Origin of the sequence: Variovorax atrisoli 110B, assembly GCF_000382045.1 — a bacterium.
Classification (GTDB): domain Bacteria; phylum Pseudomonadota; class Gammaproteobacteria; order Burkholderiales; family Burkholderiaceae_C; genus Variovorax; species Variovorax atrisoli.
In genome coordinates this window covers 1-51,470 of the sequence record NZ_KB907473.1, presented here as the reverse complement: position 1 = coordinate 51,470, position 51,470 = coordinate 1, and the positions used below count along the sequence as shown (strand labels likewise).

Annotated in this window: 48 protein-coding genes, 1 rRNA gene and 1 riboswitch; of the genes, 28 read left to right on the top strand and 21 right to left on the bottom strand. The window is 67.7% G+C overall.

Annotated features, from left to right (window positions below; translation table 11 throughout):
* Positions 1 to 234: 234 nt before the first annotated feature.
* The 4 genes from G369_RS0133860 to G369_RS0133845 all read right to left on the bottom strand — a co-directional run bounded on the left by G369_RS0133860 (position 235) and on the right by G369_RS0133845 (position 4,388).
* Positions 235 to 1,005 carry an SDR family oxidoreductase gene (locus tag G369_RS0133860; RefSeq protein ID WP_019658515.1) on the bottom strand — a complete coding sequence of 257 codons (771 nt, stop codon included), beginning with the start codon at positions 1,003 to 1,005 and terminating at the stop codon, positions 235 to 237.
* 72 nt (positions 1,006 to 1,077) lie between these two features.
* Complete coding sequence (locus G369_RS0133855) at positions 1,078 to 1,998, bottom strand: pseudouridine synthase (RefSeq protein WP_019658514.1); 921 nt, start codon at positions 1,996 to 1,998, stop codon at positions 1,078 to 1,080.
* A complete protein-coding gene (locus tag G369_RS0133850) occupies positions 1,995 to 3,308 on the bottom strand; it encodes a leucine-rich repeat-containing protein kinase family protein (protein ID WP_019658513.1) in 1,314 nt (437 codons plus the stop codon). Before G369_RS0133850 ends, G369_RS0133855 begins: the two co-directional genes overlap by 4 nt.
* A gap of 9 nt (positions 3,309 to 3,317) precedes the next feature.
* Positions 3,318 to 4,388, bottom strand: a complete 1,071-nt coding sequence (locus tag G369_RS0133845; RefSeq protein WP_019658512.1) for an MBL fold metallo-hydrolase — start codon at positions 4,386 to 4,388, stop codon at positions 3,318 to 3,320.
* 119 nt (positions 4,389 to 4,507) lie between these two features.
* Between G369_RS0133845 and G369_RS0133840 the strand changes: the two genes are divergently transcribed.
* The 11 genes from G369_RS0133840 (at position 4,508) to thiC (ending at position 16,664) form a co-directional block, all read left to right on the top strand.
* The gene (locus G369_RS0133840; protein ID WP_019658511.1) at positions 4,508 to 4,942 is read left to right on the top strand and encodes a MerR family transcriptional regulator; all 435 of its coding nucleotides are present in this window, start codon (positions 4,508 to 4,510) and stop codon (positions 4,940 to 4,942) included.
* Between the two features lie 26 nt (positions 4,943 to 4,968).
* The gene (gene can, locus G369_RS0133835) at positions 4,969 to 5,709 is read left to right on the top strand and encodes a carbonate dehydratase (RefSeq protein ID WP_019658510.1); all 741 of its coding nucleotides are present in this window, start codon (positions 4,969 to 4,971) and stop codon (positions 5,707 to 5,709) included.
* Positions 5,710 to 5,751: 42 nt separating this feature from the next.
* A complete protein-coding gene (gene aceK, locus G369_RS0133830; RefSeq protein ID WP_019658509.1) occupies positions 5,752 to 7,572 on the top strand; it encodes a bifunctional isocitrate dehydrogenase kinase/phosphatase in 1,821 nt (606 codons plus the stop codon).
* Positions 7,573 to 7,730: 158 nt separating this feature from the next.
* Positions 7,731 to 8,915 (top strand): acetyl-CoA C-acyltransferase, encoded by a 1,185-nt coding sequence (locus G369_RS0133825; RefSeq protein ID WP_019658508.1) that lies wholly within the window; start codon positions 7,731 to 7,733, stop codon positions 8,913 to 8,915.
* 158 nt (positions 8,916 to 9,073) lie between these two features.
* Positions 9,074 to 9,697: a hypothetical protein gene (locus G369_RS38900; RefSeq protein WP_157773859.1), complete on the top strand. Its 624-nt coding sequence runs from the start codon at positions 9,074 to 9,076 to the stop codon at positions 9,695 to 9,697.
* Positions 9,698 to 10,579 (top strand): hypothetical protein, encoded by an 882-nt coding sequence (locus G369_RS0133820; RefSeq protein WP_019658507.1) that lies wholly within the window; start codon positions 9,698 to 9,700, stop codon positions 10,577 to 10,579. It abuts the gene before it with no gap.
* A gap of 68 nt (positions 10,580 to 10,647) precedes the next feature.
* Complete coding sequence (locus G369_RS0133815; RefSeq protein WP_019658506.1) at positions 10,648 to 11,898, top strand: M20 family metallopeptidase; 1,251 nt, start codon at positions 10,648 to 10,650, stop codon at positions 11,896 to 11,898.
* A gap of 118 nt (positions 11,899 to 12,016) precedes the next feature.
* Positions 12,017 to 13,147: an acyl-CoA dehydrogenase family protein gene (locus tag G369_RS0133810; protein ID WP_019658505.1), complete on the top strand. Its 1,131-nt coding sequence runs from the start codon at positions 12,017 to 12,019 to the stop codon at positions 13,145 to 13,147.
* Between the two features lies 1 nt (position 13,148).
* Entirely contained in the window at positions 13,149 to 13,988 is an 840-nt protein-coding gene (locus tag G369_RS0133805; RefSeq protein WP_019658504.1) for a metallophosphoesterase, read from the top strand.
* A 136-nt stretch (positions 13,989 to 14,124) separates the two neighbouring features.
* Positions 14,125 to 14,544: a YchJ family protein gene (locus G369_RS0133800; RefSeq protein ID WP_026346857.1), complete on the top strand. Its 420-nt coding sequence runs from the start codon at positions 14,125 to 14,127 to the stop codon at positions 14,542 to 14,544.
* A 41-nt stretch (positions 14,545 to 14,585) separates the two neighbouring features.
* A riboswitch (TPP riboswitch) is annotated at positions 14,586 to 14,691 on the top strand.
* 89 nt (positions 14,692 to 14,780) lie between these two features.
* Entirely contained in the window at positions 14,781 to 16,664 is a 1,884-nt protein-coding gene (thiC, locus tag G369_RS0133795; protein WP_019658502.1) for a phosphomethylpyrimidine synthase ThiC, read from the top strand.
* 37 nt (positions 16,665 to 16,701) lie between these two features.
* Here the strand turns inward: thiC and G369_RS0133790 are convergent, their stop codons facing one another.
* From G369_RS0133790 to glyQ, 5 genes are read right to left on the bottom strand one after another with little or no spacing between them, the layout of a single operon-like run.
* A complete protein-coding gene (locus G369_RS0133790) occupies positions 16,702 to 17,676 on the bottom strand; it encodes a M48 family metallopeptidase (protein WP_240650227.1) in 975 nt (324 codons plus the stop codon).
* A gap of 44 nt (positions 17,677 to 17,720) precedes the next feature.
* Complete coding sequence (locus tag G369_RS0133785; protein WP_019658500.1) at positions 17,721 to 18,494, bottom strand: lysophospholipid acyltransferase family protein; 774 nt, start codon at positions 18,492 to 18,494, stop codon at positions 17,721 to 17,723.
* Entirely contained in the window at positions 18,494 to 19,087 is a 594-nt protein-coding gene (gmhB, locus tag G369_RS0133780; protein ID WP_019658499.1) for a D-glycero-beta-D-manno-heptose 1,7-bisphosphate 7-phosphatase, read from the bottom strand. Before gmhB ends, G369_RS0133785 begins: the two co-directional genes overlap by 1 nt.
* A gap of 25 nt (positions 19,088 to 19,112) precedes the next feature.
* Entirely contained in the window at positions 19,113 to 21,266 is a 2,154-nt protein-coding gene (glyS, locus tag G369_RS0133775; RefSeq protein ID WP_020723441.1) for a glycine--tRNA ligase subunit beta, read from the bottom strand.
* A 15-nt stretch (positions 21,267 to 21,281) separates the two neighbouring features.
* Positions 21,282 to 22,190: a glycine--tRNA ligase subunit alpha gene (gene glyQ / locus G369_RS0133770; RefSeq protein ID WP_026346856.1), complete on the bottom strand. Its 909-nt coding sequence runs from the start codon at positions 22,188 to 22,190 to the stop codon at positions 21,282 to 21,284.
* Between the two features lie 230 nt (positions 22,191 to 22,420).
* Between glyQ and G369_RS0133765 the strand changes: the two genes are divergently transcribed.
* The 3 genes from G369_RS0133765 to G369_RS0133755 are packed head-to-tail and all read left to right on the top strand — an operon-like array spanning position 22,421 to position 25,081.
* A complete protein-coding gene (locus tag G369_RS0133765; RefSeq protein ID WP_019658496.1) occupies positions 22,421 to 23,407 on the top strand; it encodes a diacylglycerol/lipid kinase family protein in 987 nt (328 codons plus the stop codon).
* Positions 23,404 to 24,225, top strand: coding sequence for a metallophosphoesterase family protein (locus tag G369_RS0133760; protein ID WP_019658495.1), 822 nt, complete (start codon positions 23,404 to 23,406; stop codon positions 24,223 to 24,225). Before G369_RS0133765 ends, G369_RS0133760 begins: the two co-directional genes overlap by 4 nt.
* A 10-nt stretch (positions 24,226 to 24,235) precedes the next feature.
* Positions 24,236 to 25,081 (top strand): phosphatase PAP2 family protein, encoded by an 846-nt coding sequence (locus G369_RS0133755; RefSeq protein WP_020723440.1) that lies wholly within the window; start codon positions 24,236 to 24,238, stop codon positions 25,079 to 25,081.
* A gap of 28 nt (positions 25,082 to 25,109) precedes the next feature.
* On the opposite strand, the gene G369_RS0133750 is transcribed toward G369_RS0133755, so the two are convergent.
* On the bottom strand, positions 25,110 to 26,180 hold the full coding sequence (locus tag G369_RS0133750) for an asparaginase (RefSeq protein WP_019658493.1): 1,071 nt from the start codon (positions 26,178 to 26,180) through the stop codon (positions 25,110 to 25,112).
* Positions 26,181 to 26,513: 333 nt separating this feature from the next.
* On the opposite strand from G369_RS0133750, the gene G369_RS0133745 reads away from it, so the two are divergent.
* Together G369_RS0133745 and G369_RS0133740 are read left to right on the top strand one after the other, a co-directional pair.
* Positions 26,514 to 27,191 (top strand): TetR family transcriptional regulator C-terminal domain-containing protein, encoded by a 678-nt coding sequence (locus G369_RS0133745; RefSeq protein WP_019658492.1) that lies wholly within the window; start codon positions 26,514 to 26,516, stop codon positions 27,189 to 27,191.
* Between the two features lie 193 nt (positions 27,192 to 27,384).
* Positions 27,385 to 28,521, top strand: coding sequence for a hypothetical protein (locus G369_RS0133740; RefSeq protein ID WP_126186184.1), 1,137 nt, complete (start codon positions 27,385 to 27,387; stop codon positions 28,519 to 28,521).
* 22 nt (positions 28,522 to 28,543) lie between these two features.
* Here G369_RS0133740 and G369_RS36785 read toward each other — a convergent pair whose 3' ends face one another.
* The 6 genes from G369_RS36785 to G369_RS0133710 form a co-directional block, all read right to left on the bottom strand.
* Positions 28,544 to 28,858: a hypothetical protein gene (locus G369_RS36785; protein WP_145761364.1), complete on the bottom strand. Its 315-nt coding sequence runs from the start codon at positions 28,856 to 28,858 to the stop codon at positions 28,544 to 28,546.
* A gap of 148 nt (positions 28,859 to 29,006) precedes the next feature.
* Positions 29,007 to 29,483 carry a hypothetical protein gene (locus G369_RS0133730; RefSeq protein WP_019658489.1) on the bottom strand — a complete coding sequence of 159 codons (477 nt, stop codon included), beginning with the start codon at positions 29,481 to 29,483 and terminating at the stop codon, positions 29,007 to 29,009.
* Between the two features lie 186 nt (positions 29,484 to 29,669).
* Positions 29,670 to 30,701: a Csu type fimbrial protein gene (locus tag G369_RS0133725; RefSeq protein ID WP_019658488.1), complete on the bottom strand. Its 1,032-nt coding sequence runs from the start codon at positions 30,699 to 30,701 to the stop codon at positions 29,670 to 29,672.
* On the bottom strand, positions 30,698 to 33,109 hold the full coding sequence (locus G369_RS0133720) for a fimbria/pilus outer membrane usher protein (RefSeq protein WP_019658487.1): 2,412 nt from the start codon (positions 33,107 to 33,109) through the stop codon (positions 30,698 to 30,700). The genes G369_RS0133725 and G369_RS0133720 overlap by 4 nt, the downstream gene beginning before the upstream one ends.
* On the bottom strand, positions 33,060 to 33,791 hold the full coding sequence (locus tag G369_RS0133715) for a fimbrial biogenesis chaperone (protein WP_019658486.1): 732 nt from the start codon (positions 33,789 to 33,791) through the stop codon (positions 33,060 to 33,062). Before G369_RS0133715 ends, G369_RS0133720 begins: the two co-directional genes overlap by 50 nt.
* Before the next feature lie 14 nt (positions 33,792 to 33,805).
* Positions 33,806 to 34,309, bottom strand: a complete 504-nt coding sequence (locus G369_RS0133710) for a Csu type fimbrial protein (RefSeq protein ID WP_019658485.1) — start codon at positions 34,307 to 34,309, stop codon at positions 33,806 to 33,808.
* A gap of 314 nt (positions 34,310 to 34,623) precedes the next feature.
* On the opposite strand from G369_RS0133710, the gene G369_RS0133705 reads away from it, so the two are divergent.
* The 7 genes from G369_RS0133705 to G369_RS0133675 all read left to right on the top strand — a co-directional run bounded on the left by G369_RS0133705 (position 34,624) and on the right by G369_RS0133675 (position 41,541).
* Positions 34,624 to 35,211, top strand: a complete 588-nt coding sequence (locus G369_RS0133705) for an NAD(P)H-dependent oxidoreductase (protein ID WP_019658484.1) — start codon at positions 34,624 to 34,626, stop codon at positions 35,209 to 35,211.
* Positions 35,208 to 36,482, top strand: a complete 1,275-nt coding sequence (locus G369_RS0133700; RefSeq protein WP_019658483.1) for an amidohydrolase family protein — start codon at positions 35,208 to 35,210, stop codon at positions 36,480 to 36,482. Before G369_RS0133705 ends, G369_RS0133700 begins: the two co-directional genes overlap by 4 nt.
* Positions 36,483 to 36,506: 24 nt before the next feature.
* On the top strand, positions 36,507 to 37,370 hold the full coding sequence (locus G369_RS0133695; RefSeq protein ID WP_019658482.1) for a creatininase family protein: 864 nt from the start codon (positions 36,507 to 36,509) through the stop codon (positions 37,368 to 37,370).
* Positions 37,371 to 37,458: 88 nt separating this feature from the next.
* Entirely contained in the window at positions 37,459 to 38,442 is a 984-nt protein-coding gene (locus G369_RS0133690) for an ABC transporter substrate-binding protein (protein ID WP_019658481.1), read from the top strand.
* 64 nt (positions 38,443 to 38,506) lie between these two features.
* The gene (locus G369_RS0133685) at positions 38,507 to 39,343 is read left to right on the top strand and encodes an ABC transporter ATP-binding protein (protein WP_019658480.1); all 837 of its coding nucleotides are present in this window, start codon (positions 38,507 to 38,509) and stop codon (positions 39,341 to 39,343) included.
* On the top strand, positions 39,340 to 40,149 hold the full coding sequence (locus tag G369_RS0133680) for an ABC transporter permease (protein ID WP_019658479.1): 810 nt from the start codon (positions 39,340 to 39,342) through the stop codon (positions 40,147 to 40,149). The genes G369_RS0133685 and G369_RS0133680 overlap by 4 nt, the downstream gene beginning before the upstream one ends.
* 9 nt (positions 40,150 to 40,158) lie before the next feature.
* Positions 40,159 to 41,541 carry an FAD-binding oxidoreductase gene (locus G369_RS0133675; RefSeq protein ID WP_019658478.1) on the top strand — a complete coding sequence of 461 codons (1,383 nt, stop codon included), beginning with the start codon at positions 40,159 to 40,161 and terminating at the stop codon, positions 41,539 to 41,541.
* Positions 41,542 to 41,547: 6 nt separating this feature from the next.
* Here the strand turns inward: G369_RS0133675 and lnt are convergent, their stop codons facing one another.
* From lnt to G369_RS0133655, 4 genes are all read right to left on the bottom strand, one after another.
* Entirely contained in the window at positions 41,548 to 43,113 is a 1,566-nt protein-coding gene (gene lnt / locus G369_RS0133670; RefSeq protein WP_019658477.1) for an apolipoprotein N-acyltransferase, read from the bottom strand.
* Entirely contained in the window at positions 43,113 to 43,991 is an 879-nt protein-coding gene (locus tag G369_RS0133665) for a CorC family transporter (RefSeq protein ID WP_019658476.1), read from the bottom strand. Before G369_RS0133665 ends, lnt begins: the two co-directional genes overlap by 1 nt.
* A gap of 109 nt (positions 43,992 to 44,100) precedes the next feature.
* On the bottom strand, positions 44,101 to 44,829 hold the full coding sequence (locus tag G369_RS0133660) for a GNAT family N-acetyltransferase (protein ID WP_019658475.1): 729 nt from the start codon (positions 44,827 to 44,829) through the stop codon (positions 44,101 to 44,103).
* A 119-nt stretch (positions 44,830 to 44,948) separates the two neighbouring features.
* On the bottom strand, positions 44,949 to 45,422 hold the full coding sequence (locus G369_RS0133655) for an Lrp/AsnC family transcriptional regulator (RefSeq protein WP_019658474.1): 474 nt from the start codon (positions 45,420 to 45,422) through the stop codon (positions 44,949 to 44,951).
* 149 nt (positions 45,423 to 45,571) lie between these two features.
* Between G369_RS0133655 and hppD the strand changes: the two genes are divergently transcribed.
* The 5 genes from hppD (at position 45,572) to G369_RS0133630 (ending at position 51,236) form a co-directional block, all read left to right on the top strand.
* The gene (hppD, locus tag G369_RS0133650; RefSeq protein WP_019658473.1) at positions 45,572 to 46,699 is read left to right on the top strand and encodes a 4-hydroxyphenylpyruvate dioxygenase; all 1,128 of its coding nucleotides are present in this window, start codon (positions 45,572 to 45,574) and stop codon (positions 46,697 to 46,699) included.
* 36 nt (positions 46,700 to 46,735) lie between these two features.
* On the top strand, positions 46,736 to 47,542 hold the full coding sequence (locus tag G369_RS0133645) for a transporter substrate-binding domain-containing protein (protein ID WP_019658472.1): 807 nt from the start codon (positions 46,736 to 46,738) through the stop codon (positions 47,540 to 47,542).
* A 29-nt stretch (positions 47,543 to 47,571) separates the two neighbouring features.
* The gene (gene phhA / locus G369_RS0133640; RefSeq protein ID WP_019658471.1) at positions 47,572 to 48,462 is read left to right on the top strand and encodes a phenylalanine 4-monooxygenase; all 891 of its coding nucleotides are present in this window, start codon (positions 47,572 to 47,574) and stop codon (positions 48,460 to 48,462) included.
* Positions 48,463 to 48,596: 134 nt separating this feature from the next.
* A complete protein-coding gene (locus G369_RS0133635; RefSeq protein WP_019658470.1) occupies positions 48,597 to 50,294 on the top strand; it encodes an AMP-binding protein in 1,698 nt (565 codons plus the stop codon).
* A gap of 9 nt (positions 50,295 to 50,303) precedes the next feature.
* Positions 50,304 to 51,236, top strand: coding sequence for an MBL fold metallo-hydrolase (locus G369_RS0133630; protein WP_019658469.1), 933 nt, complete (start codon positions 50,304 to 50,306; stop codon positions 51,234 to 51,236).
* An 82-nt stretch (positions 51,237 to 51,318) separates the two neighbouring features.
* On the opposite strand, the gene rrf is transcribed toward G369_RS0133630, so the two are convergent.
* Positions 51,319 to 51,431, bottom strand: a 5S ribosomal RNA gene (gene rrf, locus G369_RS0133625).
* Between the last annotated feature and the right edge of the window lie 39 nt (positions 51,432 to 51,470).

Below are 51,470 nucleotides of genomic sequence, written 5' to 3'. Positions count from 1 at the left end.
GAGGAGCGCAGCGTTTCGCGGATCAGGGCTCGCCCTTGTCTGAGCGAAGCGAGTTTGGGCGAGACCCCGCGAAACGCGAGCACCGCAGGTTGCCCCGTAGCGCAGCGAAGGGGTCGCAGACAGCGGGGTCGCCTTTCTTTTGCCTACGTTTCTTTGGCGAGACAAAGAAAAGTAGGTCGCCTGCCGGGGCGAGTCCCGGCCCCGGGAAACAAGCAGCCAGCAACAACAACCAACTCACCGAGCGTGAGTAACCCCCCCATCCACCACCAACGTAGACCCCATCACATAGTCCCCAGCCCTGGAAGCCAGGTAGATCGCAGCCCCCGCCATGTCCTCCGGCACCCCGATCCGCCCCGCAGGAATCCGCCCCTTGATCTCATCCCCGTGGTCACGAGCCACCTTGTTCATGTCCGAAGCAAACGCCCCAGGCGCAATCGCGCTGACCACGATGCGGTCCTGCGCCAGCCGCAGCGCCATCCGGCGAGTCAGCTGGATCAAGCCCGCCTTGCTGGCCGCATAGGAGTACGTCTCCTGCGGATTGATCGAGATCCCGTCGATCGAGGCGATGTTGATCACCTTCGCCAGGTGGTCCGTCGCGGCCTTCTTGAGCATCGGGGTGAGGGCCTTGGTCAGGAAGAACGGCGTCTTCAGGTTCAGGTCGACCACCTTGTCCCAGCCGCTTTCGGGGAACTCCTCGTATGGCGCGCCCCAGGCAGCGCCGGCGTTGTTCACCAGGATGTCCAGCGAGCCTTCGTGCTTCGCATAGGCATCGACCAGCGCCTGCGCACCCTCGAGCGTCGACACGTCGGCCGGCAGCGACACGCAGTGCCCGAATGCCGAAAGCTCCTTCGCCGTCTGGTCGCAGGCCGCGGCCTTGCGCGCCGAGATGTAGACGCGCGCGCCCTGCGCGAGGAAGCCCTCGGCGATCATGCGGCCGATGCCGCGCGAGCCGCCGGTGATGAGCGCGGTGCGGCCCTTCAGCGAGAAGAGTTGGGTGGTGTCCATGGTGCGGATGTCTCCTGAATGAGTGATCGGGTTCAGGAAACCGAGCTTATTGCGCGCGGCGCCGCGCGCGCGTCACTTCGGTGTCAGCAGCAGGCTGCGGCGGCTGGCGAAGCTGCGCTGCGCCCCCGTCACGGGGTCGGCGAACGAAAGCGAACGCGCGAGCAGCTGCATGGGCCGGGCGAAGTCGTCGGCGCCCTCGGGCAGCAGCACGGGGTAGATCGGGTCGTTCACGATCGGCATCCCCAGCGCCAGGCAGTGCACGCGCAGCTGGTGCCTGCGGCCGGTGATGGGCGACAGCCGCAGCAGCGCAAGGCCGTCCTGCACGTTCAGCACTTCGATGCGGGTCTCGGAGTTGGGCTCTCCGGGTTCCTCGCGCACGCGCATGAAGTGGTCGTCGTCCACGAGGCGGCTGCGGTAGACCTCCGGCACCGACGACACGCCCTCCTGCCACGGCACCACGGCCTCGTAGTGCTTGGCGATGCGGCGCTCGGGAAACAGCGACTGGTAGGCGCCGCGCGTGGCGGGCTTCACCGAGAACAGCACCAGCCCCGAGGTACTGCGGTCGATGCGGTGCAGCGGCACGAGGTCGTCGAGCCCCAGCTTGCGCTTGAGGCGCACCAGCAGGCTTTCCTTGAGGTACTTGCCCTTGGGCGTCACGGGCACGAAGGGCGGCTTGTCGACGACCAGCAGCTGGTCGTCCTGGAAGACGACCTCCTCCTCGAAGGGAATGCTCGTCTCGCCGTCGAGCGTGCGGTAGTAGTACACGCGCAGCGGCGACTGGTAGCGGCGCGTGGCGGTCACGGGCACGCAGTGCTCGTCGACGACCTCTCCCGCTTCGATGCGCTCCATCCAGGCTTGGGGCGTGATGACGGGAAAGCGCTCGATCAGGAACTCGGCGATGGTCGGCCATGTACCGTGCGGCAGGCCGATGCAGCTCGGGCCCACGCCCTCGCGCGTGGGCAGCGGCATCCGTGGCGGCCGGCGGCGGGTCATGGGCGAGGCGCGTGCCTCTGCAGCACGGAGAGGATTTCGGCGAAGGTGGGGCGTGCCGCCGCGTCGGCGTCGAGGCAGCGCTCCTTCAGAGCGACCGTCTCCTGCGGCGGCGTGTCGGTGCAGCGCTGCAGAAGCTCTTCCAGCAGGCAGCCGAAGGCGCGCACCTCCAGGGACTGGAATGCCCGCGCCTGCTTCGCATCGAGCGCACCGGTGAGCCACGCGGCGCCGAAGTCGCCGAGCCGGCCGCCCCCTTGGGCATGCCACAGGATGTTGTGCGCGTAGAGATCGCCATGGACGATCCCCCGCGCATGCAGATGCTGCGCGGCCGAGGCGATGTCGCAGGCGATGCGCAGCGCCACGGCGGTGCTCCACTTCGCTTCCTCGGCATAGACGTCGCGCGTGCACGACGCGAGGCTGGGCGGCCCCGCGAGGGTCGCGAAGGCCGGATCGACCAGCGCCATCACGAGACCTTCGGTGCCTTCGGGATGCCCGTCGATGCGGCTGCGCGCGGCGATCAGCGTGGGATGCGCGCCGGCCGCGATGCTGGCGGCCATCTCGCTGTGCGGCCAGCCGTCGCTGGTGACCGCGCCCTTGAAGAGCTTGACGGCCACCGGTTGGGAATCGGCACCCAGGGTCGCGCGATGGATCACGCCCGACGCGCCTTCGCCGAGCTTCTCGCCGAGTACGATCTCGCGCCAATCGACGTGCGGCACCGATCGGGCGGCGATGGCGGCGTCTTCGGCCTGCGTGTCGAAGGGGTTGCCAGCGCAGGCGAGCCACGAAAGGCGCGGCAGCGCCGGCAGCCACCCGGGCAGCGCCTCGAAGCGGTTGGCCGAGATGCGCAGCAGCTCGAGCCGCTCTAGCTTCGCCATCGAGTCGGGCAGCGTGCGCAGCCGGTTGCCCGCGAGCATCAGCTTCTGCATCCGGGCGCAGTCGCCCAGCGAATCGGGCAGCGCCTCGATCTCGTTGTCGGTGAGGATCAGCCACCGCAGCGACGCAGGCAGCGCGCCAGCCGGCACGCTGCGGATGCGGTTGGCCTTGAAGCCCACGATGTCGAGGCTCCGACAGCGGCCGATGGATTCGGGCAGCGCGGTGAAACGGTTGTCGGAGCAGAACAGAACGCGCAGCCTGTGAAGGCGGTGCAGGTCGTCGGGCAGGGTGTCGAGCGCATTACCCGAGAGGTTCAGCACCTCGAGCGAATCGGCGAGATCGAACACCTCCCGCGGAAACTCGGTGAGCCCGCAGGAGAGATCGATTCGTGTCGCGCCTGCCAGCCGGCCCGCGCGCAGCTGAGCCAGCATGTCGTCCATCCGGCGAGTCTAAGCCGCCGCGGCCTTGGGACCGAAGCGGTAGACGCCGTCCTTGCCCAGCTCGCGCCGCACCTGGCCCGCGAACCACAGCAGGTGCAGGTGCGCGACGGTCTCGCCCATCGCGAAGGTCATCTGGTGCAGGTCGAGTTCGCGCTTGAACAGGATCGGCAGGCCCTCCGCGGCCGTGAGCCCGCGCGCCGTGCAGGCTTCGAGCAGCTCGGCCAGCCGGTCGCGGTGGTGCTCCTGCAGCTGCTCGACGCGGCGATGGATGCCCCGGAACGGCTTGCCGTGCGCGGGCAGGCCCAGCGTGTCGGCCGGCAGCGCCTTGAACTTCTCGATGCTGTCGAGAAAGAGGCGCAGCGAGTTCGCCTCGGGCTCGCCCGCGTGTACGCTCACGTTGGTCGAGATGCGCGGCAGCATCATGTCGCCGCCCAGCAGCAGCTTGAGCTCGTCGCAGTACAGGGAGATGTGCTCGGGCGCATGGCCGTAGCCGCTGATGCAGCGCCAGGCGTGGCCGCCGATGTCGACGACGTCGCCGTCGAGCATGCGCACGAAGCTGTCGGGCACCGAGGGCACCATGTTCGCGTAGTAGTTGGTGCGCGCGCGGATCTTGGCGACCGCCTCGGGGTCGGTCAGGCCGTGCGAGGCGAAGAAGCGCGCCGCCTGCTCGCCCCCGGCGAGGGTGTCGCCGGCGGTGCTGAGCACGCGGGCCACGTGGTAGTCGGTGGAGCTGATCCACAGCGGCACGTTCCAGCGCTTGCACAGCCAGTCGGCCAAGCCGATGTGGTCGGGGTGCATGTGGGTGACGATGACGCGCAGGATCGGCATGCCCTGCAGCTGTGTCTCGAACACCTGCTCCCACTGCGCGCGCGCCTCGTCGCGGGCGATGCAGCAGTCCACCACCGTCCAGCCCTCGACGCCGTCGATGCTGTCGCGCAGCAGCCAGAGGTTGATGTGGTCGAGCGCGAAGGGCAGCCGCATGCGGATCCAGCGCACGCCGGGAGCCACCTCCAGGGCCTGGCCGGGTTCGGGCAGCGTGTCGCCGAGGGGGTAGTGGAGTTCGCGTTCGAGGAGGTTCATGTAAGATTGACGTTTACGTAAACGTCATGAGTCAAGGGCACCATTGTAGGGATCGCGGCGCAAACCTGCTGTCGCGCCCGTAACGCCCCCAACAAGGCCCTCCTTCCGCCACTGTCTTCATGCCCGCGCAGACCTTCACCATCAGCCAGCTCGCGAAGGAATTCGACCTCACCACGCGGGCGATCCGCTTCTACGAGGACATGGGCCTGCTCTCGCCCGAGCGCGCCGGCCTGCAGCGCATCTACAGCGCGCGCGACCGGGCGCGGCTCACGCTCACCCTGCGCGCCAAGCGCCTCGGCCTGAGCCTGACGGAGGCCAAGGACATCCTCGACATGTACGACAGCCCCCGCGACACCGTGCCGCAGCTGGAGCGCTTCCTCGGCGTGCTGGGCGCCCACCGCGCCCAGCTGGAAGCGCAGCTCGCCGAGCTGCAGGCCAACCTCGCGGAAGTGAAGGAGCACGAGAAGAAAGGGCGGGCAACGCTCGCCAAGGCGCAGAAAAGCAAGGCACAGAAGGCCGGCAAGGCCAACGGACAGGCCGAAGCCAAGGCCTGAAGCACGTCTCACCGACAATATCGACCATGCCAGACAAATCCCAGACCCTCGACGATCTCTTCGCTCACAACCGTGCCTGGTCCGCCCAGATGGAACGCGACCGGCCCGGCTTCTTCACCAGCCTGGTGAAGCAGCAGACGCCGCGCTACATGTGGATCGGCTGCTCCGACAGCCGCGTACCCGCCAACCAGATCACCGGCCTGGAACCGGGCGAGGTGTTCGTGCACCGCAACGTCGCCAACATCGTGGTCCACTCCGACCTCAACGCGCTCTCGGCGATCCAGTTCGCGGTGGAGCACCTGAAGGTCGAGCACATCATGGTGGTGGGCCACTACGGCTGCGCTGGCGTGAAGGCCGCGCTCAGCGGCGCGCGGATCGGCCTGGCCGACAACTGGATCCGCCACATCCAGGACGTGCGCGACCGCCATCACGTGATGCTGGACAGCCTGCCCGACGAGGAAGCGCGCGTCGATGCGCTGTGCGAGCTCAACGTGGCCGAGCAGGTGGTGAACGTGGCGGTGAGCACCGTGATGGTCGATGCCTGGGCGCGCGGCCAGAAGGTCACGATCCACGGCTGGACCTTCGGCGTGCACGACGGCCTGCTGCAGGACCTGGGCCTGAGCGTGGACGGCACCCAGCCGATGGATGCCGCCTACAAGGCCACCGTGCAGCGCATCCGCCACAAGTGGAGCAAGCCCGGCGAGTTGGTGAGATCGGTGGGGGCGCGGAGCGCGCAGCCCAAGGCCGAGAGCTCCGGCCAGTCCTGACGCCGAGCGGCCCGCCGCCTTCCAGCCTCTGCTTCGCCCGTCATGTTCCCGCAGCGCCTCGATTCGCCGCTGGCCTACGACATCGCGAAGGCGATGATGGACGGCTTCAACCGGCACTACCGGTTGTTCAGGGCCGAGTCGGCGCGTGCCAAGCACCGCTTCGAGACCGCCGACTGGCACGGCCAGCAGCGCGCGCAGCGCGAGCGCATCGAGTTCTACGACCTGCGCGTGAGCGAGGCCGTGGCCCGGCTCGAGAAGGAGTTCAAGGCGGGCGAGCAGCCGATGGACGTGTGGCACCAGACCAAGCTGCACTACATCGGCCTGCTGGTGGACCATCACCAGCCCGAGCTGGCCGAGACCTTCTTCAACTCGGTGACCACGAAGATGCTGCACCGGGCCTACTTCCAGAACGACTTCATCTTCGTTCGACCGGCCATCAGCACCGAGTACATCGAGCCGCGCGGCGCACCGACCTACCGCCCCTACTACCCCCGGCCCGAGACGCTGGCCGACACCATCGAGCAGATGCTCGACGACTTCGCGCTGATCGGCAGCTTCGCCGACAAGCGGCGCGACGCGGAACGCGTGGCGAGCGCCATCCTGGGCCGCTTCCACCAGGTCAAGCTGCGCGCCAACTTCCAGCTGCAGGTGCTGTCGGGGCTGTTCTTCCGCAACAAGGGCGCGTACGTGGTCGGCAAGATCATGAACGGCTTCACCGAGCTGCCGTTCTCGCTGCCCATACTGCACGACAGCCGCGGCCGGTTCTACATCGACGCGGCCCTCTTCGGTGAAGACGACCTGCAGATGCTCTTCAGCTTCGCGCGGGCCTACTTCATGGTCGACATGGAAGTGCCCTCTGCCTGGGTGCAGTTCCTGCGTTCGCTGATGCCGCGCAAGCCGCGCGCCGAGATCTACAACGCGCTGGGCCTCGCGAAGCAGGGCAAGACGCTCTTCTACCGCGACTTCCTCTCGCACCTGAACTACTCGAGCGACCGCTTCCGCATCGCGCCCGGCATCAAGGGCATGGTGATGCTGGTGTTCGACCTGCCTTCGTTCCCGTTCGTGTTCAAGGTCATCAAGGACTTCTACCCGCCGCAGAAGGACACCACGCGCGAGCAGATCAAGGGCAAGTACATGCTCGTGAAGCATCACGACCGCGTGGGCCGCATGGCCGACACGCTGGAGTACAGCGACGTGGGCTTTCCGCTGGACCGCTTCGAGCCCGAGCTGATCGAGGAAATCCGCAGGTTCGCACCCAGCCAGCTGGAGATCGGCGACCGCGACGGCAACGGCGAGATGGAGCTCGTGGTGAAGCACGTCTACATCGAACGGCGCATGATCCCGCTGAACATCTACCTGCAGGAGGCCTTCGACGCGCTGGCCAACCCCGAGAGCCCGGCGCATGCGAAGCGCGCGAAGGAGCAGCTCGCGCATGCGGTGGTCGAATACGGCAATGCGATCAAGGACATGGTGGCCGCCAACATCTTCCCCGGCGACATGCTCTGGAAGAACTTCGGCCTCACGCGCGGCGGCAAGGTCGTGTTCTACGACTACGACGAGATCGAATATGTCACCGACTGCCAGTTCCGCAAGGTGCCCGCGCCGCGCAACGAGGAGGACGAGATGAGCGGCGAGGTTTGGTATTCGGTGGGCCCGAAGGACGTCTTTCCCGAGACCTTCGAGCCCTTCCTGCTGGGCAACAAGGACGTGCGCGAGGCCTTCATGGCACACCACGCCGACCTGCTCGACGCCGCCTTCTGGCAGCACCACAAGGAACGCATCCAGGCCGGGCAGATGCTGGACGTGTTCCCGTACGAAGAGTCGCAGCGCTTCAGACATGAGGGGCACGCGACACACTTCTAGAAACCGACAGCCGGACGCAGACGACGTGAAGATCGCGCAAGGAGCGCAAAAGGAAACGGCAGATCCTTGAGTGGTCTTCTTCCGCGACCTTCGCGAAACCTCGGCGCCCTCTGCATCCGGACACCCGATTTTTTCAACATATCCAAAGGAGACCCGCAATGTCCGAATCCATCGTCATCGTCGGCGCCGCCCGCACCCCCATGGGCGGCTTCCAGGGCGACTTCGCCTCCCTCTCCGCGCACGACCTCGGCGGCGTGGCCATCAAGGCCGCCGTCGAGCGCGCGGGCATCGCGCCCGACACCGTGGGCGAGGTGCTGTTCGGCAACTGCCTGATGGCCGGCCAGGGCCAGGCCCCGGCGCGCCAGGCGGCCTACAAGGGCGGCCTGCCCGACAGCGCGGGCGCGGTCACGCTCAGCAAGATGTGCGGCTCGGCCATGAAGGCCGCGATGCTCGCGCACGACCTGCTGCTGGCGGGCACGCACGAGGTGATGGTGGCCGGCGGCATGGAAAGCATGACCAACGCGCCCTACCTCATGCTCAAGGGCCGCGGCGGCTACCGCATGGGCCACGACCGCATCTTCGACCACATGATGCTCGACGGCCTCGAAGACGCCTACCAGCCGGGCCGCAGCATGGGCACCTTCGGCGAGGACTGCGCCGCCAAGTACAAGTTCACGCGCGAGCAGCAGGACGCCTTCGCCATCGCCAGCGTCGAGCGCGCCAAGAAGGCCACCGACACCGGCCTCTTCAAGGACGAGATCGCGCCGGTCACCGTCAAGGGCCGCAGCGGCGAAACCGTGATCTCGGTCGACGAGGGCCCGGGCAAGGTCAAGCTCGACAAGATCCCCACGCTCAAGCCCGCGTTCAAGAAGGACGGCGGCACCATCACCGCCGCATCCAGCTCGTCGATCAACGATGGCGCGGCCGCGCTGGTGATGATGACCGAGTCGCACGCGAAGAAGATCGGCGCGAAGCCCATCGCGCGCATCGTCGGCCATGCCACGCACGCGCAGCAGCCCGAGTGGTTCTCCACCGCGCCCGTCGGCGCCGTGCAGAAGCTCTTCGCCAAGACCGGCTGGAAGGCGCGCGACGTCGACCTCTGGGAAGTGAACGAGGCCTTCGCCGTGGTGCCGATGGCGCTGATGCACGAACTCGACGTGTCGCACGACATCGTCAACATCCACGGCGGCGCCTGCGCACTGGGCCACCCGATCGGCGCCAGCGGCGCGCGCATCATGGTCACGCTGATCCACGCACTGAAGGCGCGCGGCAAGACGCGCGGCGTGGCGACGCTGTGCATCGGCGGGGGCGAAGGCACGGCCGTGGCACTCGAATTGGTCTAGTCAATATCCGTAAAAATTGGAAATTAATCGTCAATTTTTGCTTATTTCCAAGATAGCGTTCGCCTTTACTTTTATTTAAAAATTCTCTGATACCATCCGCGCGCCCATGAGTGCCGCACCTCAATAGGATTCGCGCGAGATGGAATTCAGGGAAGAAAATGAATCAACAAGAAGAGGCTGCATGCACGGTGAATACAGGCTATTGCGCGGCTGCGGAAGAATTCTTCCAGCGGCTGCTCGAAGCTCTGAAATATTCAGCAATTGCGTTGCTGGTGGTGCTTGCAGTGGTTTTTGTCTCGCTGCAAAAGATACCAGCTGAAATAGTCGCAGCAGACAGCGATGATCTGCTCTTGAAGCTCGCGTCGCTGGGACGCAAGGGAAAATCGGTTCTTTGCGATCCCGCAAATATCGAGAAATTTCTTTCCGTTCAGATCGACAAGACGGAAGCCCTGGGCAATGTTGCAGTCAACACCCCGATTGGCAAACCTGCTCCGAACCCAAGCCTTTCCGGAAATTACTCGAAGTTCCAGTCGGGAACCACCACTGTCTGCCGGCTTCAACTGCAGTGGGCGGGGCACCGGTTCTGCGACACCGACTCCGCACGCGCCCAGCGGCTGATCGGCCGCCGAGTGCAGCTCCGGCTAGCAATTCCGGGTGAAGGCGGGATTTACGATCATGGGTACGAACTGACGCACGACCCGAGAGAAAGGGCTTTGATCGGATGGCGAGAGCCAAGCCGATCATGTCCTGCGGATGTCGAGGTGATCGTGGCGGTCCATTGAATGGCACGCGCCGAGAATCGCCGGTTGCCGTGGCCGGCCCTGCTCTTTGGAGCGATCTTCTTCGCTGCAACGGCCATGTTGGTGTACGAATCGGCGCGCGAATACTTCCCTCGCAGCGACCTGCGGTCCTTCGACGAACGGAAGGCCAAACTGTTGAGCGCAGGAAAGAGGGCATCCTATGAGTTGGAACTGTTCAGCGAACTCTCCCAGTGGAACCGGCCGAGCCGACGCTATCCGGCAGAGGGAGGTCCCCGGCTGCGAGAACGGCGATGGCGACAACTCGCTGGCGAAGGCTTCGAGCTCGCGCACATCGCCTTGCAATTGCTCCAGCCGAACGGGGGATATGTCTATCCGCTGGACAGGCCGATGAAGCGGCTGCAGGAACTCGCAGAACAAGGAGACGCCGGTGCGATGTGCCTGATGGCGTCGCTGGTCGCTCAGGTCAAGAAGGCGCGCGTGTCCAATGAGCATGCCGAAACCGCCAGGAAGTGGCTGAAGGTAGGCGCCGAGCGCGGCCATCCTGAATGCCAGCTGCAGTTGGGACGTCGCCTGCTTCTCGGCATTGACGGGATGTTCAGGGATCCTGGCCGTGGCCTTCCGCTGGAATTCGCAGCCCGAAGAAGCGGGTACGCCCACGACGTCGACGGGTTGGTGGCATATTTCCAGCAAAGATGGTCTACCGAAGCCATTGATCTCTCAAGGCTTTACTGCTGGCTGTCGATCGAAGCACAGTCTCGCCTGTCCGATGGATCTCAGAAAATGCTGAGGCTGCTGCGCGTAGAGGCACAGCGTCTCGAATCCGATCGGCTGAAGGCGCTTGCAAGCCGGCTCGAGAGCACGCGCTTTTCGCTGCAGGCATGCGTTGAGCTGGGCGCAAGCTGAACTGCTTCAGCGATGGGGCGATGCCTAGAATGAGTGCTTCGCTTTCAATCTGTCTGGAGACCTTGTTCATGTATTCGGCCATTCCCCGCAACACTGTCGCCGCGCTGGTTGCCTTCGCATTCCTGGCACCGGCGGCTGCCCTGGCCCAGAAGCGCGACAACGTGCTGTTCCAGGCCGCCACCGACGAGCAGCCGGCCGTGATCAAGACGCTAGAGAAGCTGGTCAACATCGAGACCGGCACCGGTGACGCCGAGGGCATCGCCGCTGCGGGCAACTTCCTCGAGGCCGAGCTCAAGAACCTCGGCTTCACGGTCACGCGAAGCAAGTCGGCCGGCCTGGTGGTGGGCGACAACATCGTGGGCAAGATCAAGGGCCGCGGCGGCAAGAACCTGCTGCTGATGTCGCACATGGACACCGTCTACCTCAAGGGCATCCTCGCGAAGGCCCCGTTCCGCGTCGAAGGCGACAAGGCCTACGGCCCCGGCATCGCCGACGACAAGGGCGGCAACGCGGTCATCCTGCACACGCTCAAGCTGCTGAAGGAATACGGCGTGCGCGACTACGGCACCATCACCGTGCTGTTCAACACCGACGAGGAAAAGGGTTCCTTCGGCTCGCGCGACCTGATCCAGGAAGAAGCCAAGCTGGCCGACTACGTGCTCTCCTTCGAGCCCACCAGCGCAGGCGACGAAAAACTTTCGCTGGGCACCTCGGGCATCGCCTACGTGCAGGTCAACATCACCGGCAAGGCCTCGCATGCCGGCGCCGCGCCCGAGCTGGGCGTGAACGCGCTGGTCGAGGCTTCCGACCTCGTGCTGCGCACGATGAACATCGACGACAAGGCGAAGAACCTGCGCTTCAACTGGACCATCGCCAAGGCCGGCAACGTCTCGAACATCATCCCCGCCAGCGCCACGCTGAACGCCGACGTGCGCTACGCGCGCAACGAGGACTTCGACGCCGCCATGAAGACGCTGGAAGAGCGCGCGCAGCAGAAGAAGCTGCCCGAGGCCGACGTGAAGGTGATCGTCACGCGCGGCCGCCCGGCCTTCAATGCCGGCGAAGGCGGCAAGAAGCTGGTCGACAAGGCGGTGGCCTACTACAAGGAAGCCGGCGGCACGCTGGGCGTGGAAGAGCGCACCGGCGGCGGCACCGACGCGGCCTACGCCGCGCTCTCAGGCAAGCCAGTGATCGAGAGCCTGGGCCTGCCCGGCTTCGGCTACCACAGCGACAAGGCCGAGTACGTGGACATCAGCGCGATTCCGCGCCGCCTGTACATGGCTGCGCGCCTGATCATGGATCTGGGCGCCGGCAAGTGAATGCTGCCCCCCGGCTTTTCACTCGCGTTGCTCGTGTAACTCCACCCCCCGAGGGGGAGGCGCGGTCCGCCTTGGGGCGGCCCGGCGGCGACCGCCTCGTCACATAGAAGGAACTGCCATGTTGTTGACAGCAGACCAGGAAGCCATCCGCGACGCGGTGCGCGACTTCTCGCAAGCCGAACTCTGGCCCAACGCCGCGAAGTGGGACCGCGAGCACAGCTTTCCCAAGGAGGCCCACCAGGGCCTCGCGGCGCTGGGTGCCTACGGCATCTGCGTGCCCGAGGAGCATGGCGGCGCCGGCCTCGACTACCTCACGCTCGCGCTGGTGCTGGAGGAGATCGCGGCCGGCGACGGCGGCACCAGCACCGCCATCAGCGTGACCAACTGCCCCGTCAACGCCATCCTCATGCGCTACGGCAACGCGCAGCAGAAGAAGCAGTGGCTGGAGCCGCTGGCGCAGGGGCAGATGCTCGGCGCCTTCTGCCTGACCGAGCCGCAGGCCGGCAGCGATGCATCGAGCCTGCGCACCACCGCGCGCAAGGACGGCGACGGCTACGTGATCGACGGCGTGAAGCAGTTCATCACCAGCGGCAAGAACGGCCAAGTGGCGATCGTCATCGCGGTGACCGACAAGGGCGCCGGCAAGCGCGGCATGAGCGCGTTCATCGTGCCCACCGACACGCCCGGCTACAACGTCGCACGGCTGGAGGACAAGCTCGGCCAGCACAGCAGCGACACCGCGCAGATCAACTTCGACGGCTGCCGCATTCCGCGCGAGAACCTCATCGGCGCGGAGGGCGAGGGCTACAAGATCGCGCTCGGCGCGCTGGAAGGCGGGCGCATCGGCATCGCCGCGCAGAGCGTGGGCATGGCGCGCAGCGCCTTCGATGCCGCGCTGGCCTACGCCAAGGAGCGCCAGGCCTTCGGCGGCTCCATCTTCGATCAGCAGGCCGTGGGCTTCCGCCTCGCCGAATGCGCGACGCAGATCGAGGCCGCGCGCCAGCTGATCTGGCACGCCGCGAGCCTGCGCGACGCCGGCCTGCCCTGCCTGAAGGAGGCCGCCATGGCCAAGCTCTTCGCGAGCGAGATGGCCGAGCGCGTGTGCAGCGCGGCCATCCAGACGCTGGGCGGCTACGGCTACGTGAACGACTTTCCGCTGGAGCGCATCTACCGCGACGTGCGGGTCTGCCAGATCTACGAAGGCACGTCGGACATCCAGAAGCTGCTGATCCAGCGCGCGCTGGCGTGACGTGAGCGAAGGTCGCGGGCGGCGCCCGGCTTGGCTGTACGCCGCGGCCATCGTGCTCGCGACGCTGGCCGTCTGGGGCTTCGTCATCGAACCGCGCTGGGTGGCTGCGCGCGTCGAGCCGCTGAGCTCCGAGCAATGGCAGACTCCCGCCGGCCTGAAGGTCGCGGTGGCAAGCGACTGGCATCTCACGTCGCGCTCCGCATGGCGCGTCACCGGCGTGGAGCGCGCCGCACGCATCGTCGACGAGATCAACGCCGCGCAGCCCGACGTGGTGCTGCTGCCGGGCGACTTCCTCGCGGGCACGGGCGAGGACGACGAGCCCCTGCCCGTCGAGGGCATGGCAGCCGTGCTCGGCAGACTCAAGGCGCCGCAGGGCGTGTACGCGGTGCTGGGCAACCACGACTGGTGGCACGGCGGACAGCGCATCGCCAAGGCGCTGGCAGCCCAGGGCATCCGCGTGCTGGAGAACGCATCGGCGCGCCTGCCCGGCCACGACATCTGGGTGGTCGGCATCGGCGACCATTCGACCGGCCATTCGGAGCCGATGCGCGCGCTGGCCGGCGTGCCGGCCGATGCAGCGACGCTGGTCATGATGCACGACCCCTTCAGCTTCGCGACCATGCCGCGCACGCACGGGCTGGTGGTGGCCGCGCACACGCACGGCGGACAGGTGAGCGTGCCGGGCTACGGGGCGCTGATCGTGCCGGGCGCGGCCCCTCGCGAGTGGGCCTACGGATGGATCACGCACAAGGACAGGCGCATGTACGTCACGAGCGGGCTGGGCGTCAGCATCCTGCCGGTGCGCTTCAACATGCGGCCCGAGTGGGTGATGTTCCGGTAGGGGTGCCGCCATCCGCTGCGAGGCGCTGCGGCATGGCGGCGTCTTCGAGGCCATCGCCGCGAGCGGGCCTCCATGGCCCATCCGCGGGCTTGCCCTCTCGGCACAAGGGCCGCAAGGTGTTCCAATGCAGGTCTTCATGAGTGCACCCGATCCCCAATCCAGGCCCTGCCCTTGCGGCCGGACCGACCGCCGCGACAAGCCCATCGCCTTTTCCCTTTGCTGCGGCCGCTATCTCGACGACTTCGACCGCACGCCCGCGCCCGATGCCGAATCGCTGATGCGCTCGCGCTATTCGGCCTTCGTGCTGGAGAGAGGCGAATACCTGCTCGCCACCTGGCACGCATCGAAACGCCCCGCTTCCATCGAGTTCGAGCCGGGCGTCAAGTGGCTGGGACTGGACGTCCGCGCGCGCTCGGTGCTCGACGCGGACCACGCCGAGGTCGAGTTCGTCGCGCGCCAGCGCGGCCCCTCGGGCACCGCCACGCGCCTGCACGAGCGCAGCCGCTTCGTGCGCGAGGACGGGCGCTGGTACTACGTCGACGGCGACCTGCGGTAACAACCCGCGGGTTGACGCGCCCGGCCGAGGCTCGCACAATCGGCCCCGCTCCGGGGTGCACGCATGTGGCGTGCTGAGATGGCAAAGCTGCCGACCCGCGAACTTGATCCGGGTCATACCGGCGTAAGAAGAGCTGCACTCCCTGACTTCGGTCCGTCCACCTTCCGTGACGGGCTTCTGCCGAAGGCCACCGAGCGATTGCGGAGCACCCTTTCTGTCCACAAGGAGTGCCTCCGATGAATGCCCCCGACAAGTTCACCTCGCTGCTCACGCTCACGCGCGAGCCCTTTCCCGCGTCGCACAAGTGCGTGATCCCGGGCAGCCGGCCCGACCTGTTCGTGCCCGTGCGCGACGTGCAGCTGACCAACGGCGAGACCGTCTCGCTCTACGACACCTCCGGCCCCTACACCGACCCGAAGGTCGAGATCGACGTGCGCCGCGGCCTGCCCGACGTGCGCGGACCGTGGATCGCCGAACGAGGCGACACCGAGAGCTACGAAGGCCGCGTGCACCACGCGCTGGACGATGGCGCGAAGAACGAGGACCGCGACGCCCAGCGCCTGGCCGAACTGCGCGCCGGCGCCTCGGCGCTGCAGCGCACGCCGCGCCGCGCGAAGTCGGGCTCCAACGTCACGCAGATGCACTACGCGCGCCGCGGCATCGTCACGCCCGAGATGGAATACGTGGCCCTGCGCGAGAACGGCAAGCGCGAGTGGATGGCCGAATACCTCGCCAACGAGGAACGCGCGAAGCGCGTGGCGGGCAACCCGATGGGCGCGAGCATCCCGCGCATCATCACCCCCGAGTTCGTGCGCGACGAGGTGGCGCGCGGCCGCGCGATCATCCCGGCCAACATCAACCACCCCGAAGTCGAGCCGATGGCCATCGGCCGCAACTTCAAGGTGAAGATCAACGCCAACATCGGCAACTCGGCCGTCACCTCGAGCATCGAGGAGGAAGTGGAGAAGCTGGTGTGGGCCATCCGCTGGGGCGCGGACAACGTGATGGACCTTTCCACCGGCAAGAACATCCACACCACGCGCGACTGGATCGTGCGCAACAGCCCGGTGCCGATCGGCACCGTGCCCATCTACCAGGCGCTCGAGAAGGTGGGCGGCGTGGCCGAGGACCTCACCTGGGAGATCTACCGCGACACGCTCATCGAGCAGGCGGAACAGGGCGTCGACTACTTCACCATCCACGCCGGCCTGCGCCTGCCCTTCATCCACCTGACGGCCAACCGCATGACGGGCATCGTGTCGCGCGGCGGCTCGATCATGGCCAAGTGGTGCATCGCGCACCACAAGGAGAGCTTCCTCTACACGCACTTCGAGGACATCTGCGACATCATGAAGGCCTACGACGTGAGCTTCTCGCTCGGCGACGGCCTGCGCCCGGGCTCGGGCGCCGACGCCAACGACGAGGCGCAGTTCGCCGAGCTGCGCACGCTGGGCGAGCTCACGCAGGTCGCGTGGAAGCACGACGTGCAGACCATGATCGAAGGGCCCGGCCACGTGCCGATGCACATGATCCAGTCGAACATGGACGAGCAGTTGAAGCACTGCCACGAGGCGCCGTTCTACACGCTGGGCCCGCTGACCATCGACATCGCGCCGGGCTACGACCACATCGCCAGCGCCATCGGCGCGGCCATGATCGGCTGGGCCGGCACCGCGATGCTCTGCTACGTGACGCCGAAGGAGCACCTGGGCCTGCCCGACCGCGACGACGTGAAGCAGGGGATCATCGCGTACAAGATCGCCGCGCACGCGGCGGACGTGGCCAAGGGCCATCCGGGTGCTCGCTCGCGCGACGACGCGCTGAGCAAGGCGCGCTTCGAGTTCCGCTGGCAGGACCAGTTCAACCTGGGCCTGGACCCCGACACCGCGCGCGAATTCCACGACGAGACGCTGCCGAAGGATTCGAGCAAGGTGGCGCACTTCTGCTCGATGTGCGGCCCCAAGTTCTGCTCGATGAAGATCACGCAGGAGGTGCGCGAGTACGCCGCGAAGAAGGGCGTGGCCGAGGATCAGGCCATGAGCGAAGGCATGGAGGAGAAGTCGAAGGAGTTCATGGCCGGCGGGGGCGAGATGTACATCCCCATCAAGGCCGTGCCCTGAAGCCTTGATCCGAGGCCGGGGAGCCCCGGCCTCAGCCTCAGTTCCAGCGCGGAACCGCCTCGTCCTTGAGCTGCTTGCGCAGCGCGTCGTAGTCGGGCAGCACGCTCTCCACCGTTTCCCAGAAGCGGTGCGAGTGGTCCATCACCCGCAGGTGGGCCAGCTCGTGCGCGACGACGTAGTCGATCACCGGCAGCCGGAAGTGGATCAGCCGCCAGTTGAGCCGGATCGACCCGTCGGCGCTGGCGCTGCCCCAGCGCGTGGCGGCATTGGAGAGCGACAGCTTCTGCCACTGCACGCCCAGCAGCGGCGCGAAATGGTCCAGCCGCTCGATGAAGAGCTTGCGCGCCTGGCGCATCAGCCAGGCCTGCGCAGCATCGCGTATCTGCGAGGGCTCGGCGTTCTGCGAGACGGCCAGCCGCAGGACGCGCGGCGCGCCTTCATCGGTGGCCGCATCCAGCGTGCCGCCCACGCTCGCGAAGCCGTGCTTCGGATCGAGCCGCATCACCACCGGCTCGCCCAGGAACGGAAAGGCCGCGCCGTCCTTCCATTCGATGCGCGTGGCTTCCACCCGCGCGAGGCGCTGGCGCGTCTCGTTGAGCTTGCGCAGGATCCAGTCCGACTTCTCGTGGATGGCCGCATCGACGTCTCGCAGCGCCACCCAGCGCGGCGCGCGAACCGACAGCCCCTCCGCGCCCACCAGGAAGCCGATGGTCTTGCGCTTGCCGCGCTTGAACTCGTAGGCCACGCGAGCCGAGCCCAGCACCACTTCACGCGTGGCCTGGGGATGCGCGAAGGTCGCGAGCGTCAGCGTGTCGGCCAGGGGCACAGCGGGCGGCGCATTCGGGTCGACGGGCTCGGGGGGCAGGACAGCCGCGTCGGGCAGCACCGAGGGCGGAGCTGCCGGCTTGGGCTTCCTGGTCCGGCGCGGACGTGCCGGCGCAGGCGCCGGGGGCGCGAACTCGCTCCCCAGCCCCTCGAACAGGTCCATCGTGAACCGGAGCAGTCCCCCCATGGCGGGCTTCCTGGCGTCTGTGCTTCTCTTGCGGCGGCCCGGGCTCAGCTCACCGCTTCCTGCCGCGCGGGCTGGGGCGGGCTGTTCACGTAGGCCTCGGGGTCGAGGCGGCGCATCTCGGCCTCGATCCATTCCTCGACCTCGCGCATCAGCTCGTCTGGCTTGCGGCCCACGCTGGAAATGGCCGGCCCGATGGACACGTCGACCACGCCCGGACGCTTGATGAAGGCCTTGCGCGGCCACACCTTGGCCGAGGTCACGGCGATGGGAATCACCGGCACGCCGGTCTCGCAGGCCAGCCGCGTGCCGCCGCTCTTGTAGGTGCCCTTCTGCCCGCGCGGGATGCGCGTGCCCTCGGGGAACATGATGATCCAGATGCCCTGCGCGAGCAGCTTGCGGCCCTGGTTCACCACCTTGTTGAAGGCCTGCGCGCGCTGGCTGCGATCGATGTGGATCATGTCCAGCCGCGCCATCGCCCAGCCGAAGAAGGGGATGTAGAGCAGCTCCTTCTTGAACACGTAGGCCAGCGGATGCGGCATCAGCGTGGGCATCAGGAAGGTCTCGAGCGTGGACTGGTGCTTCACCAGCAGGACCGCGCCGGCGAGCTTGTCGGTCGGCAGGTTCTCCATGCCGCTCACGCGCGTCCTGATGCCCAGCAGCACGCGCGCGCCGCCGATGGCCCAGCCGAGCCAGCGCACGGCCATCCAGTAGAGCGGCACGCCGCGCTTCCAGAGCGAGCTGACGCACATGATGATGCCCCAGGGCACCACGGTGACGAGCATCCACAGTGCGTGGAGAACGGAACGGAACAACGCCATCAGACAGCCACCTGCATTGCATCCCGCGCTTCGCGCGCGAGCAGAAAATCGACAAAGGCGGCGAGGTCGTCGTGGACCATCGTGTTCGCCGGGTATTCGGGAGGAAGCGGATCGACGCCGCGGCAGGCCGCGCCCATGCCCGTGAGCAGCAGGTGCGGCTCGCAGCCGGCGGCCGCGCCGGCCTGCAGGTCGCGCAGGCTGTCGCCGCACGTGGGCACGCCCTGGAGATCGATGCCGTAGCGGTCGCCGATCTGCAGAAACAGGCCCGGCTTGGGCTTGCGGCAGTCGCAGTTCTCGTCGGGACTGTGCGGGCAGTAGAACACCGCATCGACCTTGCCGCCCACGGCCGCGAGCATCTTGTGCATCTTGGCGTGCATCGCATTGAGCGAGGCCATGTCGAACAGCCCGCGGCCCAGGCCCGACTGGTTCGACGCGATCACCACGTGCCACCCCGCATGGTTGAGCCGCGCGACGGCCTCCAGCGCACCGGGCAGCGGCGTCCACTCGATGTCGCTCTTCACGAAGTCTTCGCGGTGCACGTTGATCGTGCCGTTGCGGTCGAGGATGACGAGTTTCATGGCGGTGCCGCCCATGGTGGTGTTGCCGGACGAAGAATGCTCAGACGGCCAGCCGCTCGAGCTGCGCCACGCGGTTCATCGCGGCGTGCAGCGACATCAGCAGGCCCAGGCGGTTCAGGCGCAGGTCGGCCTGCTCGGCGTTGACCATCACCCCGTCGAAGAAGGCGTCGACCGGCTCGCGCAGCGCGGCCAGCGTCTGCAGCGAAGCGGTGTAGTCGCCGGCTTCGAACTGCGCATTGGCGGCGGGCACGACCTGTGCCATGGCCGCGTGCAGCGCCTTCTCGGCGGGCTCCTGCAGCAGCAGTTCGCTGACGTGCGCGTCGGCCTCGGGGGCCTTCTTGAGGATGTTGCCGATGCGCTTGTTGGCGGCGGCCAGTGCGGCTGCGGCCGGCAGGGCGGCGAAGGCGCGCACGGCGGCCAGCAGCTTGGGCACCTCGCCCAGGCGTTGCGGGCGCGGGGCCAGCACGGCCTCGACTTCCTGCGCGCTGGCGCCCTGCTCGCGCAGGCTGCCGGCAAGGCGGTCGTAGATGTAGTCGACGACGAGGCGCACGTCTTCCGCGGCCTTGTGCAGCGGGAACTCCCCGGTCTTGCCGATGGCGTCGTCCAGGACCGTGCGCGCGGAACTCACCAGCGCGCTCAGGTCCAGCGGCAGATTCTTCTCGATCAGCATGCGGATCACGCCCAGCGCATGGCGGCGCAGCGCGAACGGGTCACGGTCGCCGGTGGGCAGGTTGCCGATGCCGAACATGCCGACCAGCGTCTCGAGCTTGTCGGCCAGCGCCACCACCAGGCCCACGGTGTTGCGCGGCAGCTCGTCGCCGGCGAAGCGCGGCTTGTAGTGGTCTTCGATGGCGTCGGCCACCGATGCGTCGAGGCCGTCGTGCTGCGCGTAGTAGCGGCCCATGATGCCCTGCAGCTCGGGGAACTCGCCGACCATGTCGGTCACGAGGTCGGCCTTGGCGAGCTGGGCGGCCTGCGTGGCGTGCGCGGCGAGCGTCGCGTCGCCGAGCTTCTCGGCAATGCCGCGCGCGATGCGCATCACGCGCTCCACGCGCTCGCCCTGCGTGCCCAGCTTGTTGTGATAGACCACCTTGCCCAGCGACTCGACGCGCGAGGCCAGCGACTTCCTGCGGTCCTGGTCGAAGAAGAACTTGGCGTCGGCCAGGCGCGGGCGCACCACGCGCTCGTTGCCGCCGATGACCGCGCTCGCATCGTCGGGGCTGATGTTGCTGACGACGAGGAACCTGTTGGTGAGCCTGCCCGAGGCGTCGAGCAGCGGGAAGTACTTCTGGTTGGCCTTCATCGTGAGGATCAGGCACTCCTGCGGCACTTCGAGGAACTCGCGCTCGAAGCTGCAGACCAGCACGTTCGGGCGCTCGACCAGCGCGGTCACTTCGTCGAGCAGGGCTTCGTCCTGGATCGGGACCGAGCCGCCGCCGACCGTCACCGCGGCCGCTGCGAGCTGGCGCGCGATCTCCGCGCGGCGCGCCTCGAAGCTGGCGATGACGGCGCCGTCCTCCTGCATCTGCAGCGCGTAGCTGTTGGCGTCGCGCAGCACGACCGGATCGACCGCCGCCTCGAAGCGGTGGCCGTGCGTTTCGCGGCCGGCCTTCAGGCCAAGCGCCTCGACCGGCACCACGGCGTCGCCGTGCAGCGCCACGAGGCCGTGCGCGGGGCGCACGAAGCTCACGCTGGTCCAGCCCGGCAGCTCGCAGCCGGTTTCGAGCTGGTAGCTCATGACCTTCGGAATGGGCAGCTTGGCGATCGCCTCGGCCAGCGCCTTCTGCAGGCCCTCGGCCAGCGTGGCGCCCTTGGCGGTGCTTTCGTAGAACAGGGCTTCGGCCTTGCCGTCCATGGCGCGCTTGAGGCCGGGCACGGCGGAGGCGTCGGCGCCGAGCGCGCCCAGGCGCTTGAGCAGCGCGGGCGTGGGCTGGCCCGAGGCGTCGAGGCCCACGGCCACGGGCATGAGCTTCTGCGACACGGCCTTGTCGGCGGCGCGGTCGGCCACGTGCGTGATGTGCGCTGCGAGGCGGCGCGGCGAGGCGTAGGAGGTCAGCACCGAGCCGGCCTCGGCCAGGCCCTGGGCCACGAGCTGGTCGCGCAGCACGCCCGCAAAGGCGTCGCCGAGCTTCTTCAATGCCTTCGGCGGCAGCTCTTCGACAAACAGTTCGACCAGGAGGGAGTTCTTGTTCATGGGGGTCGTCATCGCTCAGGCGGCCTTCTTCGGGGGGATCTGCGCGACCCACTCGCGCGGCGCCATCGGGAAGCCCAGGCGCTCGCGGCTGTCGTAGTAGCTCTGCGCGACGCTGCGCGCGAGGTTGCGGATGCGGCCGATGTAGGCGGCGCGCTCGGTCACGCTGATCGCGCCGCGCGCGTCCAGCAGGTTGAAGCTGTGCGCGGCCTTCAGCACCTGCTCGTAGGCAGGCAGCGCGAGCTGGGCGCCCATGAGGTGCTTGGCCTGCTTCTCGTGCGCGTTGAAGGCGGTGAACAGGAACTCGGCATCGCTGTGCTCGAAGTTGTAGGTCGACTGCTCGACCTCGTTCTGCTTGTAGACATCGCCGTAGCTCAGGCCGTCGGTCCAGGTGAGGTTGTAGACGTTGTCCACGCCCTGCAGGTACATGGCCAGGCGCTCCAGGCCATAGGTGATCTCGCCGGTGATGGGCTTGCAGTCGATGCCGCCGACCTGCTGGAAGTAGGTGAACTGCGTCACCTCCATGCCGTTGAGCCACACCTCCCAGCCCAGGCCCCAGGCGCCGAGCGTGGGGTTCTCCCAGTCGTCTTCGACGAAGCGGATGTCGTTCTTCTTGAGGTCGAAGCCCAGGGCCTCGAGGCTGCCGAGGTAGAGCTCGAGGATGTTCGAGGGCGCCGGCTTCAGCACGACCTGGTACTGGTAGTAGTGCTGCAGGCGGTTGGGGTTCTCGCCGTAGCGGCCGTCCTTGGGGCGGCGGCTGGGCTGCACGTAGGCCGCTTTCCAGGGCTCGGGGCCCAGTGCGCGCAGGAAGGTGGCGGTATGGGAAGTGCCCGCGCCGACCTCCATGTCGTACGGTTGCAGCAGCGCGCAGCCCTTGTCGGCCCAGTACGACTGCAATTTGAGAATGATTTGCTGGAAGGTCAACATGAAGCTGGCCGGCAGGGGGCCGGACATTGGACGGTAGCGCGGCGACGTGCCGCGAAAGCGGGCGATTTTACGTTCGGAGGGCAACTCTCCCACAGCGGGACGGGAAGTTGCCTGCTGGCGGCGCGGGGCGGGAGGTGCGACAACTGCCCACCCGCCGAGCGCGGCGGCACCGCCGCCCGAGCGCGCCCATCCTCCCCTTCCTTCGACCCGCTTTCCCGATATCCCTGGACATGCCCGTGCCCGAGACGCCCGAGACCTCTTCCGACGCGCCCCTTTTCGTCGTGCTCAACGCCGGCTCCGGCAGCGAGGACGCGGCCGAGGCCCGCCGGGTCATCGAGGAAGGTTGCGCCGCGGCCGGCCGGCGGCTGCGCATCTTCGTGGTCGACGAACCCGGCCGGCTGCAGGCGCTGGCGCGCGAGGCGGTCGAGCGGGCGCGCGCGGCCGGCGGCGTGGTAGTGGCCGCGGGCGGCGACGGCACCATCAACGCGGTGGCGCAGGCCGCGCTGGGCAGCGGCTGCGCCTTCGGCGTGCTGCCGCAGGGCACCTTCAACTACTTCAGCCGCACCCACGGCATCCCGCGCGACACCGCGCAGGCGCTGCAGATCCTGCTGACCGAGCGGCCGCGGCCGGTGCAGGTGGGGCTGGTGAACGACCGCGTGTTCCTGGTCAATGCCAGCATGGGCCTGTACGCCGACTTGCTGGAGGAGCGCGAGACCTACAAGTCGCGCTTCGGCCGCAGCCGCTGGATCGCCTTCGGCGCCGGGCTGCTGACGGTGCTGCGCGGCCACCGGCACTGGAACCTGCGCATGGCCTGGCGCGGCAAGGAGCGCGACATCCGCACGCCGACGCTGTTCGTCGGCAACAACCCGTTGCAGCTGCACCAGGTCGGCATTCCGGAGGCCGACGCGCCCGAGCAGGGACAGCTGGCGGCCATCGTGCTCAAGCCGGTGGGACCGCTGGCGATGCCGGGCCTGCTGGTGCGCGGCGCGCTCGGGCGGCTGGGCGACGCCGACGAGGTGCTGACCTTTCCGTTCGAGTCGCTGACCGTCAAGGCGAGCCGGACATTCGCGCAGCGCGGCCCGCGCCGCGTGAAGGTGGCGACCGACGGCGAGATCGGCTGGGTCGACATGCCGCTGCTGTTCCGCGTGTCGCCCGAGCGGCTGTGGCTGGTGCGGCCGGAGGAGACGGCGCCCGAACTCGAGGCAGCGCGCGAATGAGCTGCCTGCTGCAGATCTCCGACCCCCACTTCGGCACCGAGCAGCCCGAGGTGCTGCAGGCGCTCGAGCGGCTGGCGCATGCGCTGGCGCCCGAGCTGGTGGTGCTCTCGGGCGACATCACCCAGCGCGCCACCGTGGCGCAGTTCGCGGCGGCGCGGGCCTTCGCCGACCGGCTGGGCGCACCGGTGCTGGCCATTCCGGGCAACCACGACATTCCGCTGTTCCAGCTGGCGGCGCGCGTGTTCGCGCCGTATGCGCGCTACCGCCGGGCCTTCGGCGACGATCTCGAGCCGGTGTTCGACTCGCCCCGATGGCTGGTGGCCGCGGTCAACACCACGCGCTGGTACCGGCACGAAGACGGCGCGGTCTCGCCCGCGCAGGTCGAGCGCGTGGCGCGGCTGCTCGAGGCGGCCTCGCCCACGCAGCTGCGGGTGGTGGTGACGCACCAGCCGGTGATGGTCACGCGCACGCGGGACCTGGGCAACCGCCTGCACGGGCGCGAGGAAGCCGTGGCGCGCTGGTGCGCGGCGGGGGCCGACATGATCCTGGGCGGACACATCCACCTGCCCTTCGTGCGGCCGCTGCACGACGCCTTCGCGGGCTGCGCGCGCACGGCGTGGGCGATTCAGGCGGGTACTGCCGTGTCGCGGCGGGTGCGCGCGGGACACCCCAACTCGGTCAACGTGGTGCGCTCGGACATCGCCGAAGGCCCCCGCGCCTGCCGCGTGGAACGGTGGGACTACGTGGCGCGCGACAAGGCCTTCGGCTGCGCCGAAGTATTCGGCCTTTCCCTTGCCAGCCGGGCAGCGCGGCCTTAGGGTGCGCCGCATGCCGCTCGAAGCCTCCCTTTCTTCCGTCCCTTCCCTCGCGCCTCTTGTCGTTTTCGCCGGAAATCTCGGTGCGCATGCGCTGCCCTGGTTCCTCTCGCTGCTCGCGGCCTCGGTGCTCGGTGCAGGCCTGGCCTGCCACCTGCTGCAGAAGCGCCACTTCAGGCTGCAGGATGCCGAAGAGCCCAGCGAGCCGCGCATCGCGCTCGCCTTCGCCTCGGGCTTCGTGCTGATCCTGCTGGCGTCGAGCCTGTTCGCGTGGATCGCCTCGAACATTGCCGACGGCCATGTGCTCGGCCAGGCTGACCACGCCCTGACCGACGCCATCGCCGCGAACCTGCCGCGGGCCGCGCTGGTGGTGTTCAGCTGGGTCACGCACCTGGGAGACGCGGCCTTCCTCGGGCCGGTGTGCGTGCTGGTGGCCGCCGTGCTGTGGCGGCACCGGCATCGCGGACTGGCGCTGGGCTGGGTGCTCGCGCTGGTCGGCATCGTGTTGCTGAACCCGGCGCTCAAGCAGATCTTCGCGCGGGCCCGCCCGATCCACGACCACGGCCTGGCGCTGGAGACGAGCTACAGCTTTCCGAGCGGCCACAGCGCGGGCGCGATCGTGAGCTACGGGATGCTGCTGTACCTGCTGCTGCGCACGCTGCCGGTGCGCTGGCATGTGCCGGGTGCGATGGCGGCCGCGGGCGCCATCGTCACCATCGCCTGTAGCCGGATCTTCCTGCAGGTGCACTTCGCAAGCGACGTGGTGGCCGGGCTGCTCACCGGCCTGGCCTGGCTGCTCGTGTGCGTGGGCGGCCTGGAATACGCGCGCCACCGTCGGCTGCGGCGCGCGCTGGCCTGAACACCGCGAGGCGAGCAGGCCGGGGAGATCAGTACTCCCAGAAGATGCGCTGCAGTTCCTTGGTGTTGTTCGTCTTGGTCAGGGCGACCATCGCGAGGATGCGCGCCTTCTGCGGGCGCAGGTCGTGCGCCACCACCCAGTCGTACTTGTCGTCGGGCTGCTCGGCGTTGCGGATCACGAAGCCGTCGGGCACGCGGGCGCTGCGGATCACGATCACGCCGTCGGCGCGGGCCTTCTGCAGGTTCGGAACGATGCGGTCAGCCACCGAGCCGTTGCCGGTGCCGCCGTGGATCAGCGCCTTGGCGCCGCTCTTGGCGATGGCGTCGATGGCCACCGAGCTCACGCCTTCGTAGCCCATCGCGATCTCCACCGGCGGCAGCGCGGTGATGCTGTCGATGTCGAACTCCGAGTTCATGGTGTGGCGCTTCACCGGCGCGCGGAACCAGTAGTTGCGACCCTCGACGATCATGCCCAGCGGGCCCCACTGGCTAGAGAACGCGTTGGTCTTGATGTTGACGTTCTTGCTCACGTCGCGGCCGGTGTCGATGTTGTCGTTCATCGTCACGAGCACGCCCTTGCCCATCGCGTCCTTGCTGCCGGCCACGTTCACGGCGTTGTACAGGTTGAGCGCGCCGTCGGCCGACAGCGCGGTGCCCGGGCGCATCGAGCCGACCACCACGATCGGCTTGTTGGTATGCACGGTCAGCGTGAGGAAGTAGGCGGTTTCTTCCAGCGTGTCGGTGCCGTGGGTGATGACGATGCCGTCCACGTCGGACTGCTTCGACAGCGCCGACACGCGCTTGGCCAGCGTCAGCAGGTTGTCGTTGGTCAGGCTTTCCGATGCGACCTGGAACACCTGCTCGCCGCGCACGTTGGCGACCTTGGAGAGCTCGGGCAGCCCGGCAATCAGCTTCTCGACGCCGACCTTGGCGGCCGCGTAGGTGGCGCTGTTGACGGCCGAGGCGCCGGCCCCGGCGATGGTGCCGCCGGTGGCGAGGATCACCACGTTGGGCAGCGCCTGCTGGGCCTGCGCGATCACGCTGGCGGCCAGCAGAGCAGCCCCGGCCGCGAAGGCACGGAAACGGGGAGAAAGGTACATGGAGAACTCCTGTGTTGAGGTGAATCTTTCCAGGGTGAATCGACATTCGTCCTTCCCTGCGGGTTGGCCCGCCTTGCACCCGCCTGCTTTATCGGTCGGCTTGACCAGAGATGACTCTGGCCTGCGCCGCCCTCCGCGCATCCGGGTGCAAGGCGGACCAACGCGGCCGCGTTTGAATGTCGATTCACCCTGGGGCGGCGAGGAAGATACAGGAACCGTGCCCGCATGCCCTGCCCGATCATGCCGGCATGGCATGCGGTCATGCGCGGGGCACCAGTGGTATTACCATCGACCGCGCGCACGAACGCACCAGGCCGTGCCCCACCCGCCACCATGAACGCCGACCCCGCCGCCCTCCCCGTCTCGACCGCCCAGGAAATGCCCGCGCCCGACGGGCCCCTGTCGCGCGCCAGGCCCGGGCGCGAACGCATCATGGCCGCGATCCGCACCGCGGCCGTCACCGAGTTCAGCCTGCACGGCCTCAAGGGCACCTCGACCCAGGCCATCGCGGCGCGCGCCGGCCTCACCAAGCCCCAGCTGCACTACTACATCGCCGGCAAGGAAGAGCTCTACGAGGAGCTGCTGATGCAGGTGCTGCATGCCTGGAAGGTGGTGTTCTCCTTCGAGGACGCTAGCGACCCGGCCACGGTGCTGGGCGACTACATCCGCAAGAAGCTCGACCACGCCATCGACAGCCCCGAGATCTCGCGCATCTTCACCCGCGAGATTCTCGACGGCGGGCGCAACCTCGACCGCTACTGGCCCAACGCCAGGGCCTGGACGCAGAAGAAGATCGACGTCATCAACGGCTGGATCGCGCGCGGCCAGATGCGCCCGCTCGACGCGCGCTTCCTGCTGATGCACATCTGGGCCATGACGCAGAGCTACGCCGACTACGCGATCCAGACCCGCGTGATGCTCGGCCTGCCGCCCGACGCGCCCTTCGACCGCGAGCCCATAGGGCGCGAGCTGGTGGCCTTCGTGCTGCACGGCTGCGGCATCGAGGCCTGAGCGCCGGCTGCGCGCGCAGCCAATCCTTTCTTCTTAACCCTCTGCGGGTCTTCCTGCGGCCTCCTGCCACGCAGTGACTTTGTGCACTGTGTTCGGCGAGCCCGCGCGCCTACCTTCGCACGCTTCGCCGCCCAGCCTTCCTTTGCTTGTTTCGCGGCGGCGAATCACAACGAACGAACAGGAGTAGAGGATCATGAAAGCGAGATTGTTCTTTGCCGCGCTCGCGACGGCAGCACTGATGGCCTGCGGCGGTGGAGGGGGAGGTGGTACAAGCTTCGACCCCAATCTGTTCAGCCAGTTACCTCCGCCGCCCCCGCCGCCGCCGCCGGACCCGGAACCCACGCCGCCCGAACCAGGCAACCCGGGCACTCAGACGCCCACCCCCATCAGCGCCCACTACAAGTGGCTGACCTTCGCCCAGGACCGCGACCCCGATGTCGACCCGCCCGAGAAGCGCTTCGACGACTACATCGCACTGCTGAACCGCGAAGGCGCCGCGGGCTACCGCTATGTGGAGGGCAAGCTCGGCGGCAACATCGTGAGCCTGCAGGACAGGTTCATGGTGGTGAAGGACGTCGACACGACCTACACCTACGAGTACAAGACGATCGAACTCGACATCCTCAAGCGCGACCTGCTGCCTCGCCTGCTGCAGCAGATGAAGGACCAGGGCGCGCAGGGCAAGGTCTTCGTTCAGCTGATGCCGCAGCTGCTGATCACGCCGCCGCCTGGCACCAATCCGGTGTTCGGCGTGCTCTATCGAAAGGACATGGGTTCGTCGGCCACTTACGACTACAACTCCATCCCGATCCCGAACACCAAGGAAGACATGCTGAATGCCGCCAACGCGCAGGGCGCCAACGGCTTCAGGCCCTGGTTCGCGCCCAGCACCATCAACAACGAGAGCGCGTATTTCTTCATCAAGGACCTGAGCAGCCCCGCTCGCTACGAGATGAAGGCTGTGATCAGCCCGCTGAGCGTGGTCGGCGGCGACTTCCCCGACATCCCGAAGCAGATCCGCGAACAGGGCGCGCTGGGCTACCGGCTGCTGAAGGAGCGCTTCCTGACCGACACCGACGGCAAGCGTCCGAGCTTCTTCCTCTACATGAAGGACCTGACGCAGGCGAGCACCTTCGAGTACGAGTTCCCGGAGACCAATAACACCGTCTTCGGCCTCGAGGAGAACAACGTCATCCAGGCGAACGAGCAGACCGCCGCCGGCCTGCGCTACTTCGGCAATCCCGACGCGCCGATCTTCTTCCGCTCCTTGAACTGCGCCGGAGCGCTGTGCCTGTCGCCGGACAACACCGAGATCGGCAACCAGGACTGAGCGCCAACGGCACGCCCGGAGCCTAGAGACCGTGCACCACCCAAGCACCCGCGGGCACCGCGGGTACGTGCACGGTGTTCTCGCCGGGCCGGGCGAAGCGGTGCTCGCGGCCGCCGATGGTGATGGACCTCATGTTGGTCCAGACCAGGTAGTCGATCCCCCCAGCAGTCTGCGTGGCCCGCAGCACCTGGAACACCGGCGGCACGACCACCACGAGGCGCACCCGTGCCGTCGCGGCGCTCGTGCCGGCGCTGCTCTCCGCCGCACACGCCAGCGGCGCGAGCACCATCGCCGCGGCCATGGCGGCGCGCGCCGGTCGAAGCCGATGTCCCTTCATGAAGCCTTTTCCGTTGTCCGTCGCAGGGACGTGAGATGGGGCGCGCAATCGGCGCCCGGTCTCCGGATATCGGCGGGAACGGCAGGAAATTCAGGGTTGGGGAGCAGGGGCGGGGCCGGCGCCTCGCCCAATCGGAGCCCGACCGGTCCTAGTAGGTGACCGTGACCCGCGTCGCGTTGCTGCCGTCGCCGGCAGGCGTGCTCGATGCCTGCGGCGACGTGCCGCCCGGGGCCGGCGCCATCGCGCCGACCGCGCGCTGCCAGCCGGCACCGAGGCTCTCGCGGCCGTCGGCTGCTGCGCCGGGCACCATGATGGTCGCCTCTCCGACCTTGTCGAACCGGTATTCGCGGCCCTTGATGGTCACCGACGCCATGTTGGTCCAGACGCGGTACTCGTGCCCGCCTTGGACCGGCCTGATCTCGCGCACCTCGAAGGTCGGAAGGACGCTGATGGAGATGTCGAAGCGGCCCGTGGCTCTCTGGGCGTCGCGCACGGGCTCGGCGGAACTGAGCTCCAGCTGCAAGGGCAACAGCAGGAGCAGCAGCGTGCTCGCGGCCCCCCGCGGGGATGCCGTTCGCGGCGACCGCAGCGCGGCCGCCCTCGCAGTTCGCCAGTTTCCGGGCATGGGAACTCCTCTCGTCGCAACCTGGGGAGGCATCGGGTCGATGCCCAGCCAGGCTTATCGGCAAAGTTGCGGAAAAATGAAGCCTGTCCGGGTCATTCTTCACGCACCGTCCGCATTTCTTTGTCAGAGGGCGTCCCGTCCCATCTCGTCGTCGCGTCGCGTTCGGCCGCAGGGCGCGGCCCGGGCTCAGTAGGTCACGGCGACCGTGACCACGTCCATGTAGCTGTCCGGCCGCACGTTGGTGCTGGCGCCGAGGACGCGGCCGTAGAGCGGCAGCGCCTGGACCAGGCCGCTGCCCGTGCCCGCGAAGGTGTTGGTGCCCGTGACGCTGCCCCAGACGAGCGTGCGGTTGGAGTTGCGGTAGAGCTGGTAGGGCACGGTGTCGGTGTTGCCGGGCACGCCCCCCGTCGGCGTCATCGCCCCGGCCCCGTTGGACACGTTGTTGGACGGCGTGAGCGCCACCGTGTAGCCGGTGGGCGTCGTGCAGGTGACGTAGATTGTGCCGACCTGGTCGACGTTGCCCCCGCCCGGCAGGCCCGAGACGGTGCCGAAGTTCAGCGGATCGGCCGTGACGACGCAGCTCTTCGAGATGGTCGCGCTCACGATGAAGGCGAACTGGTCCGACAGCGTCGAGCCGCCGCAGTTGGTCGGCGGGGCGTTGGTGCTCGAGGTCAGCGTGATCGAGGTATGGATGCCGGAGAAGTTGTCCTGGTACGAGCCCGGAGGCGCCGTGGACTGGCCCGCGAGCAGTTCCCCGCGCATGGTGGCGGACCCCGAGACGCTGGTGGACCGGGCGGGAATGCTGATGTTGATGGTGTACGGGTTGGGCACCGCCGCGTTGCCGTTCGAGCCCCAGATCGTGTTGCTCGTCCCCTGGAAGAGCTGGAACTTCAGGCTGTCTCCGGCGCCGTTCTTCATCACGCGCGGGTTGAAGTTCGTCAGGCCCTCGTTGCCGTCGCCGATGTTGAAGCAGACCCTGGCGTACTCCGTGGTGTTGTTGTTGCCGGTCTTGGTGCAGGTGTAGGTCAGCGTGGCGTTGGCGGGCGTGGCGGTGCCGGCCACCAGGTCGACCGTGCCGAAGGCCACGGCCGTCATCGACGCGGTGCAGTTGATCGATGCATGGGCGCTGCCGGCCGAGAGCAGCCACAGGAGCGCGCAGAGCACGGGCAGGCTCAGGGCCCGAAGGATGCGGTCCGGATGACTCGTCATGGTGGTCATGGTGTCTTGGCCTCCCTGGCGCAGCGCAGCGGCCCGATCTGCGGGATCGCCGCGCCTTCCTTGCGATAGTCGAAGCTGCTGCGGCAGGCGCCGCCTGGCGTCTGCACGTCGAGCGTGTTGTGGGGCTGCAGCGATTCCAGGTACACGGCGCCGTCGAAACCGACCAGAGCAGGCTCGCCGCCCTGGCCGTTGGCGCGCACGCGGCTGCCCAGCGGCAGCGGCTTGCCCGCCTCGTCCACCAGCAGCAGCGCGGCGGCGCTGATCGGCGTGATGCCGAAGCGCACCAGCGTGCCGGCGCGGTCGCTCGGCGTCGCCAGGGTCCGCACGCGCTCGATCCTCACGTCGGGCGGCAGCTGCATCGGGTCGATGGACAGCTGGTTGTTCTGGTAGGAGCGCAGCGGCGCCACCAGCAGCATGCCCCTGTCGTCGGTGGTGCCGATGTCGCGGTTCTCCAGCTTCACGGGCACGCCAGCGATGCCGTCGGTGGAGACCACCGCGAAGCCGTCGTCGATGCGCCGGGACGCGAAGGGCTGGCCGCCCATGAACGCGATCGAGCCGGTGGCGCCGGCGTAGGCGAAGCGGCTTTCGCCGAGCACGCTGATGCCGGCCATGGCGCGGCCGTAGCGGCCGAGGTAGTCGATCTCGGCCTGCCCGCCGTTCTGGCCGCCGCCCTGGCGCAGGCCCGCGCGCCAGCCTATGCCGCCGTCGCCCGGTGCCGAGCTCTGCGCGTCGGCGGTGTAGACGGTCTGGTCGCGGTCGCGCTGGACGCCGACGCTGGCCGTGATGTTGCCATCCAGCGCCCAGGTGAATCCGACGAAGAGGCTGCGCTCGCGGCGGTTGTCCAGGTTCTGGTTGAGGCTCACGTTCATCGAGGCGCTCTTCCCGATGGCGCGGAACCAGTAGACGCTGGCCAGGCGCGTCGCCTCCTGCGCCGGATAGCGCAGGTAGAGATAGCTCAGGCCGAAGCTGCCGAAGTCCTTGGTGCTGTAGCCGATCGACGCGCGGCCCGAGCCGCGCGGCGGCGCGCTGCCATACAGGGACGCGACGTCGCGGTACTCGCCGCGCGTGCGCGTGCCCTCGACCGCGAAGTTGAACTGGTTGTCGCGCCAGCTGTAGCCCAGGTTGAGCAGCGAGCCCTGCTCGCCGCGATAGCTGCTGTGCGCCACGGCGCCGGTGAACACGCCGCTCTGCCCGAGGAGCCACGCACCGCCGACGCCGCCCTTGACCAGCCCCTTGGTGGTCTCTCCATGGGCCTCCAGCGTGAAGCTGTTGCTCACGCCGTAGCGCCAGGTGCCGGTGGCGGCGGGGTCGCTGCCGTAGTCGTTCGAGCGCAGGCCGTAGCTCCTGCGCACCATGCCGAGGTCGACGGACCAGTCGGACAGGCCCTCCTGCAGCAGGCGCTGGGTGTCGTACAGCGAGAAGTCGAGCGTGGTGGCGCGGCCGAAGGCGTCGGTGAGCACCACCTGCGCGTTGCCTGCGCCGTTGATGCTCGGCACGGTGTTCAGCTGGAAGGGCCCGGCCGGGACCTGGCCGGTGTACTGGCGCAGGCCGTTGATGTAGAGCTCCACCTGCGACGGCAGCGCGGCCGCCCCCAGGAACGCCGGCAGCGGCGTCGTCGTGCGATAGGGCTGCAGCGAGAAGTTGCGCGAGAGCTGGATGCCGCCGATGCGCGTGGAGCGCGACCACGGCAGCGACGCGGTGGTGGTGTCGCCCACGCGCAGCGTGAGCATGTCGTCGGGGAAGGACTGGCTCCAGGTGGTGTCCAGGCGCACCGAGTCGTGCTTCCAGTCCTCGTTGTCGGAGCGGTAGGCGCGCGACATCATCGTGCTGGTGAACACGCTGCTGCCGCTGAAGGCGCGCACTTCGGCGAGCGCGTTGAGGCTGGTGCTGTTGCCCCGGCCCTGCGTGCCGTAGAGGTCGTAGTTCAGCAGCAGGCCGGGCGAGGCGCTGGCCTTGGGCGTGGCGATGGTCGAGGTGTCGACCACTGTCGTGGGCAGGCGCAGCGCCTCGGCGGAAGCGTTGATGGCCAGGCTCTGGCGCGCGGCGTCGAAGGCGATCTTCACGCCGGGAAGGCCGTCGAGCCTCACCGGGTCGGACACGCCCGGCGGCAGGATGAAACCCAGCTGCCGCAGCGTGGAGGCGCTGGCCCAGAGTTCGCGGCCGCGCAGGCCGAAATGCACCAGCCCCTGCGGGTTGCCGTTGAGGCTCAGTTCCAGGTAGAGGTCGCTGCCGCCAGGGCCTGAGATGTCGCCTTCGGCCGCGGATGCGACCAGCCAGGGCCCCTGTTCGGCTGCAGCCTTCTCGGCCTGAGCGCCGAATGACGCCAGACCCGACAGAAGCAGCAGTGGAAGCAGACGCTCAGCGGACGCGTGGAAGTGGCGGGATCTTTTCCTGCGTCGCGTTGCCATTGATCTTCGTTTCCAGGACGCCGCCGGAGGCAAAGGCTTCCGCGGGTGTCTTCAGGGGCCAACGCATGCTCGCGCCCGGCAGCACGTAGCCCATCAGGCCGCCGTGCACCGGGGTGCGCTTGCCGGCGGCATCGACAAAATCCAGATCGGCAAGCTGGGCGTGCATGCCGCCGCCGTTGGCGACTTCCAGCATCGCCTGGCTGCCTTCGCGGCGCAGCGACCAGCTCAGCTGGGGCGCGGCCGACTGTGCGCCGGCGGGCGCGATGAAGATGGGAACCGAGTAGCGCAGCACCAGCTGCAGGCCCTTCTTCTCCTTCATCTCGACGGGCAGCTCGTCGATGATGACCCGGTAGGAATTCTCGACCGCGCCGGGCGGAACGCCCGTGCGGATGACGCGGATCAGTTGCCGCGAGGAAGGCGCCAGCTGCACCATCGGCGGACTCACGAGGAGCTCGCGCGACGGCGTGAGCTTTTCGTTGCCGTCTTCCTGCGACCATTGATAGACCCGCACCTGCGCGTGCACCACGTCGTCGCCGGTGTTGCTGAGCCACAGGCCGTCGGCGTTCTGCGTGGCCTGCAGCGTCAGCGTGACCGGCGAGACCTGCAGCCCGCTGGCCGAAGCGGCCGCGTGCGCCAGCAGGGCGAACGCGAGGGCAAGGGTGTGGCGCAGCAGGCGGGGCACGGTCAGGCGATCGATCAGTAGTTGACCTGGACGGTCACGGTGTCGGAGTAGGAGCCAGGCGTCACGTTGACGCTCGCGACCGTAGCCCACACCGGGATCGACTGGGCCGAACCGGTGCCGGTGCCGGCCACGCCGTTGCCAACCGAGGTGGAAGTGGCCGTGCTGCCCCAGATCGCACCGGTGGCGCTCACCGAGCGCAGCTGGTAGGGGATGGTGTCAGTACCCGTATTGCCCATGGCGCCGGCGCCGGTGGAGCTGTTGTTCGAGGGCAGCAGGCCGATGTTGTAGGGCGTCGACTTGGAGCAGGTCACGCTGATATTGCTGCTGGCGCTCAGGTTGGTGGCGGAGGAATCGACCGTGTTGAAGTTGATGTTGGAGCCCGAGCCCGCCGTCACCGAGCAAGCCTTGGCAACGGTGATCAGAACCTGGAACGTGGCAGTGGCCGGGCTCGTGGCTGCCAAAACTGCGCTGGTGGTGACTGCAAGAACAGCAGCAACGATGAGGGAAGGTTTTTTCATGAGGACGGACTCTCGGGTATCGAACGGTTGATGAAGAGAGAAATGAGGCCCAAAGTTCACAGATTTGGACTGTGAATTTTAGTTAACAATTGGAAGAAAGAGTGAATTGTTGTTACTAGGCGACCGAAATCCGGCCGTCTGCCCACTCGTTTTCCGGCCTTGCGTGACTTTTGTTACGGAATTCGGCCACCCTCCCCGCACCTTCTCGACATTTCCGTCGCGCCCTCACCACGCCGCCCCAAGCCGGTGCGGCGGCACTGGCACGTCGCTTGCATAACCTGACCACTTGCTCTGATTAAGCGGTCAAACACACCATGCGCGTGCTCGTCGTCTACTGCCATCCGGTCGAAACCAGCTTCCACGCCGCCCTGCATCAGGAGGTTCTGAAGAACCTGCGCGCGGCCGGGCACGAGGTGGACGACTGCGACCTCTACGCCGAAGGCTTCAACCCCGTGCTCTCGCGCGAGGAGCGCCTGGGCTACCACGACGTGCCTTCCAACCAGCTGCCGCTGAAGCCCTACGTGGAGCGGCTGCAGTGGGCCGAGGGGATCGTGTTCTGCTTTCCGACCTGGTGCTTCGGCCTGCCGGCGATGCTCAAGGGCTACTTCGACCGGCTCTTCATGCCGGGCGTGGCCTTCGACATCAGCGACCCGGCCAACGTCAAGCCGATGCTCACGCACATCAAGCGCATCAGCGCCGTCGTCACCTACGGGCGGCCGCGCTGGATGGCCATGTACATGGGCGACCCGCCGCGCAAGATCGTCACGCGCTACATGAAGCGGCTGACCGGCCAGCGCGCCAAGGTGGACTACCACGCCCACTATCACATGAACGTCGCGACCGAGCCCCAGCTCAAGCGCTTCATGGCACGCGTGGGCCAGGCGATGGCGCGTTTCGCATGAGCGCGCCGTCGATCCTTTCCAACGTGCGGCTGCCGCGCTGGCTGCTGCCTGCAGGCTGGCCGCAGCGCGACGGCGTGCCGGAGCTCGCGCGCATCGCGATCGAGGCGGGCCGCGTGCGATCGGTCGAGCCGGCCGTCGCCGCCGTGCCGCCGCCGCCCGACGCCTGGGACCTCGCCGGTGCCCTGGCCCTGCCCTGCTTCGTGGACGCCCATACGCACCTGGACAAGGCCTTCACCCTGCCGCGCATGAAACAGGTGCAGCCCGGCCTGCTCGGCGCCATCGACGCGATGCTCGCCGACCGCGTGCACTGGACACCCGCCGACGTGCGCGAGCGCGCCTCGCGCGGCCTGCAGTGGGCCTGGGAATGCGGCACCGCGCACCTGCGCACGCACGTCGACTGGTGGGAGCCCGAATCGGTGCCCATGGCCTGGCCGGTGATGGCCGAGCTGGCGCAGGAGTGGGCCGGCCGGGTTCGGCTGGAGCAGGTGAGCCTCATCAAGCTGCCGCTCTTCGAAGACGCCGCGCAGGCCATGCGCCTCGCCAAGCAGGTGAAGGCCACGGGGCCGCACGCGCTGCTCGGCGGCTTCGTGCACTCCACCAACTGGAGCGAGAACGCGCTTCGCAACCTGCTGGCGTCGGCGCAGGCCTGCGATCTCGACATCGACCTGCATGTCGACGAGGAGCTCAACGCCTCTGCCGTCGGCCTGCAGACCACCGCGCGCATCCTGGCCGAGATCGGCTACGAAGGCCGCGTGGTCTGCGGCCACATCTGCGCGCTCGCGGCCCAGCCCGAGGCGCAGGCCCTCGCCACGCTCGACGCGGTGGCGCGTGCGCCGATCACCGTGGTGTCGCTGCCCGCCACCAACCTGCTGCTGCAGGACGCCGTCACCGGCCGCACGCCGCGCCTGCGCGGCATCACGCTGGTGAAGGAAGCACGCGAGCGCGGCATTCCGCTGCTGTTCGCGAGCGACAACGTGCAGGACCCTTTCTGCCGCGTCGGCAGCTTCGACCCGGTCGAGGCGCTGGGCACGGCCGCGCTGGTGGCGCAGCTCGACGAGCCTTTCGACGACTGGTCGCAGGCGCTGTGCCGCAGCGACTGGCTGCGGCGCGAAGCCCCGGCCGCCGAACCCACGCTGGTGGGCCAGGGCGCCGACCTGGTGCTGTTCACACAGGCCGACCGCCACGGCTGGCCCTCGCGCACCGCAGGCCGCGTGGTGCTGCGGGAAGGCCGCATCACGCAGGGCGACCCTGCGCCGTTCCTCCCCCGATAACGATTCCTCCAGAAAGACCCTCCCATGCTCCACGGCTACATCCCGCCCCACCGCTTCCTGCCCTACCTGAGCTGGACCGAGATCGCGGCGCTGCCCGATCGCGAGAACACCGTCATCGTGCTGCCCTGCGGCGCGATCGAGCAGCACGGCCCGCACCTGCCCTGCTCGGTGGACAGCGTGATCTGCTCGGGCGTGATGGGCAAGGCACTCGAGAAGCTCCCCGCCGAGGTGCGCGCCTTCGCGCTGCCGACCATCACGTATGGCAAGTCGGAAGAGCACCTGCACTTCCCCGGCACGATGACGCTGACCGGCACCACGCTGCTGTCGACCGTGATCGAGATCGGCGAGTCGGTCTACCGCTCGGGCTTTCGCAAGCTCCTGTTCGCCAACGGCCACGGCGGCCAGCCGCAGGTGCTGGAGATGGCGGCGCGCGAGCTGCGCCTGCGCCACGGCGACTTCGTGGTGGTGCCGCACGGCGTGTCGCGCCTGCCGAGCGCGGCCAGCAAGCAGGTCAGCGAGCAGGAGAAGAAGCTCGCGATGCACGCCGGCCATTCCGAGACCGCGCTGATGCTAGCGCTCGCGCCCGAGACGGTGCACATGGAGCACGCGGTCGCCAACTTTCCGCCGCCCTTTCCGATCAAGCTGCTGTCTGCCGACGGCCGCCCGGCCTGCGCATGGACCTCGCGCGACTTCGGCCCGAGCGGCGTGATCGGCGACCCGACCACCGCCACGCGCGAGCAGGGCGAAGCCATTCTCGACACCCTCTCCGACAGCTGGGTGCAGGCGCTGACCGAGCTGCACGCCCTGCGCTGGGTGGTGCGCGAAGAGGCCACCTGGGAGCGCGGGCACCAGCAGGGCTTCATCCAGCAGAGCTTCCAGCCGGCCTGACAGGGGTTTGAGCCCGCTTCTTGCAACGGCCGCTTCACCTTTTTCTTCTTTCTTCTTCAACTCCCCAGCCTACGAGAGGTCCACTCCCATGCGCTCCTTCGCACTGTCCATCGCCGGCGCCGCCGCCATCGCCTTCCTCGCCGCCGCGCCCGCCCAGGCCGAGGACAAGTTCACCTACATGACCAACTGGTATGCGCAGGCCGAGCACGGCGGCTTCTACCAGGCCGTGGCGCAGGGCATCTACAAGAAGTACGGCCTCGACGTCACCATCAAGATGGGCGGCCCGCAGGTCAACATCACGCAGATGATGGCCGCCGGCCAGGCCGACTGCATCATGGGCTCGAGCGACATCCAGATGATGCAGGTGCGCGAAGGCGGCGTGCCGGTGGTCAACGTGGCGGCCTTCTTCCAGAAGGACCCGCAGGTGCTGATCGCGCACGACGACGTGAAGAAGTTCGAGGACCTCAAGGGCAAGACGCTGCTGATCGGCGCGCAGGCCCAGCGCGGCTACTGGCCGTGGCTGAAGGCCAAGTTCGGCTTCACCGACGAGCAGACCCGTCCCTACACCTTCAACATCCAGCCCTTCGTGGCCGACAAGAACGCCGCGCAGCAGGGCTACCTGACCTCGGAGCCCTACGCCATCCAGAAGGCCGGCGTGAAGAGCACCGTGCTGATGTTCAGCGACCACGGCTTCCCGGCCTACGCGACCACCGTGTCGTGCATGGAGAAGACGGTGAAGGACCGCAGCAAGCAGGTCGCCGCCTTCGTGAAGGCCTCGGCCGAAGGCTGGAAGAGCTACCTCGCCGACCCCGCGCCCGCCAACGCCCTCATCAAGAAGGACAACCCCAACATGACCGACGACCAGCTGGCCTACAGCGTCGCCAAGCTCAAGGAGATGGGCATGGTCACCGGCGGCGACGCGGCCAAGCTCGGCATCGGCGTGATGACGGATGCACGCGCCAAGGCGAGCTACGACTTCCTGGTGAGCGCGAAGCTGCTCGACCCCGCCAAGGTCGAGCTGGCCAAGACCTACACGACCGAGTTCGTCAAGGACGCCAAGGTCATTCCCTGACGCTCGGGCACTGCCCTGAAACCAGGCGGCCGCGCAGCGCGGCCGTTCTCGAAAGGCCTCACGAATGAATCGCATCGACCCCCACACGCTGGCGCCCCCGCCCGATTTCGCACCTGCCGTCCCGGCGGTGGAAGTGCTCTCGGCCGAGAAGACGTATCCCAACGGCACGCAGGCGCTGCTGCCCGTGGACCTGTCCATCGCCGAAGGCGAGTTCGTCACCCTGCTCGGCCCCTCGGGCTGCGGCAAGAGCACGCTGCTGAAGATGGTGGCGGGCATGCTCGAGCCCAGCGACGGCCGCCTGCTGGTGTGGCGCCGGCCGGTGGCGCAGCTGCACGAGAGCTCGCACAAGATGTCGTTCGTGTTCCAGTCGCCCACGCTGATGCCGTGGGCCAGCGTGCGCACCAACGTGCGGCTGCCGCTGGACCTGGCGGGCGTGCCGCGCAAGGAGGCCGATGCACGGGTGATGGAATCGCTCGAGCTCGTGGGCCTGCAGAAGTTCGCCGACGCGCTGCCGCGTGCGCTTTCGGGTGGCATGCAGATGCGCGTGTCGATCGCGCGCGGCCTCGTCACGCAGCCCGACCTGCTGCTGATGGACGAGCCCTTCGGCGCGCTCGACGAGATCACGCGCCACAAGCTCGACGCCGACCTGCTGGAGCTGTGGCGCAAGAAGAAGCTCACGGTGATCTTCGTGACGCATTCGATCCACGAGGCGGTGTTCCTGTCGAGCCGCGTGGTGATGATGGCCGCGCGGCCCGGCCGCGTGGTGGAGGAGTTCCGCATCGACGAGCCCTATCCGCGCAGCGCCGACTTCATGGTCACGCCCGAATTCGCGCGCTACGCCAAGCAGCTGCAGGACAGCCTGCTGCGCGCCAGCAGCACTGACGAGGAGGCCGCGCGATGACTGCGAAGACCGTTCCCCTGCTGGGCCAGCCGCGCGTGCAGCGCGTGCTCTACCCGGTGCTGATCGGCGTGGTGCTGATCGCCCTTTGGCAGTGGCTGGTGGTGGCGATGGAGCTGCCGCCCTACCTGGTGCCTTCGCCCTACCTGATGATGCAGACGCTGGTGACCGACTGGGCGCCGCTGGGCAACGCGCTGCTGGTCACGCTGAAGATCACGGTGCTGTCGTTCCTGCTGGCCACGGTGGCGGGCGTGCTGATCTCGTTCCTGTTCGTGCAGAGCAAGCGCATCGAGACCGCGCTCTTCCCGTACGCGGTGCTGCTGCAGGTCACGCCCATCGTCGCGGTGGCGCCGCTCATCATCATCTGGGTGAAGAACCCGGTGGCGGCGATGACGGTGTGCGCCGCGCTGGTGGCGCTGTTCCCGATCATCAGCAACACCACGCTGGGCCTGCGCAGCATCGACCCCGACCTGCAGAGCTACTTCAAGCTCAACCGCGCGACGCGCTGGCAGCAGCTGGTGCGGCTGCGCATCCCGAGCGCGCTGCCGTACTTCTTCGGCGGCCTGCGCATCTCCAGCGGCCTCGCGCTGATCGGCGCGGTGGTGGCGGAGTTCGTCGCGGGCACCGGCGGCTCGGGCGCGGGCCTGGCCTACCAGATCCTGCAGGCGGGCTTCCAGCTGAACATTCCGCGCATGTTCGCGGCGCTGCTGCTCATTTCCCTCACCGGTGTCGCGCTCTTCGTGCTGATGGCCTGGCTCACCAAGCTGGCGCTGGGCTCGTGGCATGCGAGCGAACTTTCCCAGGATTGAACCTTGACCATGAACGCCCCTGTTTCCGCCATCGAGCAGCTGCTGCTCGAACTGCCCGACCTCGACTGGATCACCGACGAGAGCCGCGTCACGCGGCTGTCCTCCGACTTCTCCTGGTTCAGCCCCGTGCTGGTGCGCCAGCTCAAGGACAAGCGCGCCGACGCGGTCGTGCGGCCGCGCACCGAGGAAGAGATCCGCGCCGTGGTCGGCGCCTGCGCGCGCCGCTGCGTGCCCATCACCATCCGCGGCAGCGGCACCGGCAACTACGGCCAGACCACGCCGCTGGCCGGCGGCGTGGTGCTCGACATGACGGGCTACAACGGCTGCCTGTGGGTGCGCCCCGGCGTGGCGCGCGCGCAGGCCGGCATCCGCCTGGGTGAACTCGAGAAGCAGACCAAGCCCACGGGGCAGGAGCTGCGCTGTGTTCCGTCCACCTACCGCAGCGCGACGCTGGGCGGCCTCTTCGGCGGCGGCTTCGGCGGCGTGGGCTCCATCAACTACGGGCCGCTGGGCGCGCCTGGCAACGTGATCGGCATCCGCGCGATGACCATCGAGGCCGAGCCGCAGGTCGTCGAGCTGCGTGGCGCCGACGCGATGCGCATGCACCACCTGTGGGGCACCAACGGCCTCGTGCTGGAGCTGGAGATCGCCCTGGCGCCCGCGCATCCCTGGCTCGAGACGCTGGTGACCTTCGGCGACTTCGAAAGCGCGCTGCACTTCGCCGACAAGCTCGCGCACGCGCCGGGCATCGTGAAGCGCGGCGTCACCTTCTTCGCGGCGCCGATCTCCGACCATCTCGCGCAGCTCGCCGCGCACCTGCCCAAGGGCTGCCACACGGTGCTGTCGCTGGTGGCCGAATCGTGCGAGCCCGCGATGCTGCAGCTGGTAGAAGCGCACGGCGGCACGGTCAGCTACCGCAAGACCGCCGCCGAGGTGCAGAAGAGCAACCGCACGCTGATGGAATTCACCTGGAACCACACGACGCTGCACGCGCTGAAGATCGATCCGAACCTGACCTACCTGCAGAGCGGCTTCGTCCCGGGCAGGCACGTCGAGCAGGTCATCGAGATGGAGAAGCTGCTGGGCGGCGAGCAGAGCGAGGTGATGATGCACATCGAGTTCCTGCGCAACGTGGCCGGCCTCATGACCTGCAGCGGGCTGCAGCTGGTGCGCTTCAGCACCGAGGAGCGGCTGCAGGAGATCATGCGCATCCACCGCGAGCACGGCGTGCACATCAACAACCCGCACGTGAACATCGTGGAAGACGGCAAGGCCGGCGGGCCGCTGCCGCCGGAGGTCATCGAGGTGAAGAAGCGCTTCGACCCGCTGGGGCTGCTGAACCCGGGCAAGCTGCGCGACTGGCCTGTGAAGGCGGCTGCTGCGGCAGCCTGACCGGTTTCAGTTCCTGCGGCGGCCCTGCACCCAGGCCGCGGCAACGATGGCCATGGCCAGCAGCCACAGCGGCCAGAGGCCGAAGGGCGCCACCCAGCGCGCGAAGGGCGTGAGGCCGCGACGGCCTTCCACGTTCGCCTCGAGCACGCCGCGCGTGAGGCGCGGCAGCTCGTGCGTCACGCGGCCCTGGGCGTCGATCACCACGGTCGCGCCGGTGTTGGTGGAACGCACCATCGGCCGCGCGAACTCGAGCGCGCGCATGCGCGAGATCGACAGGTGCTCGTCGATCGCCACCGTGTCGCCGAACCAGGCGATGTTGCTCACGTTGAGCAGGATGGTGGGCGCCGTGGCCTCGTCGCGGAAGTTCGCACCGATCTCGTCGCCGAACAAGTCCTCGTAGCAGATGTTCGGCGCGATGCGCTGGCCCTGCCAGACGAAGGGCGCCTGGGCGAGCCCGCCGCGCGCGAAGTCGCCCAGCGGGATGTTCATCATCTGGATGAACCAGCGAAAACCCGGCGGAATGAACTCGCCGAAAGGCACCAGGTGGTGCTTGCTGTAGACGTACGGCCGCGCTTCGCCGGGGCGGAAGCCGAGCACCGAGTTGCTGTAGGTGCCCTGTCCGCCCATGGGCAGGCCGACGATGGCTGCCTGCGTGCCCTGGCTGTAGCGCGCCTGGATCGCTTCGAGATAGCCGGGCGGCAGCTGCACGGGCAACAGCGGCAGCGCGGTCTCGGGCGTGACGACGAGCGAAGCCTTCGCATCGCGCAGCTGCTCGCCGTACCAGCTCAGCGCGGTCTCGATGCCGCCGCCGGGAATGAACTTCTCGTCCTGCGGGATGTTGCCCTGCAGGAGCGCGATGCTCAGACTGCCCGCAGCGCCCTTGTCGCCCCGCACATCGTCGCCAAGCGCCGGCACGAGATTCGGCACGGCGAACACGAGCGCGATCAGCACGATGCCTTGCGCGGCCTGCGCCATGCGCAGCGGACGATGCAGCGCGACCAGCGCAACGGCCAGCGCCGCCGCGGCGCCGATGCCGTACACGCCCACCCATGGCGCAAGCGCGGCGAGCGGGCCTTCCACGTGCGCGTAGCCGCCCGCGCCCCACGGGAAGCCGGTGAACCAGCTGCCCCGCACCAGCTCGGCCAGCGTCCAGAGCGCCGCGAAGACCAGTGCGCCCGCCACCCGCCCCTGCGGCCCCTTCACCACGAACCATGCAGCCGCGACCGCGTAGTAGAGGCCCAGCGCGGCAGCCAGCGCGAGCACGGCGATGGCCGCCAGCGGCGCCGGCAGGCCGCCGTAGGTGTGCATCGAGATGAAGAGCCACCAGAAGCTGCCGGTGAGCCAGGCGGTGGAGAACAACCAGCCGTGCAACCCCGCGCGGCGCCAGCCCGCGCCCTGCGAACGCAGCCCGTCGAGCAGCCACACCAGGGCACCCAGCGACAGCAGCTGCAGCCACCACAGCGGCTTGCCGCCGACCGGCGAGGCCATCGAGAGCGCCTGCGCGAGCCCGGCGGCGACGAAGCCGAGCGGACGGAGTAAGGAGGCGAAGGAGGAAGCCGGCGCGCGAACCATCAGTCGGCCGCGTCGCCGCCGCGTGCCGGGGACACCTTGAACCAGCGCACCGCGCCGCCCTTGGTGTGCAGCACCACGAAATCGAAACCGCCGATCGCATGGTGCTCGCCGCGCTTGGGCACGTGGCCCATCTCGTGCGCGATGAGCCCGCCGATGGTGTCGAAGTCTTCGCTGAGCTGCTCTTCGTCGAACACGATGCCGAAGGCCTCGGCGACGCGCTCGATGGGCGTGTCGCCCGAGACGCGGTAGGTGTGGTCGGCCAGGCCGAAGATGTCGCCCTCGTCCTCGGCGATATCGAACTCGTCCTCGATCTCGCCGACGATCTGCTCGAGCACGTCCTCGATGGTGATGAGGCCGGCCACGCGGCCGAATTCGTCGATGACGATGGCCAGGTGGTTGCGGTTGCCGCGGAATTCGCGCAGCAGGTCGTTCAGGCCCTTGCTCTCGGGAACGAAGGTCGCCGGGCGCAGCAGCGCACGGATGTTCAGGTCCGGCGCGCGCTGCAGCTTGAGCAGGTCCTTCGCGAGCAGGATGCCGATGATGTTCTCCTTCTCGCCCTCGTACACCGGAAAGCGCGAGTGCGCGGTGTCGATGACCAGGTGCAGAAGCGCGTCGAACGGTGCGTCGATGTTCACCAGGTCCATGCGCGGCGCGGCGACCATCACGTCGCCGGCGGTCATGTCGGCCATGCGCAGCACGCCTTCGAGCATCACGCGCGACTCCGCGCCGATCACCTCGTTGTCCTCGGCGTCTGCCAGGGTTTCGATCAGCTCGTCGCGCGAATCAGGGCCGGGATGGATGAATTCGGCGAGTTTCTGGAGAAAGCTGCGCTTGTCTTCCCGTTCGACGGGAGCGCGTTCAGGGTGAGGTTCGGCCACTGCGGGAGGGCGGAGTTGAGGAGGGACAAGGATACCGGATTGCGTGTGACACGCTCTACCGGCCCCTTTCAAGGGGCCGGGCCCGGGCGGCCGCCATGGGCCGCAGGGCTCAGGGCGCCGACTTCTTGCGGGCGTCGCGCATGCCGCTGCGCACTTCCTGCAGGCTGGCCAGGAAGGTCCAGAACTGCTTGGCGCGGCTCTTGAGGGCGAAGTCGACGGCCGCGTAGTGCTCCAGGGCGATTTCGCTCATGCGGCTGTCGAAGGTGGCGCTGGGCAGCTCGAGATGGGCTTCGGCTTCGGCGCCGCTGCGCACCACGGTGGCCCCGGCGTTACGGGCGATCTTCAGCATGGCGGCGTTCTCGCTCAGCGCATGGATGAAGAGCATGCCCACCCCCTCGTTGCGGGCCACGACCACGGCGCGCTCGAACAGGCGGGCGCCGTAGCCACGGCCGCGGGCATGGGCCGAGACCGACACGCCGAACTCGGCGCAGTCGCTGTGCTGGTCGCCGGGGGCGAATGCCAGGTGGGCCATCGCGATCAGGTCGAGGCGGCGGTTGTAGATGCCGAAAAGCTCGTCGCGCTCGAAATCGAGGCTGTCGACGTAGCGCTGGACCTGCTCGTCGGCCGCTGCGTAGCCGAAACGCAGGTAGCGGTCGTGCGGGGTGAGGTCGAGCAGGTGGCGCGCGATGCGCTCGCGTTCGCGTGGGCCGATCGAGCGGATCGGCACCATCACCGGTTGAGGCGCGCTGACTGCGCGTGGTTGCGCCTCGACCATCGGCGCCCTCAGGAAAGAGCCAATGCCGAGAGACGCTTTGAGCAGGTTCCTGGCGGTAAGCATGGCTCGACTTTAAGGGTTTTCCCTTAAACAACAAGTCTACAAGGTCAATCTCCCGACACATTTGTGACCCAGTACCCGGCTGTAGCCACCGGTGTAGCGCCCGAGCAACCGAAATGTGGCTAAACGGGCACAGCTGTTGTGGCTTTGACACGGTCCAGCACGAAGCTGGTCTTGCAGTCTTCCACGCTGGGGTGCTTGAGCAGGGTGTCCATGATGAAGCGGCTGTAGTGGGCCATGTCGGCCACCACCACGCGCAGCAGGTAGTCCATGTCGCCGGTGAGGGCGGCGCACTCGACCACCTCCGGCCATGTCTGCACGCTGGCGCGGAACAGGTCCATGGGGTTGCGCTTGTGGGTCTCGGTGTGCTTTTCGAGACGCACGTTGAGATAGGCGGTCAGCCCCAGGCCGACGGCTTCAGGCTGGACCAGCGCCACGTAGCGGTCGATCACGCGGTGTTCTTCCAGCCGCTTGACCCTGCGCAGCACGGCGCTGGGAGACAGGCTCACCTGCTCGGCGATCTGGTCGTAGGTAGCGCGGCCGTCTGCTTGAAGCGTGCGCAGAATGAGTCTATCGATCTTGTCCAGTGCTTCCATTTCGCCATTCTTGCAGTTTTACTGCGTGACGGCCACCAGGGGCGCGCGGAAACGCAGTAAACCTGAGAGGCATCCGCCCTACATTGCATGACCGGCCGATTTCGCGCCCCGTTCATTCATTCATTCCATCCCCACACCGGAGACCGCACATGAGCCTTGCAGACGCACCCGCCTTCACGCCCTGGGAGAACCCCATGGGCACCGACGGCTTCGAATTCATCGAGTACGCGGCACCCGATCCGGTCGCCATGGGGAAGGTGTTCGAGCGCATGGGCTTCAAGGCCGTGGCCAAGCACCGCCACAAGAACGTGTTGCTCTATCGCCAGGGCACGATCAACTTCATCATCAACGCCGAGCCCGACTCGTTCGCGCAGCGCTTCGCGCGCCTGCACGGCCCCAGCGTGTGCGCCATCGCGTTCCGCGTGCAGGACGCCAAGTTCGCCTACGAACGCGCCATCTCGCTGGGCGCCTGGGGCTTCGCCGACAAGGCCGGCCCGGGCGAGCTGAACATCCCGGCCATCAAGGGCATCGGCGACAGCCTGATCTACCTGGTCGACCGCTGGCGCGGCAAGAACGGCGCGAAGCCGGGCGACATCGGCAACATCGGCTTCTTCGACGTGGACTTCGAGGCGCTGCCGGGCCTGTCCGCCGAAGAGGCGCTGGCGCCCGTGGGCAACGGCCTGACCTACATCGACCACCTCACCCACAACGTGCACCGTGGCCGCATGAACGAATGGGCCGAGTTCTACGAGCGCCTGTTCAACTTCCGCGAGGTGAAGTACTTCGACATCGAAGGCCAGGTCACCGGCGTGAAGAGCAAGGCCATGACCAGCCCCTGCGGCAAGATCCGCATCCCGATCAACGAAGAGGGCAAGGAGCAGGCCGGCCAGATCCAGGAGTACCTGGACATGTACAACGGCGAAGGCATCCAGCACATCGCGATGGGCTCGGACGACCTGTACCAGACGGTCGACGCGCTGCGCGCCAATGGCGTGAAGCTGCTGGACACCATCGACACCTACTACGAGCTGGTCGACAAGCGCATTCCCGGCCACGGCGAAAGCGTCGAGGAGCTGCACAAGCGCAAGATCCTGATCGACGGCAAGAAGGACGCTCTGCTGCTGCAGATCTTCAGCGAGAACCAGCTCGGCCCGATCTTCTTCGAGTTCATCCAGCGCAAGGGTGACGACGGCTTCGGCAACGGCAACTTCAAGGCGCTGTTCGAGAGCATCGAGCTCGACCAGATGCGCCGCGGCGTGCTGAGCGCCGCAAAATAAGGGTCCTTCCCTTATCTACCTGCTTCTGGAGCACGCATGCGCAGCTGTACGCCTTCGATCGGTCTGACTTTCATCGCGGCGGCTGCCGCCCTTCTTTCGGGTTGCGCGATGACGCCCGCGGCCGCGCCGGCGGCCGGCGCCTCGCACCTCGATAGCGTGCAGAAGGCCGCGGTGCTGCGCATCTGCACGCCGGGCGACTACAAGCCCTTCAGCTTCCAGAAGCCCGACGGCGCCTTCGAGGGCATCGACGTCGACCTGATGGCCGGCTTCAGCGCCAGCCTCGGCACGAAGCCCGAGTGGATCAAGACCACCTGGGCCAACCTGCTGCCCGACCTGGCCGCCGGCAAGTGCGACATCGCCGTGGGCGGCGTGTCGGTCACCACCGACCGGCAAAAGCGCGCCTTCTTCAGCGCGCCCTACATGGTCAACGGCAAGACGCCGATCGCGCGCTGCGCCGACGTGGCCAAGTACCAGAGCGTGGCGGCCATCGACCAGCCGTCGGTGCGCGTCATCTTCAATCCGGGCGGCAGCAACGAGCGCTTCGCCCGTGCCAACTTCAAGAAGGCCAAGCTCACGCTGCACGGCGAGAACGTGACGATCTTCGACGAGATCCTCGCCAACCGTGCCGACGTGTTCGTCACCGAGGCGGCCGAGGCCATCACGCAGCAGAAGCTCAAGCCGGGCCTGTGCGCGGTCAACCCCGACAAGCCGCTTCAATACGGCGAAATGGCCTGGATGCTGCCGCGCGACGACGTGGCCTTCAAGTCGTACGTCGACCAGTGGCTGCACTTGCAGCAGGCCGGCGGCGACTTCCAGCGGACGATGGACCGCTGGCTCAAGTAAGCAAGCAACTCACGACCGGTCTCTTCTTCATGGACTCCTCCGCAGCCGCCGCCGTTGTCACCCCCGCCATCACCCCAGCCGTGTACGGCGCCTCCGACCGCCCGCCCCGCGGCGACTACTCGCGCGGCGGCGCGGTGCTGGCCGACTACACCTGCCCGCAGGACTGGGCCAGCTATACGCCGGCCGACCACGACACCTACCGCCGCCTCTACGAGCGGCAGGTGGCGCAGCTGCCGGGGCTGGCCTGCGACGCCTTCATCGAGGCGCTGCCTTCGCTGGGCGTGAAGGACCGCATCCCGCGCTTCGACGAGCTCAACGAGCGGCTGCACCGCGCCACGGGCTGGGAGATCGTCGCCGTGCCGGGGCTGATTCCGGAGCTGCCTTTCTTCACGCTGCTCGCGAACCGCAAGTTTCCGGTCACCGACTGGATCCGCAAGCCCGAGGAGTTCGACTACATCGTCGAGCCCGACGTGTTCCACGACCTCTTCGGCCACGTGCCGATGCTGTTCGACCCGACCTTCGCCGACTACGTGCAGCGCTACGGCCAGGGCGGCATCAAGGCGCACGAACTCGGAGCCGGAGAAAAGCTCGCGCGCCTCTACTGGTACACGGTGGAGTTCGGCCTGATCCGCCAGCCGGATGGCCTGCGCGCGTACGGTGCCGGCATCCTCAGCTCGGTGGGCGAGCTCAGGCACGCGGTGCTCAGCGACGAGCCGCGCCGCCTGCCGCTGGACCTGCTGCGCACCATGCGCACGCGCTACAAGATCGACACCTACCAGGCCAACTACTTCGTGATCGACAGCTTCAAGCAGCTGTTCGACCTCACCGAACCCGATTTCACGCCGCTTTACGAGTCGTTGAAGGTGGCCCCGGACATCGAGGCCGGGGTGCTGCTGCCGGGCGAGTCCGGCAAGGCCTGAGATCCCGAAGGGTTGTTTGCAGCTGTCGTCGTGCGCAGCTATCGCGCGCGCGACAGCGCGCGCCCTTGCCCTAGGACAAGCCCGCTGGTCGCGGAAGCAGAGTGGCTTCCACAATCCGCGCCAAAGGAGCTTGCATGCAGACGACATCATCCGCGCGACAGAACTACCCGGCCGGCGTGCCGCACGAGATCGATCCGGAGCAGTACCGTTCACTGCCCCAGATGTTCGACGAGGCCTTCGCCCGTTATGCCGACCGCCCCTTCTCGGTCTGCATGGAGCGCTGGATGTCGTACGGCGAGCTCGACGCGCTGTCGAAAGCGCTGGGCGCCTGGCTGCAGTCGCGCGGGCTGGAGCCCGGGGCGCGGGTTGCGATCATGCTGCCGAACATTCCGCAGTTCGCGGTCACGATGTGCGGCGTGCTGCGCGCGGGATACACCTGCGTCAACGTCAATCCGCTGTACACCGCGCGCGAACTGGAGCACCAGCTGAAGGATTCGGGAGCGACGGCCATCGTCATCCTCGAGAACTTCGCCTCCACGCTGGAGAAGGTGATCGAGCGCACGCCGGTCAAGCATGTGGTCATGACATCCATGGGCGACCTGCTCGGAGGCTTGTACGGTGCCTGGATCACGATGGCCGTGCGCCATCTCGCGAAGCTGGTGCCGGCCTACAAGCTGCCGCTGAGCGACGGCCGCAGCGTCACCCCTTTCGGCCAGGCGATCGCCGAGGGTCGCGGTCGCACGCTGGGCCCGGACCGGAGCACGCTCGATTCGATCGCCTTCCTGCAGTACACCGGCGGCACGACCGGTTTGTCGAAGGGCGCGGTGCTGACCCATCGCAACATCGTCGCGGCCACGCTGCAGGCCGAGGCCTGGTTCACGCCGGCGCTGTCGCGGGCGGGCGACCTCGCGAAGGTCAACAGCATCGCGGCGCTGCCGCTCTATCACATCTTCGCGCTGACACTGTGCCTGCTGGTGATCCGCCAGGGCTCGCACATGACGCTGATTCCGAACCCGCGCGACTTCGACAAGTTCATCGCGGTGCTGAAGAAGCGGCCCTTCCACATGCTGCCCGCGGTGAACACCCTGTTCAATGCGCTGCTGATGCATCCGGAGTTCAAGTCGGTCGACTTCTCGACGCTCTTCGTCTCGCAGGCGGGCGGCATGGCCGCCTCGGAAGGCACGGCGCGCAAGTGGTTCGAGGCCACCGGCTGTCCGATGATCGAAGGCTGGGGCATGAGCGAGACATGCGCGATCGGCACCAACAACCCGGTGTCGAACACCGAGTTCACCGGCACGATCGGGTTGCCGCTGCCCAGCATCGAGATCGCCATCAAGGATGACGATGGAAACTCGTTGCCCGTCGGCGAAGCGGGGGAGCTCTGCATCAAGGGTCCGAACGTGATGAAGGGCTACTACAACCAGCCGGCCGAGACTGCCGCGGCCTTCACCGCCGACGGTTTCATGCGCACCGGCGATATCGCGGTGATGCAGGAAGACGGCTACAGCCGCATCGTCGACCGCAAGAAGGACATGATCCTGGTGAGTGGCTTCAACGTGTTCCCGAACGAACTGGAGAACGTGATCTCGCTGTGCCCCGGCGTCGTGGAGTGCGCGGCGGTGGGCGTGCCCGACGAGAAGCAGGGCGAGGCCATCAAGGTGTTCGTGGTCCGCAGGGATCCGACGCTGACCGAGGAGGCCGTGCTGCAGTATTGCCATTCGCAGCTCACGGGCTACAAGCGGCCGAAACACATCGAATTCCGGGAGTCGCTGCCGAAGACGAATGTGGGGAAGATCCTGCGCCGCGAACTCCGCACGAGTGCGGGCGCCTGAGCGGCGAAGATGAGCCATTCATCCGCCAGTGCGGGGCTGCCGGCGGGCGTCGTCGTCTTCGAGCGGGGATGGCTGTCCTCGAACAATGTGTTGTTCGTGGGCAGCACAGAGACGGCGCTTGTCGATACAGGCTATGCGACGCACGCCGAGCAGACCTTGGCGCTGGTCGAGTCAGTGCTGCAAGAGCGGCCGCTCGACCGCATCCTGAACACGCATCTGCACAGCGACCACTGCGGAGGAAATGCTGCGCTGCAAGGACGCTATCCGGCCGTTCGCACCGAGATTCCGCCAGGCGAGGCGGCGCTGATCGAGAGCTGGGACGAGCAGAAGCTCAGCTTCCTGGCCACGGGGCAGATCTGTCCACGATTTCGATTCACGGCGCTGCTGCTTCCAGGTTCGGAATGCGTCCTGGGTGACCGGCCGTGGCAGGTGCATGCGGCGCCGGGTCACGACCCTCACTCGGTCATTCTGTTCGAGGAGGCGTCACGGACTTTGATCTCAGCGGATGCGCTCTGGGAGAACGGATTCGGCATCGCGTTTCCCGAATTGGCGGGGGAGCCATCGTTCGGAGAAATAGGCGCGACCTTGGATCTGATCGCGGCGCTCGCGCCGCGGCGGGTGATTCCGGGGCATGGAGCCGTATTCGACGACGTGGCAAGGGCCTTGGACATAGCACGTCGACGGCTTGATGGATTGAGCAGAGATCCGGTCAAGCATGCGCGGCATGCCATCAAAGTCTTGATGAAGTTCAAGCTGCTGGAAGTGCAGTCGATTTCGCTGACGGATTGGAAGACGTGGCTGGCTTCGACGCCGTACCTTGAGTTAATCCGGAGTCGTTTTTTCAGAGGATCCGAATTGGGTCAGCTAGCCCTAGATATGTTGGAGGAGTTGGTAGCTGCGGGAGGTGCCGAAGTGGAGGCGGAGGTTGTGCGCAACCGGTGATGCGCCTGTTCTTTTTCTTTTTGCTGCCCGTAAAAGCAAAAACCCCCGCTCAGATTGAGCGGGGGTTTTTGGGGCTGTAAGAGCCTGACGATGACCTACTTTCACACGGGAACCCGCACTATCATCGGCGCTGAGTCGTTTCACTGTCCTGTTCGGGATGGGAAGGAGTGGGACCAACTCGCTATGGTCATCAGGCATAAAGGGTTGTCTGACTGATGGTGAGATCAGTCAAAC

What these genes read in the sequence shown, in the direction of transcription:
- G369_RS0133730 (WP_019658489.1), bottom strand. Translation starts at nt 29,483, where the DNA reads ATGCCCGGAAACTGGCGAACTGCGAGGGCGGCCGCGCTGCGGTCGCCG.
- G369_RS0133725 (WP_019658488.1), bottom strand. Translation starts at nt 30,701, where the DNA reads ATGACCACCATGACGAGTCATCCGGACCGCATCCTTCGGGCCCTGAGC.
- G369_RS0133645 (WP_019658472.1), top strand. Translation starts at nt 46,736, where the DNA reads ATGCGCAGCTGTACGCCTTCGATCGGTCTGACTTTCATCGCGGCGGCT.
- G369_RS0133685 (WP_019658480.1), top strand. Translation starts at nt 38,507, where the DNA reads ATGAATCGCATCGACCCCCACACGCTGGCGCCCCCGCCCGATTTCGCA.
- G369_RS0133700 (WP_019658483.1), top strand. Translation starts at nt 35,208, where the DNA reads ATGAGCGCGCCGTCGATCCTTTCCAACGTGCGGCTGCCGCGCTGGCTG.
- G369_RS0133675 (WP_019658478.1), top strand. Translation starts at nt 40,159, where the DNA reads ATGAACGCCCCTGTTTCCGCCATCGAGCAGCTGCTGCTCGAACTGCCC.
- G369_RS0133680 (WP_019658479.1), top strand. Translation starts at nt 39,340, where the DNA reads ATGACTGCGAAGACCGTTCCCCTGCTGGGCCAGCCGCGCGTGCAGCGC.
- G369_RS0133745 (WP_019658492.1), top strand. Translation starts at nt 26,514, where the DNA reads ATGAACGCCGACCCCGCCGCCCTCCCCGTCTCGACCGCCCAGGAAATG.
- G369_RS0133660 (WP_019658475.1), bottom strand. Translation starts at nt 44,829, where the DNA reads ATGCTTACCGCCAGGAACCTGCTCAAAGCGTCTCTCGGCATTGGCTCT.
- G369_RS0133800 (WP_026346857.1), top strand. Translation starts at nt 14,125, where the DNA reads ATGAGTGCACCCGATCCCCAATCCAGGCCCTGCCCTTGCGGCCGGACC.
- G369_RS0133740 (WP_126186184.1), top strand. Translation starts at nt 27,385, where the DNA reads ATGAAAGCGAGATTGTTCTTTGCCGCGCTCGCGACGGCAGCACTGATG.
- hppD (WP_019658473.1), top strand. Translation starts at nt 45,572, where the DNA reads ATGAGCCTTGCAGACGCACCCGCCTTCACGCCCTGGGAGAACCCCATG.
- G369_RS0133810 (WP_019658505.1), top strand. Translation starts at nt 12,017, where the DNA reads ATGTTGTTGACAGCAGACCAGGAAGCCATCCGCGACGCGGTGCGCGAC.
- G369_RS0133860 (WP_019658515.1), bottom strand. Translation starts at nt 1,005, where the DNA reads ATGGACACCACCCAACTCTTCTCGCTGAAGGGCCGCACCGCGCTCATC.
- G369_RS36785 (WP_145761364.1), bottom strand. Translation starts at nt 28,858, where the DNA reads ATGAAGGGACATCGGCTTCGACCGGCGCGCGCCGCCATGGCCGCGGCG.
- aceK (WP_019658509.1), top strand. Translation starts at nt 5,752, where the DNA reads ATGTTCCCGCAGCGCCTCGATTCGCCGCTGGCCTACGACATCGCGAAG.
- G369_RS0133855 (WP_019658514.1), bottom strand. Translation starts at nt 1,998, where the DNA reads ATGACCCGCCGCCGGCCGCCACGGATGCCGCTGCCCACGCGCGAGGGC.
- G369_RS0133720 (WP_019658487.1), bottom strand. Translation starts at nt 33,109, where the DNA reads ATGGCAACGCGACGCAGGAAAAGATCCCGCCACTTCCACGCGTCCGCT.
- G369_RS0133690 (WP_019658481.1), top strand. Translation starts at nt 37,459, where the DNA reads ATGCGCTCCTTCGCACTGTCCATCGCCGGCGCCGCCGCCATCGCCTTC.
- G369_RS0133655 (WP_019658474.1), bottom strand. Translation starts at nt 45,422, where the DNA reads ATGGAAGCACTGGACAAGATCGATAGACTCATTCTGCGCACGCTTCAA.
- G369_RS0133850 (WP_019658513.1), bottom strand. Translation starts at nt 3,308, where the DNA reads ATGGACGACATGCTGGCTCAGCTGCGCGCGGGCCGGCTGGCAGGCGCG.
- G369_RS0133705 (WP_019658484.1), top strand. Translation starts at nt 34,624, where the DNA reads ATGCGCGTGCTCGTCGTCTACTGCCATCCGGTCGAAACCAGCTTCCAC.
- G369_RS0133840 (WP_019658511.1), top strand. Translation starts at nt 4,508, where the DNA reads ATGCCCGCGCAGACCTTCACCATCAGCCAGCTCGCGAAGGAATTCGAC.
- G369_RS0133755 (WP_020723440.1), top strand. Translation starts at nt 24,236, where the DNA reads ATGCCGCTCGAAGCCTCCCTTTCTTCCGTCCCTTCCCTCGCGCCTCTT.
- phhA (WP_019658471.1), top strand. Translation starts at nt 47,572, where the DNA reads ATGGACTCCTCCGCAGCCGCCGCCGTTGTCACCCCCGCCATCACCCCA.
- can (WP_019658510.1), top strand. Translation starts at nt 4,969, where the DNA reads ATGCCAGACAAATCCCAGACCCTCGACGATCTCTTCGCTCACAACCGT.
- gmhB (WP_019658499.1), bottom strand. Translation starts at nt 19,087, where the DNA reads ATGGGCGGCACCGCCATGAAACTCGTCATCCTCGACCGCAACGGCACG.
- G369_RS0133760 (WP_019658495.1), top strand. Translation starts at nt 23,404, where the DNA reads ATGAGCTGCCTGCTGCAGATCTCCGACCCCCACTTCGGCACCGAGCAG.
- G369_RS0133815 (WP_019658506.1), top strand. Translation starts at nt 10,648, where the DNA reads ATGTATTCGGCCATTCCCCGCAACACTGTCGCCGCGCTGGTTGCCTTC.
- G369_RS0133750 (WP_019658493.1), bottom strand. Translation starts at nt 26,180, where the DNA reads ATGTACCTTTCTCCCCGTTTCCGTGCCTTCGCGGCCGGGGCTGCTCTG.
- G369_RS0133820 (WP_019658507.1), top strand. Translation starts at nt 9,698, where the DNA reads ATGGCACGCGCCGAGAATCGCCGGTTGCCGTGGCCGGCCCTGCTCTTT.
- lnt (WP_019658477.1), bottom strand. Translation starts at nt 43,113, where the DNA reads ATGGTTCGCGCGCCGGCTTCCTCCTTCGCCTCCTTACTCCGTCCGCTC.
- G369_RS0133845 (WP_019658512.1), bottom strand. Translation starts at nt 4,388, where the DNA reads ATGAACCTCCTCGAACGCGAACTCCACTACCCCCTCGGCGACACGCTG.
- G369_RS0133635 (WP_019658470.1), top strand. Translation starts at nt 48,597, where the DNA reads ATGCAGACGACATCATCCGCGCGACAGAACTACCCGGCCGGCGTGCCG.
- G369_RS0133825 (WP_019658508.1), top strand. Translation starts at nt 7,731, where the DNA reads ATGTCCGAATCCATCGTCATCGTCGGCGCCGCCCGCACCCCCATGGGC.
- G369_RS0133785 (WP_019658500.1), bottom strand. Translation starts at nt 18,494, where the DNA reads ATGGCGTTGTTCCGTTCCGTTCTCCACGCACTGTGGATGCTCGTCACC.
- glyS (WP_020723441.1), bottom strand. Translation starts at nt 21,266, where the DNA reads ATGAACAAGAACTCCCTCCTGGTCGAACTGTTTGTCGAAGAGCTGCCG.
- G369_RS0133710 (WP_019658485.1), bottom strand. Translation starts at nt 34,309, where the DNA reads ATGAAAAAACCTTCCCTCATCGTTGCTGCTGTTCTTGCAGTCACCACC.
- G369_RS0133630 (WP_019658469.1), top strand. Translation starts at nt 50,304, where the DNA reads ATGAGCCATTCATCCGCCAGTGCGGGGCTGCCGGCGGGCGTCGTCGTC.
- G369_RS0133695 (WP_019658482.1), top strand. Translation starts at nt 36,507, where the DNA reads ATGCTCCACGGCTACATCCCGCCCCACCGCTTCCTGCCCTACCTGAGC.
- G369_RS0133765 (WP_019658496.1), top strand. Translation starts at nt 22,421, where the DNA reads ATGCCCGTGCCCGAGACGCCCGAGACCTCTTCCGACGCGCCCCTTTTC.
- thiC (WP_019658502.1), top strand. Translation starts at nt 14,781, where the DNA reads ATGAATGCCCCCGACAAGTTCACCTCGCTGCTCACGCTCACGCGCGAG.
- glyQ (WP_026346856.1), bottom strand. Translation starts at nt 22,190, where the DNA reads ATGTTGACCTTCCAGCAAATCATTCTCAAATTGCAGTCGTACTGGGCC.
- G369_RS0133790 (WP_240650227.1), bottom strand. Translation starts at nt 17,676, where the DNA reads ATGGGGGGACTGCTCCGGTTCACGATGGACCTGTTCGAGGGGCTGGGG.
- G369_RS38900 (WP_157773859.1), top strand. Translation starts at nt 9,074, where the DNA reads ATGAATCAACAAGAAGAGGCTGCATGCACGGTGAATACAGGCTATTGC.